This window comes from Bacillus sp. CDB3 (assembly GCF_002081505.1).
Lineage (GTDB): Bacteria > Bacillota > Bacilli > Bacillales > Bacillaceae_G > Bacillus_A > Bacillus_A cereus_AT.
In genome coordinates this window covers 57,672-115,342 of the sequence record NZ_ALBR01000011.1, presented here as the reverse complement: position 1 = coordinate 115,342, position 57,671 = coordinate 57,672, and the positions used below count along the sequence as shown (strand labels likewise).

The window sequence follows — 57,671 nt, the reverse complement described above, 5'->3', positions numbered from 1 at the left end:
CGGATGGTACAAAAATTTTCTATGATGTACACAATTGCCCATTTAAAGAAGTTGCTGCGCATCATCCGACTGAAATTTGTAATATGCATGGAGATATGATGAAGGGAATTTTTGAAATCCTATTCCCGAACGTAGAATTAACTCGAAACGATAGTCTACTAGATGGATGCAAATCTTGTAACTATAAAGTGAAACTTTAATCAGTGGGGGTTTTGTTCTTCCCCTACTGATTATTAGCCCGCACCAATCGGGCGTTTACGGGCTGCCCGACTCCCACCTAACTTCTTTGCTCAAGCCGAATTTTGTGGTGGGAGTTTTACTGCCCGTTAATGCGGGATAAAGTTCAAATTTAGTTTTTCAACTAAGAAGAAGTCAATATTATAATTGGCTTCTTTCTTTTACATGAATGAATATTTACAATAGTTAGAAAAATAAACTATAATGAAGAGAGGTTTTACTTTTTTAGAAAAGGAGGGAGATGGCATGGAGCGCATGTTTCGCGTTCTCGGCTTTTGGACTGGAATTTTCTCGGTTATGTTTTACGTAGGGGATATGCATTCGACCGCACTACTATTTTTAGGACAAACAGGATTTTTCGTACTTTTAAGCTATTTAAAATTAACAGAGCGTATGTATATATACGTATTCGGGGCATATTTAACCGTTTTCTTCGTTGGATTTACATACTACACGACGTTTTTACTTGTCCCTGGAGCTGGACATTAAAGGGTGGCAATTTGCCATCTTTTTTTAATTCCGCAATTCCCTAGTTGACTTATAGGTTTTATTACCTTATATTCTATATAACAGATTGGAATTAGGGGGAATCGTCATGAATACACTGCTTGTCGGAATTAACGTTGCATTCATGCTCATTTTAGTTGGCGTATTATATTATATGCAACGTAAGCATGTATCTTTTAATAAACGTGTATTTACCGCTTTAGGAGTCGGAATTATATTTGGTCTTATATTACAATTTATTTATGAGCCTACTTCTACAGTAATTATTGAATCAAATACTTGGTTTGGCTTAATCGGTAACGGTTATGTGAAATTGCTCCAAATGATCGTTATGCCACTTATTTTAGTATCTATTATTTCAGCATTTACAAAATTACAATTAACGAAAAACCTTGGTAAAATCAGTGGTCTTATTATCGGAATTTTAATTCTTACTACAGGTATTGCTGCAGCTGTCGGTATCGCAGCAAGCGCAGGATTTGATGTATCAGCAACAGGATTACAACAAGGTGATGCAGAATCTGCTCGTCTGAAATTAGTAGAAGAAAGATTTACTTCTATTGAGAAGACAACAATTCCAGACAAATTATTAGAACTGTTACCTACAAATCCGTTTCTTGATTTAACAGGTGCTCGTCCAACATCAACAATTTCTGTTGTAATATTTGCAGCATTTATTGGTATTGCCTTTCTCGGTGTAAAAAGAAAGCATCCAGAACAAGCAGAGCTATTTAAGAAGATGCTTGATGCTGTATATGCAATCGTAATGCGTATGGTCACATTAATTTTACGTCTTACTCCATACGGCGTGTTAGCTCTTATGGCAAAAACAGTCGCTGGTAGCGATATTAACGCTATTTTAAAACTTGGTAACTTCGTGTTAGCATCTTACGTAGCTCTTATCGTAATGTTTATCATTCACTTATTATTAATCGCACTATCTGGTTTAAATCCAATTCAATATTTGAAAAAAGTATTCCCTGTACTAACATTTGCATTCACATCTCGCTCTAGTGCTGGTGCAATGCCATTAAATATTGAAGCACAAAAAGAAAAACTTGGTATTTCTGAAGGTATTGCTAACTTCGCAGCATCATTTGGGGTATCTATCGGTCAAAACGGTTGCGCAGGTATTTATCCAGCAATGCTTGCTATGATGGTCGCTCCAACTGTAGGAATTGATCCATTACAACCACAATTTATTTTAACTTTAATCGCTGTCGTTGCTATTAGCTCATTCGGTGTTGCTGGCGTTGGTGGCGGCGCAACATTCGCAGCGTTAATCGTACTATCTACAATGAACTTACCAATCGGCATTGTCGCTCTTGTTATCTCGGTTGAACCATTAATCGATATGGGTCGTACAGCTCTTAACGTAAGTGGTTCTATGACAGCTGGTCTTATTTCTAGTAAATGGCTTGGTGAATTAGATCAAGATACGTACAATCAAGATGATGTAAAAACTGGTGAAATTGCTTCATAATGAAAAGGACGCTAACAAAAATGTTAGCGTCCTTTTTCATTTCTCTCCATCTTCCTCTTTATCTTTTAAACACAGGGCATAACTTATTGTCTCAAACACTATGAATAACGCTCTACCGATTACTTCAGCCATGTTAAAAACACCACCTTTATATTAGAATAGATAATTATAAATAAATTATATATTCTTTCTGACTTTTATAAAAATTACATTTTTGTAATGTTTTACATTAAAATCCAAACTTTATTCTTCTACCAAAAACTCTTCTAGTTGCTCTTTTAACTCTTCCTCAATCTCATAGTAAGATTCCTCAACTAGTTCCCCTATTTTCTTACTCCCCCAAATCCGTGATTGAATTTGCATTCCCAAAAAGAGTCTTTCGCATTTCCAAATTGGAATATTGTGAAACTCAATCATCTCTTGTTCTTCATCTAATATAGCTACCGCAACTGATGAATAATAACCCCTCTCAAAGGGATTTTCTTTGTCTCTTACAAATCCCATATCTAATTCCATGTTTTTTTCTATGTATAAATGCGAATACTCTTTATAAAGTTTAAATGATATTCATTCTATGTCCTTTTCCATACATTGAATTTTCTCTTTCAATTCCAATGTAAAATCTTGTTCTTTATACTTCATTTCCTCCTCCTTACACATAGAAAAAGAGAATACAATAACATATTCTCTTTTCTCAAATATATTTCATTATCTCACAGCCCGTCCCTTTCACAAATAACCATTTTGCTCGCACCATTTATGAAATTGTCCTACATCTACTCCAACTAACACGATATCCTTTAGCTCTACATCAATACTTTGTTCTCCAATTACAATAGCAAAGTGGGATTCTAATTGTTTTTCGTTTTTCTTTACAGTTCCAATTCGGTTCCGATACGGTCCGTCTTTTATATATGCTTTTTGTCCTACAATATCAAAGTTCAAGATTCTCACCTCTTTTACTGCGCTCAAATTGGAAATACAATCTCCACCTCGAAAAATTTCCTTTCATTGCACTATTTCTCTATATATATGACGAAACAATAAAAGAGTCCTTCCTTCTTTACAATTATTTTTTCTTTGTTTCATTTTTATGATTGAAACGTAAAGTTTATAATAAAATACACTTGGAAGCGCTTTCTGTGTAATTTTTTATGTTATAATATAAAAGTAGAACTTCGTAAAGAGGGTTAAAAAATGAATACAAAAATGATTAACAAAGTAATTGAAGCATTAAAAGTATATGGCTTTCAGGATGTATCATTCTGTGAAGAAACGAAGCAATTCTTATTTCATAACGAAACCGATATTATGAGCGGCTATGCAAAAATAACATATAGTAGTCAATTCGAAAAATTCAACGTACAAATTCATCCAATTGAAACACATCACCAAGCAGAGTTACAAGAGGTTGAAAGACATATACAAGCTTGCATACGAAAAGTAGAGTATTTAAATGCACTTCTTACTGGACAAACAAAGCTAGATGATAAAATTATTATTATGTAAAAAAAGAACGTGATATCCTCACGTTCTTTTTCTTTATATGTTCATTTTTTCTTTCAGTTGTAATCCTGTAACGGATTGTAATACATCCATCACCTCTCCAAAAGTCATATCAAAAATTGTTTTATCTTCTATGTACGGGAATTGTCTAAAACGCTTTTCTAACATTTTCACTGCATCCGATGTGAAATTTGCGCTATCAATGCCAAATTCTGTTTCAAGAAGCACGATCCAATCTAACACGTGAAAACCTAATCCATTTACGAATGAAATAAGTTTTTCTTCTGGCTGTGAAGCTAAGAATACGTTTCGCTCCATCTCACTAAATAGTTCTTCTCCTAAAATTTCTGCTAACTCATCATCATGTTCGCGTTCAATAATCTCTTCATAACCGTAATCATCAACAAGCTCTTCTACTTCTTCACCATCCGCAAAAAGCAATTGACTAAGAATTGCATCTTTCTTAAATTCACTGTTTTGTACAACTTCTAAAAAACTTGTTTCCCATCCATTTTCTAATTTCATATGTATAACTCCTTTATATACTTTACTTATAATCACTGTGCCCAAAAGATCCCTTTTATAACCTTCTAGGTAATTACTAATATTCCATATGCTTCATAACATAAGATGCAAACTCAGCTGCATCTCCTTCAAAAATATTTATCTCTGGTAAATGATAAAACGTTGTTTGGAGCGGGTTTCCTTCATGATACATATATACCTTTTTCTCTAGCGCAATCGCCATTCCAAACTCTGTATGACTTCCATTTCCGCCATCTAATATAAGTAAAAAGACATCTGCTTCTTTTATAGCATTCTTCTCTGCCTGGCCAATTGCTCTTAATTGTTCCTGATTAACTGCTCTTTCATTTTGGGTCCAATCATATGTATGGTACCATCCTGAATTTTTCAGTTCATTCGCTATAAAGCGTACAAGATACTTATTTTGAAATCCCGAAGCAATATAAAATTTCATCTATATCCACTCCTTATATAAATGGGGAAACTCCGTTTTAGCGTTAATAGGATTTTTTTCAAAAAAAATCCCCATCTTTAGAACTTATTTGCGTTTAAATGATGGGGTGCTTCATGGTCTTCTTTTATTTTTTGTTTTTTATAACTTTCATCAGCTAACATTTCTAGTTCAGCTGTTATCTCTGATTTTTCAAGCTCTCGTTCTTGTGAAAATTTCCGTGAAATATAAACAATAACACTACCAACGTACAACACAAAGCATATAATAAGTGCAGTATTTTCATAGAGACTTAGCTCCAACACAGTCACTCCTAATCCATTCGTATTTTCACGCTTAATCAATTGGAATTTCCCTACTAACCATTTGTTATCCCGCTATTTGAGGGCAGTAAGACCCCCACCTCAAAATTCAGCAAAAGCAAAGAAGTTAGATGTGGGATTAACTGCCCGTAAAAGCCCGATTGGTTCAAATAATAATCAGTGGGGATGCCCCCCACTGATTAAAGTTTCACTTTATTGTAACATAAAAATATCAATTCTTGGAATCTTTCATCCTATTAAAAAAGGCATGATTATATAATCATGCCTCTGAAATATGTTGAATGATAGTTTTAATTGCTTCTTTTCCATTATATTTTTTTAATGCTGTTTTATACGTTTCATTATTATGAGATAGCTGCTCTATATGCTTTATAAGCGAGTTCACCGTTACATCCTCTTCATATAATACCGATGCATACCCTTGTCTTTCAAAGGATTCCGCATTTAAAATTTGGTCTCCACGGCTTGCAAATTTCGATAACGGAATTAAAACCATTGGCTTTTGCAATGTTAAAAACTCAAAAATTGCATTGGAGCCCGCACGCGAAATAACAAAATCTGTTGCCGCTAATATGTCTGGCAACTCCCCATGTACATATTCAAATTGTCTATATCCTTCTTTATTTTGTAAACTCTCATCAAGATTACCTTTTCCGCAGAGATGAACAATTTGATACTTTTTAAGAAGTTCTAGCAACGCCTCTCGAACTGTTTCGTTAATTTTCTTCGCGCCTAAACTTCCTCCCATGATCGTAATAACCGGCTTTTTACGTGAAAACCCTAGAAACTCTAAACCTCTTTCACGATTTCCGCTTACTACGTCTTCACGTACAGGCGATCCTGTATATATTACTTTTTCTTTCGGTAAATGTTTCGCTGCTTCTTCAAATGTAACAAATATTTTCGAGGCAAAACGGAGCGCAATTTTATTTGCTAGTCCAGGTGTCATATCAGATTCATGTAGCAAAACTGGCACCCTATTTAGCCATCCTCCAATTACGACTGGTACAGATACGAAACCACCTTTTGAAAAAATAACATCCGGCTTTAATTTACGAATTGTTAAGTACGCATCCATAACACCCTTCATTACGAGAAAAGGATCTTTTATATTCTTCAAATCAAAATAACGACGTAGCTTCCCGCTTGCAATACTATAGTAAGGTATTCCTTCTTTTTCTATAATCGTTTTCTCAATCCCTTGATGAGAACCAATATAAGAAATGTCCCAGTTTTTTTCCTGTAAATGTGGAATAATTGCTAAATTAGGTGTTACATGTCCTGCCGAACCGCCACCTGTAAAGACTATTTTTTTCATACGTCTCCCCCTTCTACACTATAGTACACTAAAATATCTTGCCTCAGGGTGAGAAAATACCATAGCCGTTACAGACGCTTCTGGCTCCATCATAAATCCTTCTGTTAATGAAATACCTATTTCTTCTGGATGAATTAAGCGAAACAATTTTTCTTGGTCAGCTAGTTCTGGACATGCTGGATAACCAAATGACACGCGAATCCCTCTATATTTTGTACGGAAACGTTCTTCCATCGTCAGTTCAGGTGAGTCTGGAATGCCCCAACGATCACGAATGAGCATATGTGTTTTTTCAGCAAGTCCTTCTGCTAATTCAAGCGCTAACGATTGAATGGCGTGACTGCGTAAATAATCACCCTTCGCCTTCCACTCTTCAGCAATGTCCCGAACTCCTTCCCCAACAGTAACAGATAAGAACGCAACATAATCCATCTCATCTCCAATAGGGCGTAAATAATCACCTAAAGTACGATATGGTGCTTTTCCTTGTCTTGGGAATGTGAAACGCTCTATAATACGCGTATGATCTTCTGGGTCATATATTACAATGTTTTGTCCGTCGCTTTGCGCTGGGAAAAATTGATACACGGCTTTCGGTTTTAACCAAGATTGTCCTTCTCGCAATAATTCGTCTATTAAATCATTTAATTCGTGCGCTCTTTTGTCTCCCTCTTTCAAAAGCTTCTTCACATTTCCTTTTAATCCAAGGTGATGTCCAAGGAGCATTTGTCTATTTAGAAACGGAGCAAGATGTGCAACGGGTATATCACGTAATACAATTCGTTTTGTTGAGTCCGGCACTATAACCGCTGATTTTGGCAATGGCTCAATTACTGCTGGAATTTCTACTTTTTTCTCTTCTTTTGTTACGATATGAAGATGACGTTCTTTTTTATCCTGTTTCATCTTCTCACGCTCTTCTTCTTTTTGAAGCTTATTAATAATATCAAGACCTGTCATTGCATCACTCGCATAACATACGAGCCCTTTATATGATGGAGAAATACGATTATCTGTGAACTTTCTCGTTAGTGCTGCGCCACCTACAACAATTGGAATATCAATATTCGCCGCTTTTAGATCTTCAGCAGTTGTTACCATTTGTTGTGCCGACTTTACTAACAGGCCAGAAAGACCAATAATATCAGGTTTCTTTTCTTGCACTTCTTGAACGATTCGATCCGATCGGACATTAATTCCTAAATTAATAATTTCATATCCGTTATTCGATAAAATAATTTCAACAAGATTTTTCCCAATATCATGTACGTCACCTTTTACAGTCGCTAATAATACTTTCCCTTTTTTCGCGCTATCACTAGACTCCATATGTGGCTCTAAATAGCTTACGGCAGCTTTCATACTTTCGGCACTTTGCAATACTTCAGCAACGATAAGCTCATTATTATTAAATAGTCGCCCTACCTCATCCATTCCTGTCATAAGCGGGCCATTAATAATATCTAACGGTTTTCTTCCTTCTGTAAGTGCGAGACTTAAATCTTCGTGTAATCCTTGCTTCGTACCTTCTATAATATAGTTTGCTAATCGTTCATCCAGCGTTAGTGTTTCTTGTACAACGACATCTTTCTTTTTGGCAACACGGTAAAAGTTTGTAAATTCTTCTAACGTCTCTTTCGTCGTTTCAAATAACAATGCATCTGCAAGACGTTTTTCTTCCTCTGGAATTGACGCATAGCGCTCCAATTTTTCCGTATTAACAATCGCATAATCTAATCCTGCTTTCGTTGCATGATATAGAAAGACCGAATTTAATACTTCACGGCCCGCGGGCGGTAAACCAAATGATATATTACTTACACCTAAAATCGTTAAACATTCTGGTAACGCTTCTTTAATAAGACGAATTCCTTCTATAGTCGCTGCCGCTGAACCTATATATTCTTCATCACCTGTCCCTACAGGAAACACAAGCGCATCAAAAATAATATCAGATGGACGTATACCATACTTCTTCGTTAGTAACTCATAGCTTCTTTTCGCAATTTCTATCTTTCGTTCTGCACTAACTGCCATACCGTCTTCATCAATTGTTCCTACAACTATAGCGGCACCGTATTTCCGAAGAAGAGGTGTCACTTTTTCAAAACGTTCTTCTCCGTCTTCTAAATTAATAGAATTGATAACACCTTTTCCTTGAATATAAGTTAGAGCTCTTGCCATAACATTTTCATCTGTTGAATCAATCATAATCGGTACTTTTAATACTTTCGTAACTTCTGCCAAAAATCTTTCCATATCTTCTATTTCATCACGGTCAGGGTCTGCCATACAAATATCAATAATATGAGCATTCTTCTTCACTTGCGCTCTTGCCACTTCAGCTGCCTCTTCAAATTTCCCTTCTGCTACTAATCTTTTAAACTTGCGTGATCCAATTACGTTCGTCCTTTCTCCAACAAATAACGGTCTCATAGAATCATCATATTGCAACGCCTCTAATCCACTAACTCCATGCCCTTCTCGTTCATGTTGTTCACGCGGCTTAAGAGATGCTAACACGGATTTCATTGCACTTATATGTTCTGGTGTTGTACCACAACAACCACCAATAATATTAACCCATCCTTCTTCGGCAAATCGCTTTACTTTTTCCGCGAGAGAAGATGGAGATTCATGATAATGTCCATCTTCATCAGGAAGACCTGCATTTGGATAGCAAGAAATATAACACTCCGATAAATCAGATAATGAACGAATATGTTCCCTCATAAATTCCGGACCAGTCGCACAGTTTAATCCAACCGATAACGGCTTCATATGCTCTATCGATAAATAAAAGGCTTCTATCGTTTGACCCGCTAAAGTCGTTCCCATCGGTTCAATCGTTCCAGAAATCATAATAGGAACCGTTTTATTTAGTTCATCAAAAGCTGCTTGAATTCCAATATAAGCAGCTTTCACATTACGCATATCTTGACTCGTCTCCACAAGTAATACATCAATTTCGCCCCTCAATAACCCTCTCGCCTGCCTTGTATAGGCTTCAATCAGTTCCTCAAATGTAACTCCTCCTGTAACACTAATCGCTTTCGTTGTCGGCCCCATAGCACCTGCAACATATACTTCCTTCCCGCTTTCTTTAACAGCTTGCTTCGCCAATAGTGCTGCCTTTTCATTTAGTTCTTCATCTAAATGAGACAACTCATAATCACTTAATACGATATTCGTCGCACCAAATGTATTTGTTTCAATGATGTCAGCTCCAGCTTCAATATAAGCTTTATGGATCTTTAAAATAACATCTGGTCTTGTTTCTACTAAATATTCATTACACCCTTCGTACTCTTCTCCTCCGAAATCTTCCGCAGTTAAGTCCTCTTGCTGTATCATCGTCCCCATTGCACCATCTAATATTAGAATGCTAGTTTGTAATCTTTCTTCTATACACTTCATCAATTAATACCCTCTTTCACTTCTTGCTTTTCCCTTACATATTTCACGAGATGTTCTGTAATTTCATATTTTAAAAATGGTGTAATAAGATAAACACCGTTAAAGTATTTCATCGCCGTATCGATTAACTCTTGTGAAATACGAATCCCTTCCTCAATAGCGGACTCTTTCGTTTCGTGTCCATCCATTCTCTCTCGTATTTCTTCAGGAAGAGTAATACCTGGCACCTCAAAATGAAGAAAATCTGCATTCCGCTTACTTACTAAAGGCATAATTCCAATAAAGATAGGTTGTTCCAAATGCTTTGTCGCTTCATACACTTCCTCAATTAACGCTATATCGTAAATTGGCTGAGTTAAGAAATATTCCGCTCCAGCATCTATTTTCCGTTCCATTCGCTTAACCGCTGCTTTTAAATGTCTTACATGCGGATTAAACGCACCGCCGACAGAAAATCTTGTTGCTGGACCAATTGATTTCCCTAAAATGGAACGCCCGTCGTTCATTTCTTTAATCATTTTAATTAACTCAATAGAGGACAAATCATATACAGAAGTTGCACCTGGGAAATCGCCAACACGCGCTGGATCACCAGTTAAAGCTAGCACTTCCTCCATCCCTAACGCCGATAAACCTAATAAATGAGATTGTAGCCCAATGACGTTATGGTCTCTACACGTTAAATGAGTCAATACCGGAATATCATGCTTCGTTAATAATGCACCCATTGCCATATTAGAAACGCGAGGCGATGCTAGTGAATTATCTGCTAGAGTAATAGCGTCTGCCCCAGCTCTTTTCAATGCTCTTGCCCCTTCAAAAAAACGCTGCGTGTCTAATGTTTTCGGTGGGTCTAGTTCCACTACAACTGTCGTTTGTTTCTTTGCTTTCTCTGCTAGAGTGACGTGAGATTTCGAACGTTTCTCGTGTGTATGAACTACTTTTGGTCTTTGAATCGTGTCTTTTTCTATTACAGGCGTAACATTTAGAGTAGCACGCTTCATACTTTCAATATGTTCTGGAGTAGTACCACAACAACCACCCAATAACCGAATACCTTGCTCAATAAATTTCGGTGTCATCGCTTCGAAATAAGCCGGACTTCCCTCATATACGTAACGTCCCTCCACATAATTCGGGAGACCTGCATTTGGATATGCTGACAAGTAGCCATTTTGAGGAATCGATATCATTTTAAAAGCTTCCGTCATATGAAGTGGCCCTAGTTGGCAGTTCAATCCAACAACATTCGCACCGTAATCTAAAAGCTGTTTTAATATTTCATTTACATCATTTCCATTTTGAGTCGTACCTGCCTCATGTAACGCTAATTGGGCTACAATTGGAATATTCGTTTGTTTTCGTAACACCTTAACAGCATGAAGTAATTCAAATTCATCATAGAAAGTCTCTAATAGCAATCCATCAACCTGTTCTTCTAGTAAAGCACCTGCCTGCTCAAGTAACATAAACTCCCTTTCCATATCAGTTGTTGTAACAGCTCCGATATGTTTCATACCACCAATTGTTCCTAAAATTGCATTTCTTTCTGTAACAGATGCTTTCGCAATCTTCACTGCTGCTTTATTAATTTGAACAACTTGATTCTCTAAGCCATACATACGTAATTTCGCTTCATTTGCCCCATACGTATTCGTTTGGATAACATCCGCTCCAGCAGCTACATATTGTTTATGAATCGATATAATTAAGTCCGGATCAGACAAATTCAATTCTTCAAAACTACTTTGTAAACCATGCGAATGTAATAATGTTCCAACCGCACCATCACCTATTACAATTCCTTTTGATAATAAATCTAGTAATTTCACGAATCTCCCTCATTTCTATCAATATAAAAACCCCCTCTTCGCTTTGAAGAGGGGGACATAATTATTCCTCCTCTTATTATGCAAAACATTCGTTTTGCAGGTATTAGCACCGTTTCAAACATTTCGTTTGAAGGTTGCCGGGTTTCACAGGGCCTTTCCCTCCACCGCTCTCAATAAGAGTTTGTCTTTATTATTTTATTTATGTAGCTAAAAGGAAATACGTTCCCCTTTTAACAATCTTTGTTAATTTTTTATAAATTTAGCATGCACAATTATAAAAGTCAATGACACTCGCGGAAAAATAAAAATTATTTAAAATAAAGTTGCAATTCAATTAACTTTTGTTGTAAAGTTAAAAACATAATAAAAATTTCATACGAACATTCTTATCTAGAGAGGTAGAGGGACTGGCCCTATGACGCCTCAGCAACCATTAACATTTGTTAATAAGGTGCTAATTCCAGCAAATTGTGAAAGATTTGACAGATGAGAAGAAGACTCTATTCAATCCGAAAGCCTTCTTCTTAGAAGGCTTTTTTTATTTTATCCCGATTGGTGAGAGCTGATAATCAGCGGAGGGTCATTCCCCACTGATTAAAGTTTCACTTTATATTCACTTAATGGTTCAATTTAAAAAGGAGGAATTTTCACATGTCAACTATTGAAACAAAACTAGCACAAATCGGAAACCGTAGCGAAACTACAACAGGAACTGTTAATCCACCCGTTTATTTCTCAACCGCTTATCGTCACGAAGGACTTGGTAAATCTACTGGATTTGACTATTCACGAACTGGAAATCCAACTCGCGGTCTTTTAGAACAGGCAATCGCAGACTTAGAATACGGCGAACAAGGTTATGCCTGTAGCTCAGGAATGGCTGCTGTTCTCCTCGTCCTTTCGCTATTCCGTTCCGGAGACGAACTTATTGTGTCGGAAGATTTATACGGGGGCACTTATCGATTATTTTCTGAGCATGAAAAAAAATGGAATCTTCGATGTAGATACGTAAATACACAATCTATTAAACAAATTGAGAAAGCTATCACAACTGAAACAAAGGCTATTTTCATAGAAACTCCGACTAATCCATTAATGCAAGTTACTGATATTGCCAATGTCGCAACTGTAGCAAAAAGACACGGACTACTCCTTATTGTAGACAACACATTCTATACGCCTTATATACAGCAACCATTAACAGAAGGTGCGGACATCGTACTTCATAGCGCAACGAAATATTTAGGAGGCCATAACGATGTACTAAGCGGCCTTGTCGTTGCAAAAGGGAAAGAGCTTTGTGAGGAAATCGCTCATTATCATAATGCCTCTGGCGCTGTCTTAAGTCCATTTGACTCATGGCTATTAATTCGTGGTATGAAAACTTTAGCGCTTCGCATGAGACAACATGAAGAAAATGCGAAAGCAGTTGTTGCTTATTTAAATGATGAAGACGGTGTGACAGATGTATTTTATCCAGGAAGAGGTGGTATGATTTCATTTCGTCTTAAAGATGAAACGTGGATTAATCCATTCTTACAATCTTTATCCTTAATTACATTTGCTGAAAGTCTTGGTGGTGTAGAGAGTTTAATGACTTATCCAGCTACGCAAACACACGCTGATATTCCTGAAGAAATCAGAACAGCAAACGGTGTATGCAATCGTCTTCTTCGATTCTCCGTCGGTATTGAAAATAGTAACGATTTAATTCAAGACTTAAAGCAAGCCATTAAACTTGTAAAAGAAGGTGTAAGAATATGAGTTATTCTATAGATACACTCTTACTACACAACCAATATAAACATGATACACAAACAGGAGCTGTTAACGTTCCCATCTATAACACATCAACTTTTCACCAGTTTGACGTAGATACTTTCGGAAAATATGACTATAGCAGGTCAGGAAATCCAACTCGTGAAGCTCTTGAAGATATTATCGCTTTATTAGAGGGCGGAACAAAAGGATTCGCCTTTGCATCAGGTATTGCAGCGATTTCTACTGCATTTCTCCTTCTTTCACAAGGCGATCACGTACTCATTTCAGAAGACGTATATGGAGGCACTTACCGAATTATAACTGAAGTGCTCTCCCGTTACGGTGTTTCGCATACATTTGTAGATATGACAAATGTAGAAGAAGTAAAAGAAAACATTAAACCAAATACGAAGCTCTTTTATGTAGAAACACCTTCTAACCCACTTTTAAAAGTGACAGATATTCGTTCTGTTTCTAATCTTGCAAAATCTATTGGCGCTCTTACTTTTGTTGATAATACATTTTTGACACCACTATTCCAGAAACCACTTGATCTTGGCGCCGATGTTGTTCTTCATAGTGCCACAAAATTTATTGCTGGTCATAGTGATGTTACTGCTGGATTAGCAATCGTAAAAGATGCTGAACTCGCTCAAAAACTTGGATTTTTACAAAATGCATTTGGCGCTATTTTAGGACCTCAAGATTGTTCTCTCGTACTTCGCGGTTTAAAAACATTGCATGTACGTCTCGAGCACTCAGCTGCAGGTGCCAATAAAATTGCACATTATTTACAAGAGCACTCTAAAGTCCAAAATGTCTATTATCCTGGATTACAATCACATCTTGGCTATGATATTCAACAATCTCAAGCAACATCAGCTGGGGCTGTCCTATCTTTCACTTTACAATCAGAAGATGCACTCCGCCAATTTTTATCGAAAGTTAAACTACCCGTTTTTGCGGTTAGTCTAGGGGCTGTTGAATCTATTCTTTCCTATCCCGCAAAAATGTCACATGCAGCTTTATCACAGGAGGCACGTGACGAAAGAGGCATTTCTAATTCATTGCTTCGCTTATCTGTCGGTCTTGAAAATGTTAACGATCTAATATCCGATTTTGAAAATGCTCTTTCTTACGTAGAAGAACCTGTAAATGCATAGAGAAAAAAGAAGATATGAAATTAAGTTATCATATCTTCTTTTTATGCTGTCTAGCATATTCATTTTAATGTTTTTTCTTTTTGTATAGTTCATTAAAAAATAAAAGTATATCATCTATTTCCAAGTAATGGATTCATTGATATATTAAGAAATAAAAAGGGGTAAAAATAATGAATACTTGTGCAGATATTTTAATCGTTATCGATTTACAAAATGGGGTATGTTATAGCGGAGAACATTTATTTGATTTACAAAATTTACTTACAAAAGTAAATAAAAGAATTTCTTCATATAGAAAATCAAATAAACCAATCCTTTTTGTCCAACATTGCGATGATGATTTAGTACCCGAAAAAGAACTTTGGGCTATTCATACCGATCTAGATGTTCAAGAACAAGATTTTTTTGTAAGTAAAACACATGCCAATTCATTTTATAAAACAAACTTAAAAGAGATTTTAGATCAATTATCTGTACATCGTATTGAATTTTGTGGTGCCCAAACAGAATACTGTATGGATGCTACAATTAAATTTGCCCACGGACTGAGATACGAAAACTTCATGGTACAGAAAACAACCTCTACGTTAAACAATCCATTTATGTCCGCAAAAGAGACAATTGATTTTTATGAGAATATATGGAATCACAGATTTTTAAAGTTGATAAAAGATGAGCTCTAGAATAAATGACTCATAACTTGATCATTCTAAGATTTGTCAGCTACACTCAAATATTTAATCATCGCCATAAGGAAGCTGATTATAATCAGCTTCTTTTAACCTGTTTTATATTCTATATATATCATTATAATTCCTTTGTCATATTATTTTAAAAATTTCGTATATTCATTTGAAAGAATAAGAAAATCATGATAAAATTGTGTTACAAATATATCTATATCTTTCAATTTTTAAAACGCATCAAAATTTTCACCCAAAAGTGTCATTTTACAAAACCGTACAAATTTATCTATTTTATTTACATCAGGGTCTCTTTTCTTACAATTTCTTTACTTTAGGACTTTTTTTCTGCAACAACTGTTTTCTTTTCTTTAATTTTTTGGTATGTATAGTATGGTATAACAGCTCACACGGAGGTGGAAAAGAACATGTTAGAAACCTTTCAAAAAGAAATAGAACTATATGAAAGCAATGCAGAATTATTGAAAGTGCTTGCTCATCCTGTTCGCTTATGTATTGTAAAAGGATTAATTGAACGTGGCCCAAGCAATGTTTCTACAATGTACACTGGCTTAAACATGCCACAATCTACAATTTCACAGCATTTAGCAAAGTTAAAAAGTGCTAAAATCGTTTCTAGTGAAAGAAAAGGATTAGAAATTTACTACAAAGTAGAAAACGAAACAATTATTCAACTCGTTCGTGTATTATTAGGTTAGGGACTAATAGACAGAGAAAAAGGACGTATTCTATATTTTTCATCTCATATCTTTAATATAAATATATATCATGAGAGGAAATATATAATACTACATAAGTCGTATTAAAAAACAAGACACAGAAATATACTGTGTCTTGTTTTTTCATATTGTTAAATATCGATTCAAATGTAAATTCTTCATATCTTTCGTGTGCATAACAATATCAAAGGCACTTCCTAAGCCTCCGTTCAAAATCATAGAACGAACTGCTCGATTTCGTTTTTGAGTTTCAGAAAAAGGATTTGTATCTTGATGACTCGTAAGATGTTCTAATATCCCTGCCGCTAACAAAAACTCTGATTGCTTCCTATGCCATATCGTATGAATCCCTTGTAACTCGAAAATCACCTTCAACTCATCCCAATGAACATGGGTAGTTAAATCCATTTCTCCTGGATATGCAAGAGGGTTACGAATTAGCTTATGCTTATAATATCCTCTTAAACTTCCTTCATGATGTGCAGGATGCATCCATTCTTCTCTTGTATAACCATAATCAACTGTAATACATATACCTCGCTGGAACCATTCCGCAATTTCTTCTATATACTCTTCCATTGCAATAGGTACCTCAAATCGCTGCCCCTCTGCAATATGAATATTATATTTCAATAAGTATCGACCAATTTTTTTCTCTACTGGCCTAAATACTTCTGCAAGGTCCCCTTCCTCTGTATACGTGATACGTACTTCATACAAAATTCCATTTCTTTTCTCAACTACTTCAACAGGAAACGCATCAAATAGTTCATTCGAAAAAATAATTCCTTCGAAAGACTCTCCCATTTCAATATACGATGTATAATACGATACATTATCAAATGAGCAAAGACTCTCCTGCTGTAATCTTCTATGAAAAGGGCTCACTTCAACAATTGAATAGTTTAAACTACTAAAGGTTTCCGGAGATAATTGTTTCCATTCTTGTAAAACATCATGGGCAAACTTTCCCGTTCCCCCACCAACCTCACAAATATTTGAAGAAACTTCTCCATTTTCAACAAGCCGAATAAAAAACTTAGCAAAAGTCTTCGCAAAGACAGAAGATACATTACTACTCGTAAAAAAATCTCCCTGTCTTCCAATTTTTTCACGTTCTCTCATATAATATCCATGTCCTTCTGTATATAATACGAGGTTCATATACGTACTGTATGAGATTGAATAATCCTTTTCTTTCCCCATCCATTCTCTTAAAATGAGCTCCATCTCCATAATAACTCCTTATTGTAAAAATGGATTATTTTCTTTTTCAAATCCAATGCTTGTCTCTGGACCATGCCCACATAGCACCGCTGTTTCATCTGGTAATACAAATAATTTCTCTTCAATACTTCCAATTAATTCAGCAAAGCTTCCGCCAGGCAAATCTGTTCTTCCAATACTCATTTGGAATAATACATCACCAGAAAATACGGCATTCGCCTCTTTACAATAATAAGAAATACTTCCTGGAGAATGTCCTGGTGTCTCAAAAATTTCAAAGTTAAAAGAACCGATCGTTAATGTACCTTCTGCATCAATAATTTGATCTGCTGGTTTCGCTGTAATACTGCGGTTCATCATAAAAATTTGCGATCCATTCACAGTTGCATCTCCTAACCAATCCGCTTCTTCTTTATGTACGTATACCGGAATACGAAAAGCATCTCTCACGGCATCAACAGCACCAATATGATCAAAGTGAGCATGCGTTAATAAAACCGCAAGGGGCTTTAACTGCGCTTCTTGTAAATATGTAACAAGTTTCTCTCCTTCATGACCAGGATCAAAAATAATACACTCATTTTGATCATTCGTTAAAATATAAGCATTTGTTTGTAATGGGCCTAAAGGCATTTGTGTCCATTTCATATAAAAATCTCCTCCAGTTATTGAACTTACTTTCAATGATACAACATTTCTTTCTCTTAGGAAAAGAAAGGATGCTATCTCGACATTCATTTTTAAAACATGTACAATATAAAAGAGTAAATATTTCAAAAACTCATCGTAAGAAATGAGAAGACAGAGGAGGATATTGTATGGGCCTTGTTATTATTTTTGCGCTAGTCACTCTGTTAGCTGTATTTGCTACGCTTAGAACACTTCGCGAAAAGAACTTTTTCGCGGGCGGTTTTGCAATTGCAACCGTACTCGTTTTCGGATGGTTTACAATCATGACTGTTCTATATAATGGGTACCCTCCAACAGCTTAATTCATTTACATGGAATTCTTCATCAAGATTTTGCATAAAAAGAGGAAGGGGTGCCCCCTTCCTCTTCTCATATTTCACAACTTATATCATCTTCGCTTCGTATTTGTGCTTTTTTACAAGCCAAGCTCCTCCGATAACACCTGCGTCATTACCAAGTGTCGCAATTGCTAACTTTGTGCTCTTTACAGCACGTGAGAAAGCATATTGCTCGAAATAGCGTTGAATTGGTTCTAATAACGCATCTCCAGCTTTAGACACGCCACCACCAATAACAATTTTCTCTGGATTCAATGTGCTAGAAAGGTTTGCTACAGCTAATCCTAAATAAGAAGCCACCTTTTCTACTACTTCGCCTGCTAGCTCATCACCTTGTCCATGCGCTTCGAATACATCTTTTGATGTAATACGCCCTTCTTCTGCTAACATAGAACGTAAAATACTCTCTTTATCAGTCTCTTGTATTTTTTGCATAGCAACACGCACAATACCCGTTGCAGATGTTACTGTCTCTAAACAACCAGACTTTCCGCAATTACATGGGAAAGCATTCTCTGTAACTACTGTAATATGTCCAATCTCACCTGCAGCACCACTTACACCGTGTACAATCTCACCATTGGCGATTACACCGCCACCAACACCCGTGCCAAGTGTCATGCAAATTAAATCTTTTGCTCCTTCACCAGCACCTTTCCACATTTCTCCAAGCGCTGCTAAGTTTGCATCATTATCTATCACAACAGGTAATCCTGTTTCTACTTCTAGTAAATCTTTTAATGGATAATTTTTCCAACCTAAATTAACCGCTTCATAAATCATTCCAGATGCGACATGTACAGGACCAGGAGCTCCCATACCAACACCAATTAACTTGCTTTTTAATTCACCTAACTCTTCTAACTTTTTATCAATAGCTTTCGCTACATCAAGTGTAATATGTTTTCCTTGCTCATTTGTATTCGTAGGGATTTCCCACTTATGTAAAATTTCACCGTACACATTAATAAATGCTAATTTAATCGTTGTACCACCAAGATCAACACCAACTAACCATTTCTCTTCCATGTTGCTTACCTACCTTTATCTAATTCTTATTTATCTCTTTTTGAATTTCTTGCTTCAATAAAAATAAAGCTGTTTGATAGTCTTGTGGATCGATTAGCTGTGATTGATTTAATTCACGCAATTCATCTTGCATTAATTGTAAATCTGCAATTCGATCACCCGTGTAAATAATCGTACCAAATTTCTTTAGCAATTGTTGAATATCATAAATGGATATCATTTCATCACCCTCTATGCTTACTTACTATAAAAAATTATAATAAGAAAACGTTCACATATTTTATTATAATCAAGAAGAAAAAGCCTCGTCAATTTTTATTTGTCTATACAAGCCCATTTATAACCATTGTTCCTTTTTCTGTAATAATTTTTTCTACATTTTTATCAAATGGTTCAACAGGAATATGTTTTACCATTTGATAATCATAAGCTAATGATAGCGTTTTCCCTTTATAATGCACGAGATAACGATCATAGTAGCCACCACCATATCCAATACGTTCCCCTCGCCCTGTATAAGCTACTCCTGGCACGATAAGAAGATCAATTTCACACGCATTCACTTCTTCCGTAAACGCTGGAATCGGTTCACATAAATTCATATATACTGTTTCTAATTGATCAAAATTACTAATTTTCCGGAAAGACATCGTTCTTGTCCCTTTATTACACTTTGGAACAACAATTTTCTTTCCTTCTTCCCAAGCTTTTTCGATAATAGGATATGTATTCACTTCATGTTCCATCGAGAGAGTGATTCCAATTGTTCTAGCTTCAATCCACTCTTTTTGCCCATACAACGAAACTGCAATTTGTTCCGATAAAGTTGTATACTGTTCTTCAGATAAAGAATTCATGCGTTCTATTATTTGTTTACGTAAACGTATTTTCTCTTCTTTCACACACTTTTCCCCCTTACAGTGACACTTTACTCTACGAGGATAGTGTATCACTTTTACATAGGAATCGCATAAAAAAAAGAAACAGTAGGAAAATATTCCTACTGCTTACTTTGTTTCACGGTGTAACGTAGACTTCTTGTCACGCTTGCAATACTTTTTAAGCTCGATACGCTCAGCGTTGTTACGTTTATTTTTCTTTGAGATATAGTTACGATCTCCGCATTCTGTACATGCTAGAGTAATATTTACACGCATTCTTATTTCCCTCCAGTACTAATAACTTAAATCAGACTATACCATAATACCACTTTTAAAATAAAAATTCTACACCTTTTGATATTGTCTAATTTTTTCTATAAGATTTTTCATGTTTTCCCTTGCTATCACTGGGTTTCTAGCATGTGAATACACTAAAAATTTTGGTTGTTTTGCGTCAGAAACGATATAAGACCACTCTTTTTCTGTATATTTGAACTGTACTCCTTCTAATATCCCGTCTTCTTTTCTTTCCATATCAGCCAATAATTTCCGCATTACTTTCCCTTTTTCCTTCCACGAACACACAACTTCATCACAAAGTAAATAGAGCGGAGGTGATTGCTCTATTATGCTGAGAAATGTTTTTCCCTGCAGTGCTATTAACTCAAATAATTTTCCTATTCGATATAAAATATCTCGCTTCCATCTTATTTGAAAAGACTTTTTTTCATCATGCATATAAAATAGAAGATAACAACCGCCCAATTTCAAAGACATTGGGTAAATTTCACCTGCTGATTCAAATAATAAATCAGGAATATCTACTTCTTCAAAATCAGTTCCTTGGTAAATATTACTATGATTATCATATAAATCGAATTGATTTCCTTGTTCAGAAAACATAAGCGCCATATTTGCTTTACTCGATTTCATCAAAGCTTTCACATGATCTTTTTGTTCCCCCGCATAAATCCATGTAACTGTGCACCCAAGCCTTTGCAGAAAGAGAATAAGTAACTGTTGTAACATATCATTTCTCTTATTAATAAGAAGATGAAACTTCTGTTTTTGTATTTTCTCTATATCAATGTGTTCTAATACTGCTTCTATATAATTATTTAAAGAAACATGAACCTGCTTACTTCGCCCCATTTCTTTCTCACACACGTAACGAAACGACTCAGACATATATAGTTGTTCGATCATTTTTTGCTGCTTATACGATAACATTCCATCCCTGCCATACATCTTTATAACAATCCCTCTATCACTTTCTACTTGAATAAAAACCCCACCTGCACAGTTCAAATTATGAATGGCATACTGAAAAAGTGACTCGTTCATTTCTTTACATTCCATCGTATGAATCCCAATACCATGAATAGCATGGAGGAATAAATTTTTATAGGACGTTGTTTCTATATTTTCTTGACTTCCGATCAATATACTCTCTCCTTTTACAAAAAGAGAACCATAAGCCATTGCGGCTTTCACAATAAATTGAGGGGTAATCTCAACATTGCCTCTTCCTACAATCCGGCTTTTTTGTAACCATCCTGCCCCCTTTTCACTCTCTTGAACACCAGCAGAACCTACTATTGAATGACTATCTATCACCTTATATGGCCATAGTTTTCCTTTTTGCTTAATTACTGTACTTTTCCCTATATGGCAACGGTCCGCTACGATACTTTTTTGAAAAAGTGTAACATCATCTTCAACCATTGTATGCTCTCCAATTGTTGTTTCTAGCAACTCACAATATTTTCCGATACGGGCGTTTGCAAAAACGATGCTTTTTTGAAGATGAGAATAACTTGAAACGATACTATTTTTCCCTATAATAGAGTACGGTTCAATTACAGCACCAGCACCAATTATTGCTCCTTCTCCAATAAAAGAAGGACCATGAATTTTCGTTCCTTTTCCTATCGTTACGCCTTCTCCCATCCACACCATTGGTAATACTTCTGTATATGGAATAGGCACCTTCAATTTTTTCGTCAACAAATCGAATTGAGCTTGCCGATATTGATCAAATGTACCAATATCTAGCCAATAGTCTTCTGATAAATATGCAAATAACGTATTTTTATTTGCCAATAATGGAAATACATCATGACTGAAATCAAAAAATCCCATGGATGGTATGTAAGAAAAAATTTCCGGCTCCATTATATAAATACCTGTATTCACAACATTAGAAACTACCTCATTCCAACTCGGTTTTTCTATATATCGTATAATTTCTTGTTCTTTATTCGTTACAACTAACCCAAATGAGAGTGGATTTTCTACTTCTTTCACAAACATCGTTACCATTCTCTTCTTCTGTTCATGAAATGCAATTCCTTCTGATAATTGAAAATCAGTTAATGCATCCCCACTAATAACAACAAATGTTTCATCTAAGAAACTTTCCGCTTGCTTAATACTCCCTGCGGTTCCAAGTGGGGGAGAGTCTTCAAAATAATACAAGTTAACTCCCCATTTACTACCATCACCAAAGTACTGCTTAATAGCTGTACTCATATATTGAACGGTAATTGCAATTTCACGAATGCCATGCTGACGTAATAATTCAATATTATATTCAAGAACTGGCTTTTCTAACAATGGTAACATCGGTTTTGGAGTATTGCATGTTAATGGTCTAAGGCGTCTTCCCTTTCCTCCAGCTAAAATAACCCCCTTCATATACTTCAGCCTCCACTTATATAATGTTCAAGAACTCCTTATACCACATGTATATCATTTATCCCTCATTAACTGCAGTAAACGCCCGACTCCCACCTAACTTCTTTGCTCCAGCTAAATTTTAAGGTGGGAATTTTACTGTCCGCAAATAGCGGGATAAATAAATGTACCTTTTAACCTTAGTAAAAAAGAAAGCGCTTACTATTAACTTAGCAAAATATTTAATAATACGTAATTAACACATATGTACTTATTTTTCCATTAATTATGATACATCTTATCATCATAAACTAAAGGAAACAACGAGCTTTTTTTGTCATGTTTTGACTAAAAAAAGCAGGTGATTTCTCATCACCTACTCTTTTCCTACTCATTCAATAAATAATGCTTTCCTTTTACTAAATAAAATACATTCTCAGCAATATTGGTAACATGGTCTGCTACACGCTCAATATATCTTGCAACAAAGGATAGTTGTGTAATTTGTGTAATCGCTTCTGGTTGTCCAGGGACAGAGGAAATAAATTCACGAATCGCCTTCCCATAAATTTCATCAACTGAATCATCCATTTCAGCAATTTGTCTAGCAAAAGTTAAATTTTCTTGCTCGTATGCTTCTAATGCTAAATTTAACATTTTATGAGCAATCTCAAACATTTCATCAAGATTCTGCAAGCTAACAACCACTTCTTTTTCTCCAAGACGAATTGTTGATTTCGCAATATTAACAGCGTGATCTGCAATTCGTTCTAAATCTGTCGCTGTTTTAATTGAAATGAAAATTCTTCGTAAATCACTTGCTACAGGCTGCTGCTTTGTAATAAGCATAAGTGCAAGGTCATTTATTTCTTCTTCTAAATTATCCATGCGATAATCACCATCAATGACCTCTAATGCTTTCTCTACATCTCTTTTGTGAAGCCCCTCCATAGCAATCAATAAAGCTTCCCTTGCTAATTCACCAAGTTCAACTACCTTTTGTTGTAACGTCTTTAAATCATATTGAAACTGTTCTCTTACCATTGCTTCTTCCCCCTCAATATTATGTGCATTATATATAAATCCCCTCCCCAGCCTCTTGTACGTTTATTAAGCCTTGAGAAAAGAGAAATATTACTCCCCCTATTTAAAATGAGGTGAAAGTGAGAAATGCCCTCTATTAAGAGGGCATTTACTCTTAGCCTTACAACGATATCAACCAAATCGTCCTGTAATGTAGTCTTCTGTTCGCTTATCTGCAGGTGTTGTAAATAATTTATTTGTATCTGTATATTCCACAACTTCTCCACTTAAGAAGAAGGCAGTTTTATCTGAAATACGTGCTGCTTGTTGCATGTTGTGCGTTACAATAACAATACTAAAATCTTTCTTTAACTCCTGAATTAGTTCTTCTACTTTTAATGTTGAAATTGGATCTAACGCTGATGTTGGTTCATCCATTAAAATTACGTCTGGCTCAATCGCTAAGCAGCGTGCAATACATAGACGTTGTTGCTGCCCACCAGATAAACCATATGCATTATCGTGCAAACGATCTTTTAACTCATCCCAAATGGCTGCTCCGCGCAAGCTTTTTTCAACGATTTCATCAAGTGTTTTTTTGTCACGAACACCATGAATTTTCGGTCCATATGCTACATTTTCATAAATAGATTTCGGGAATGGATTTGGCTTTTGGAATACCATACCCACATGCGTACGTAATTCTTCAACGGGATATGCTTTATCGAATATATTTCGTTCTCTATATTCGATAACTCCCGTAGTTCGAACGATAGGTACTAACTCTACCATACGATTTAACGTTTTTAAGTATGTTGATTTCCCGCAACCACTTGGACCGATAATCGCTGTTACTTCATTCTCATGAATACTTAAGTTGATATCTTTTAAAGCATGGTCTTCTCCGTACCATAAATTTAAATTTTTCGTATCAAACACTACTTTTTTTGGTGCTGTCTCAATCTTCTTCTCATTTTTCACCTGTACATTTACTACTGTTGCTACCATTTGAATTCCCCTTTCATCCACTTCCAACTTATTTTCGATTTCGTAACCATAAGACAAATATATTTATAAAGAGCAGTAATCCTAGCAAAACAATCATCCCAGCTGCTGCTACATACTGAAATTCCTCTTGTGGTCTACTCATCCAATTAAAAATTTGAATTGGTAAAACCGTAAATCTATCGAACATACTAAACGGAACATAATTTGCAAATGCAAGTGCCCCAATAACTAACAACGGTGCTGCTTCTCCGATTGCTCTCGATATCGCTAACGTACATCCTGTTAAAATCCCTGGCAAAGCTACTGGCAGTACAATTTGATACATCGTTTGCCATTTCGTAGCACCTAATCCGTAAGAAGCTTCTAATAAGGAACTTGGTACAGATCGAATCGCTTCTTGGCTAGCCACAACAACTGTTGGTAAGACGAGTAAACTCATCGTCAGTGCCGCTGCGAGTATACTCTCTCCCAAATGGAGGGCGTATACGAAAATAGTTAATCCGAGTAAACCAAACACAACGGAAGGTACCCCCGCTAATGTTTGATTATTCAATTCTATTAATTTTTTAAAAACGGACTCTTTCGCATAATGCTCTAAATAAAGAGCTGTTCCGACCCCAAATATAAAAGAGACCGGTATAACAATACTCATAAATAATATTGTTCCTGACAAAGCAGCAGCAATCCCAGCTTCTTTCGGATTACGTGAAGCAAAGTTTGTAAAAAAATCTATTGAAAGATAACTCATACCTTTTTCAAAAATTTGAAACAATAAAATAAACAGAATTACGATTGAAAACAAAATTGCTATATAAAATAATGATTTGTAAATTCTATCTTTTAAAAAACGTGATGCCATATTTTCTTGTATTTTTTTATGATCTAACATTCGCATATTATGTCCCCCTCCTAAAACGGCGCATAATATACTGCGAAATGATGTTCATAATAAAAGTAAACATGAATAATGTCGCACCTACAGCATACATGCTGTAATAAGTAAGCGTTCCATGCGGAGCATCCCCTAAACTCACTTGTACAATATAAGCTGTTAATGTTTGAATGGAATGAGTCGGATCTATCGATACATTAGGTGTTGATCCAGCTGCAATAACAACAATCATTGTTTCACCAATCGCCCGAGAAGCTGCCAATATAATCGCTGCCATAATGCCCGTAAAAGCCGATGGAAATACTATTTGTTTTACCATCTCAAAACGAGTTGCTCCTAGCCCTAGTGAAGCTTCTTTAATTCCTTTCGCTACAGCTCTCATTGCATCTTCAGAAAGCGAGGCAACCGTAGGTACCATCATAAATCCAATCACAATGCCTGGGCTAATAGCATTAAAAAACTGCAAATCTGGTATGATCCGTTGTAAAAGTGGCGTAACAACTGTTAATGCGAAAAAACCATATACAATTGTTGGGATACCTGCTAGTAGCTCTAACAACGGTTTTAATATTTTCCGAGCACCATTTGAAGCATATTCGCTCAAAAATACGGCACACCCTAAACCGATAGGAATTGCTACAACCATAGCAATTGCTGTTACAAGAATTGTTCCACATATAAGTGGTAATATACCGAATTTAGGATCTTCAAAAAAAGGTAACCATTCTTGCTCCGTCAAAAAGGAGTATAATGATATTTTTTGAAAAAACATGATTGTTTCATTAGCCAACGTAATAATAATTCCAAGTGTCGTCACTATAGACACGCTAGCAATTATTCTTAGTAATAACGGAACTATTCGATTGATTCGCTGCGCTTTTTTTCTTCTATTTGTATTTCTCTCAATCAAATGTTGTACAGAAAATGTAATTTGACTTTTGTCATTATGAGCCAAAGATGAAAACCCCTTTCCACCCTGACATTACCTTTTTATTTCTGTTAACATCCGCAGCTGTTCATTGTATTTTTCTTTTGGCAATTTTACATATCCAACCTCTTCAGCGAGGTTGCCAACATGTTTAATCATAAACTCAACATAATTTGCTACATTCATTTTATTTCGGATAGATGCATCATTTACATAAGCAAATAGCGGTCTAGCTAAAGGCTTATACGCACCTGACTGAATGGTCTCTTTCGTTGGAAATACACCATTCACCTTTATTGCTTTCACCTTATCTTGGTTAGCCATATAATAAGCATATCCTACAAAAGCAATGGCATTTTTATCATTCATTACCCCTTGCATAATCACTTGATCGTCTTCAGACAAAGAGACCGTTTTTACAAGGCGACTATTTTGTAAGACAACATTTTGAAAATAATCATAAGTACCAGAGTCTACGCCTGGCGCATAAAATTTAATTTGTTCACGTGGCCATGATGAATGAATTTGCGACCATCGTTTTGAACTTCCATCTTCACCCCATAGTAGACGTAACTCGTCTATCGTTATATTGTTTACCCACGTATTTTGACGATTCACAACAATCGTAAGACCATCATAAGCAACCTCAAATGGCGTAAATTGAATGGAGTTTTTCTTCATTGCATTTTCTTCTACACGCTTCATCACTCTCGAAGCATTGTTTATATCTACTTCTCCTTTACTGAAGCGATTAAATCCTCCTCCTGTCCCAGAAATACTAATAGAAATTTTCACGTTTGGATGAGCCTTTGTATATTCTTCTGCTACTGCCTCTATAATAGGAAAAACCGTTGAGGATCCATCAACTCTCACTTCTCCCATTTCATTTGTAGCGAATGCAGTAGACATGTTATAAAAAAGAATACATGCCGATAATGTCAAAACCTTAATCGATACACTCATCCATTTCACGTGTTCTTCCTCCTAGAAGTAACCGGAAATAACAGGATTACAGATATAAGAATACTGCTAAACTATTAATTCGGTTTTAATTGTTTGTAAAAGTTTTGTAAAGTTCCACAAAAACAACTGTATACACAAACTTGAGTTTCATTTTTGCACTTTAGATGCAGTAAATTTTCTAATCATCCATACAAATGCTATCTCCTAGCACATAAGACGAATTTAAAGCGTATGCACCAATCTTGTTACGTTCATCTTTTTTGAAACTACATGTTTCTTCAACATTTTACGCTTGTCCACATTTACTAAACCATATGCATAAAAGCATAAAAAAAAAGCACACTATCTTTCTAGATAGTGTGCGTTTTTACTTAGTCTTTTTATTTCTATCATCTTGTGTATTACTTTTTTTCTCTTTTTCATCTTTTGGAGCTTCACCAGTTAATGCTTGTTTTTCAAATCATAGTAAGCGTCCATAATTTCACGACCGATATATCCATTAATTCCTGTTTTATCATCATGTACCCATGGCACAACAACAGAAAATGCTACTTCAGGGTCTTCAAGTGGCGCATAACCTACTAATGTTAAGTTATATGTTTCAATACGCTCACCTTTTGCATTTCTACCAATCTCTTTATCTCCGCCATATACAGTTTGAGCTGTACCTGTTTTCCCAGCAGCTTTATATGGTGCGCCTGCAAAGTATTTCGTAGCTGTACCACCTGAATCGTTATACACTTGTCTAAATCCTTCTTGAACACGTTTAATTTGCGATTCAGGCATATCAACGCGATTTAATACTTTCGGTTCCATGGATTGAACAACTTTTCCAACTTCCTCTGGCTTCGCCGATGGCTCACGAATTTCCTTTACAACTTGAGGTTGCATACGATATCCACCATTTGCAATCGTCGAAATATATTGCGCTAATTGAAGCGGTGTATACGTATCATACTGTCCGATTGCTAAATCTAATAAGAAACCTGGTTGATTTCCTCTACCCATTTGACCAGCCGTTTCATTTGGTAAATCAATACCTGTTTTTACACCAAGCCCAAACTGACCAAAATAATAACGCATCGTATCAAATGCTTTTTGCGGGATATCTAAAGTACCGCCTCGTACGTATGGAACCCCAGCGATATTCATCGCTGTTTTAAACATATAAACGTTTGAAGACTGTTTTAACGCTGTAAGGTCATTAATATACCCCATCTGTTTCCAAGATGACTTCGTAGGTGTCCCTTTTAATTTAATCGGTTCATCTAATAGTACGGATCCAGGTTGAATTGCACCAGTTTGATATCCCGTAAGTACTGTCGCACCTTTTACAGTTGAACCCATCGGATAAGAACTTGTCATCGTTCCTAATGCGAAATCTTTTACTTTCGTTTCGCCGCCCTCATTCACTAATTGTTTCCCCGCCATAGATAAAACCTCACCATTTTTCGGGTTCATCATTACAACGAATGCACGGTCTAAAAGAGGTTCTCCCCCTTTAAATCTCATTAAGTTTTTCGCAAGAATTTCTTCTACGCGCTTTTGTAATTCCATATCGATTGTTAAATTCAGGTCGTTACCTCGTTGTCCTTGTGACACATTAATAGTTTCTAAAATATTACCATCTTTATCTGTAACATTTCTAACTTCAGCTTTTGTGCCATGTAAGCTATCTTCATATTGTTGCTCAAGGTAACTTTTTCCTACGCGATCGTTACGATTATAATCGCGAACAAGATAGTAATCTAATCGCTCTCTCGGTAACCCTTCATCAGAAGTCGTTACACCACCAAGTACACTTCGGAACATATCATCATACTTATATTTTCGTTCCCAGTCGACATTTGTATCTACGCCTGGCAATTTCGCCAAATTTTCACTAATAATCGCGTATTCTTCTTCTGTTGCACCTTTTTTAACGATTTGCGGCGTCATTGCATATCCGCTTTCCATCTTACTTTTGATCGCCAATATTTCTAAATCTTTTGCTGACAGTTGATTAATCTCTTCTTCTGTTACATGGCTTCGTTGACGTTCATCTAGTTCTTTATCGTCAATTTTATTCGTTTTAAACTCTTCACGATCTTTTTTTGAGATTTTTGCTTCTGCTTCTTCTTTATGTAAAGCAAGCCAATAATCTTTTTTATCGCGATCCGTTAACTTATCTGTTGGGACCTCAATTAAATCTGCTAACTTTTTCGCCGTTTCTAAGCGATCTGCTGCAGTTGATCCCTTCATTTTTGTAAATGTAATTGTACGAATAGGCTCATTATCTACGACCGCTTCTCCATTACGATCAAATATTTTCCCACGCGGTACAGGATTACTTATCGTTGAATTTTCTTTCTTCTCAACTTCATTTTTATATTCCTCACCACGAACAATTTGTACGTATCCAAGCCTTACAATAACCGCGGAGAACATTAAAAACACGCAAAAAAACAACACGTTTAACCGAAAGGGAACGTGGGTCTTTGTCTTTGTCTGGTTCTTTTTCTGCTTCTTGCTCATACAAACCCCCTCTACCAACAGCTATGTAATGTGAAAGGGACACCTTCATACAGGTGTCCTCACTGCTGTCTTACATCTTTTTCTATTCTAGCATAAAACACACGATAAGTTAACCTTCTGGTTCAGTTTGATTCTGCGCTGTTCCTTGTGCTCCAACGCTGGTTTTGTTCACATTTCCCTCATCATATTTGACATTTTTAACTGCAAAATAAATAAGAAAATGTCCAGCTCCTAAAATACATAGTAAAAAAGGTAAACTTTTTTCAGGTGGAAAGAATATAACAGCACATAAAAAACTTAAAATGGAACAAATTCTTCCAGCATTTAACCATAATTCCCTGACCACTACATATTCTACACGCCATTCTCTCGCCTGTTTTGCTCTACCAATTACATCGTATGTCATGGAGCCGTACGGAACGAGTAAAATGGGATATGCAACCGCAATACATGCTGCATAAATAAGTAATTTCGTATATGTAACATTGAAAATAACTAAAAATACAACCGCGTATAAAATAATACCACCGAGTAAAATGGCTTTTTTTCGCCATTCCTTCTTTAACATGCGGGCAACTAAATAATAGCATACAAATGATACTGCAGAATTCACTAAACTATATTTCCCTAGTGCTAACTCGCTACCAGATGCTAAATAGACGTATACCGAAATAACGAAAATAAACGTTCCTTCTCTTAAACCTTGGAAGAAATGAGCGCGTGTAATTCTTCCCCAGTTTTCATCAACTCGCCGCTCTTTCAATACTTGTACAATTTCATAGCGCCCTTCACATTCTCTCTTTGATAAAAAAAAGCTTAAAACAACTGCAATCGCAAATAGCATTAACGAGAGGAAGAAAACGACAGTATAACCACTCCATTTTTCCATACGTGAAATTGTATATCCGGCTGCTATTGGCCCAATCATTCCAGAGAACGATGTAAGAAGTCCGAGAAAACCATTAAAAAAATCTCTTGTTTCTGGTTCTGTAATCTCAAAAGTCAACAAGTTAAATGCGAGCCAATAAAAACCATAACCAACTCCCAAAAGAGCTCCCATTAGTAAAATATAGTGAGAAGCACTTTTTCCCGCTACTAAAACGACGATAAAAAAAATCGCTAACGTGCCTACACCTATTCGTAATAAAATCGAACGATCAATACGTTTCGCTAATTTTCCGCCTACAAGAAATGTTAGAGGTTGCAATACAACGCTGGCCAAATTATACAAGCCTAGATTCACATAATTTTGTGTTTGCTTCCATAAATAAATGTTTACAAACGTATTCGATAAAGAAATTGCGAGCGTGTATAAACCTCCTATAACGAGCAATAATACTAAATCACGATTCACTTCAACATCACCAATTACATGTTTCCACTTCATACACAACTCTCCTTTACTTCATGTTCTAGTCTTCCAAAGACAAGCTCAATTATGTAAAAGGAGAGCATAGAAAAAAGCTAAGAGAAAACTCCTAGCTTTTTTCTAGCTGTATTAACTTTAATTATTTTGCTTCTTGGTAAAGTTTTTCAGCAACGTTCCAATCTACAACGTTCCAGAATGCACCGATGTAGTCAGGACGACGGTTTTGGTAATTTAAGTAGTAAGCATGCTCCCAAACATCTAAACCGATAACTGGAGTTTTACCTTCAGTTAGAGGAGAATCTTGGTTTGGAGTGCTTGTTACTTCTAACTCACCATTGTTTACTACTAACCAAGCCCAACCTGAACCGAAGCGAGTTGCGCCAGCTTTTGCAAATTCTTCTTTGAATGTATCGAAGCTACCGAATTTCGCTTCAATCGCAGTTGCAAGTTCGCCTACTGGTTGTCCTCCGCCGTTTGGAGATAGGATTGTCCAGAAGAATGTATGGTTAGCATGTCCGCCACCATTGTTACGTACTGCTGTACGGATTGCTTCAGGTACTTCGTTTAAGTTTGTTACTAATTCTTCAACGCTTTTGTCAGCTAATTCTGCATGACCTTCTAAAGCAGCGTTTAAGTTTGTAATATACGTGTTGTGATGTTTTGTATGATGGATGTTCATTGTTTCTTTATCAAAGTGAGGTTCTAAAGCATCATACGCATAAGGTAAATTTGGTAATTCGTGTTTTGCCATTGTTATATTCCTCCCGGTTTATGTATTGTCACTACATATGTGACATACAACTTCATTCTACCCTAATTGCCATAGGGTGCAAACAAATAAATCACATTGTCTTGCTATCATTAAAGTAGCAAAATTCCCACTTCTTTTCAATTAAAATGCTCATATATTCCGTAAAAAAAGCTTCCTTCTACAAGGAAGCTTCCTGCCGACATAATAAACATGCGAAATGGATATGGACCCTGTAGGACTCGAACCTACGACCGGACGGTTATGAGCCGTCTGCTCTAACCAGCTGAGCTAAGGGTCCACAATTATGTATGTAACATTAAAAATAACTAAATTCCCATCGGATATATCGTTTGAGAAATGTAAGATAAATTTACCATATACAAAAGAAAAGTGTCAATTGTATTTTTCTCTCCTAAAAGAAGAAAATTAAGTAAGAAGAAATTTAGTCCTTTCTACTATATGTAAATATAATATATCTTGAGCTTCTCTAGATTCGTACGTTACAATGATTTTATACATACATAAAGGAAGTGAATCTATGTCCATTTTTACACAGCTAGCAAAAAGCGTATATTCGCCTAAAGATATGGCGCTTTTCCGTTTTCAAAAAATCGGTAAAACCATTTTGTATATTATGCTTCTTTGCCTAATCACTACTATTCCAAGAACTTTCTTGTACGGTAGCGTTATTCAAGATGGTGTTAACATGGTAAATAAAGTGATTGAAAAAGATTTACCTGATTTCAAAATTGAAAATGGCGAACTAACAGCTGATATTGACCAACCTATCGAAAAAGAAGATGGAAATGCCCTTTTCGTATTTGATCCAAATTCAACAGACTTAGAAAAATATCAAAATAAAACAGGTTTATTCGTTTTAAAGGATAAAGTAGTCTCCATGGGAAATGGCCAAACACAAACATACTCTTATAATGACTTATTAGGTGCATCTCTTGAAAAGAAAGATTTACAAGATTTCATTTCGTTATTTGACAGTATTTATCCAATCTTACTATTCGTTATTGGGTTCTTACTGTACTTGTTCCAATTATTTATTACCTTTGTAGGAGTTACATTACTTGCCTTCATCGGTTCTGCAATGAGCGGTCAACGCAAATTATCTTATAAACAAGTTTGGACGTTAACTGCTTACAGCTACACAATTCCAACAATCTTCTTTATGGTTATGGATTTATTCAAAATAAACGTACCTGGAGCAACATTCATTTACATTGCAGTTGTTTTAATCGTTCTATACTTAACAATTAAAGAAGTTCCAAAACCAAAAGATAAACAAGAACTATAAAAAAATGCCTAAATAGGCATTTTTTTTTTGGACAAGCATATATTCCTAGCAAAGGAGTGAAGGATATGAAGAGATTAGGTGTACTCTTATTCGTGCTTGTCCTCGGCTATATATTTTATTACGACATTAAAATCGGTACTTTACCGATGTTAAGTTCATACAAAAAAACAACAGCTGCCGAAACGATAAAAAAAGAAAATACAGATACAAAGCAAAATAACGAGAAAGAAACAGAAAAAGAAACGGATACAGCTTATAAAGCAATTGAAGTAAAAACTGGGGATACAGTCCTTTCTATTACAGAAGCGATCAATAAGAAAAAAATTCCTTCTATTGAAAAAGTAATTGATGATTTTAAACAATTAAATAAAAATACATCTGCTACAAAAATCCAAGTTGGAAAGTCTTATAAATTCCCGTTATATCAATAAGCCATCACTTAATCCTTGTCAATTACATAAAGGCGCTGATACAATAGTAAAAGTGAAACCGAGTACTTTGGTTTCTATAGCCCTTTCTCACACATACTATCATTGATGTAAGGGACTAAAATAAGAAACTTCTTTTATAAGGAGAGCGATCTACTCGTGAATGAAATGACTCATCGTACAAAAACACGTCCAGTTAAAGTCGGTAATTTAACAATTGGCGGTAACAATGAATTAATTATACAAAGTATGACGACAACAAAAACACATGATGTTGAGGCTACAGTTGCTGAAATTAAACGTTTAGAAGAAGCAGGCTGTCAAGTCGTTCGTGTTGCTGTTCCAGACGAACGCGCAGCAAATGCTATTGCTGATATTAAAAAACAAATCAACATTCCACTTGTTGCTGATATTCATTTTGATTATCGCCTTGCTTTAAAAGCAATAGAAGGCGGCATTGATAAAGTACGTATCAATCCAGGTAATATTGGACGTCGCCATAAAGTAGAAGCTGTTGTAAACGCAGCGAAAGAGCGCGGCATTCCAATCCGTATCGGCGTAAATGCAGGTTCATTAGAACGTCACATTTTAGAAAAATATGGATACCCAACTGCTGATGGTATGGTCGAGAGTGCACTGCACCATATTAAAATTTTAGAGGACTTAGATTTCCACGATATTATCGTATCAATGAAAGCCTCTGATGTTAACTTAGCAATTGAAGCATACGAAAAAGCCGCTCGTGCTTTTGATTATCCATTACATTTAGGTATTACAGAATCAGGAACTTTGTTTGCTGGAACTGTAAAAAGTGCTGCTGGTCTTGGAGCAATTTTAAATAAAGGTATCGGAAATACACTACGTATTTCTTTAAGTGCTGATCCAGTGGAAGAAGTAAAGGTTGCACGTGAACTATTAAAGTCATTCGGTCTTGCATCTAATGCCGCAACACTTATTTCTTGTCCAACTTGTGGTCGTATTGAAATTGACCTAATTAGCATCGCTAATGAAGTAGAAGAATATATCTCTACACTTCAAGTTCCAATTAAAGTTGCGGTACTTGGCTGCGCTGTAAACGGTCCTGGTGAAGCTCGTGAAGCTGACATCGGTATTGCTGGTGCACGCGGAGAAGGTTTATTATTCCGTAAAGGGCAAGTTGTTCGTAAGGTACCAGAAGAAACTATGGTAGAAGAACTGAAAAAAGAAATTGATGTAATCGCTGCTGAAATGGCTGCCGAACGAGAAAAAGAAAAAGAAAAAGAAAAACAAGAACAATAAAAAAGACGGTTGCCCACAATTTTTGTGAGCAACCTTTTTTACATTTAAATTAAAAACTCGTCAGTTAATAACCGACGAGTTCTCTCATTTTGCACATTTTGGACAACGACCATATATTTCGAACTTATGTCCCGTTACCTCATAACCTTTAAAATCTTTATTCATAAAATCCATTGGGCAAGAAGTGATCTCTTTCGTACCACCACAATCTAAACAAATAAAATGATGATGATGTTCCATAATAGAGCACGTAAAACGAAAATGTTTTTCACCATTTAATTCCGTTTGCTCTAAAACTCCAATTTCAGCGAATACCGTTAAGTTACGATAAATCGTATCGAAACTAAGTCCTGGATAATCATCCTTCATATGCTCTAAAACGTCTTTCGCAGTTAAATAACGATTATGTGCCGCGAATAGTCTTAGCATCTCTTCCCTTTTCCCCGTATGTTTATATCCTTTTTCCTTCATTAGGCGTAAAGCTTCTGTTAGATTCATACCTATCCCTACTTTATGCAGTTTTTTTCTTCTTCCATAAAATCGCACCGATTAAAATAAGAACCGCTATCATAACAATTGTACCACCTGGTGCTAGATCAAGTTGATACGAAGCAAACATTCCACCAATTACTGCAATTTCACCAAATAAAATGGAAAAGAAAATTGTTTGTTTAAATCCTTTTGCAATACGAATACTTGCTGCAACTGGTAACGTCATTAAAGATGATACGAGAAGAACACCTACAACCCGCATTGATACCGCAATTACAAGAGCAACTAATATAATGAAAATAAAGTGAATCCACTTTGCACTCAAACCGGTTGATACAGCGTATTCCTCATCAAATGATAGTAAAAACAACTCTTTGTATAATAAAACAATCGTTATAATTACTACAATTGCTACTATACCAATAATAATTAAATCCGCACTTGTCACAGCACTTACACTACCAAATAAATAACTAAATAAATCCGTATTGAATCCATTAGCAAGTGAAATGAAGATAACTCCAATCCCCATTCCTGCTGAAAGTATAATCGGAATTGCTAACTCTTGATAATGTTTATATACAGTACGTAATTTTTCAATTAGCAATGCTCCACCGATTGAAAAAAACATTCCCATATATAAGGGGTTTAAAAACCCACCGGTAAAGATTGTCTTTTCAAGTAATAAACTTGCTGCAATTCCCGATAACGTCACATGACTTAACGCATCTGCAATAAGCGACATACGACGAATTACAACGAACACGCCGATAAGCGGTGCGACAAGCCCTATTAAAACACCAGCGTATAAAGAATTACGTAAAAAATCATATTGTAAAAAATCCTGTATCATTATATCCTCCCGTGATGCCCATGTTCATGTTCTAAGCGATGAACATGATGTCCATATAAAATCGACATTTCGGCATCTTCTAACTCTCGGAATTTCTCTACATTCCCATGGAAATGTAGATGCTGATTTAAACATGCAACATGCGTCACCTTCTCTGTTACAGCACCCATATCGTGCGTAACAAGAATTAACGTGATCCCTAGCCTTTTGTTTAAATCCTCTAGTATCTCATAGAAGCTTTCCACATTTTTCACATCAATCCCAACAGTAGGTTCATCCAAAATAAGTAATTCCGGATCACTTACAAGTGCACGAGCAATAAATACACGTTGTTGTTGTCCACCAGAAAGCTCTCCAATGTTGCGACCTTGAAACTCGCTCATCCCTACATCAGCAATCGCTTTTTCTACTTTCGCCTTATCGTCTTTCGTAAAGAAGCGAAAAAGACCTTTTTTGGAAACAAGCCCCATTGAAACAACTTCAAAAACAGTCGCCGGGAAACCTGAGTTAAAGCTATTTGCCTTTTGAGATACATAACCAACTTTATTCCACTCTTTAAACTTTTTACTATCAATGCCAAACAATCTAATACTTCCTTGCTTCGGCTTTAAAACACCCAATAAACATTTAAGTAAAGTCGATTTCCCTGAACCATTCGGTCCAACTAAACCTAAAAAAGCTCCCTTCGGAACTTGCAAATTAATATCTTCTAACACATTTCGATCTTCATACCGAAACGTAAGTCCTTCTATTTCTAATATATTATTCATTACACATCACCTATTTTAATTCAGAATGATTCCGATTTATCTCTATTTGAATTATAGTACAGCTTATTATAGTTGTAAACCAATCTGCCCAAAATATATTCCTTATTTCCAGAAACCTTACTATTATAACAAAAAGCAGAGAAAATTTCTCTGCTTTCAAAAAATATTATAATTAATTTTTTAGTGAATCGCTGATTTAAACTTACCGCCATTCGTCTCTTGCGTACTCATAATCGTAACAAAGGCATTTTCATCAATTTCATGCACAATCGACTTTAACTTCGTCACTTCAAGACGCGTTACAACTGCATAAATAACTTCTTTTTCTTTATCTGTATAGCCACCTTTAGCAACAAGTTTTGTTGTTCCACGGCCAAGGCGGTGTAAAATTGCATTTGATACTTCTTCATATTGATCTGACACTATTAAAACCGCTTTCGTTTCGTCTAATCCTTGAATTACTGTATCAATTGTTTTGAATGCGATATAGTACGTCATAACAGAATACATCGCCTGTTCAACACCAAATACAAATGCTGCCCATGCAAAAATGAATAAATTCACAAACATTACAAATTCACCAACAGAGAAAGGTAATTTCTTCGTTAATAAAATCCCCATAATTTCTGTTCCGTCCATTGATCCACCATGGCGAATAACAAGCCCTACACCCAGACCTAAAATAAGCCCTCCAAAAACTGTTGCTAAAATTGGCTCAGTTGTAAATGGCGGGACAGCGTGCAACGTCGATTCAATAAATGCTAAAGCAACGATTCCGAACGCAGAAGATAACATGAATGTTTTTCCAATTTGTTTATAACCCGAGTACATAAACGGAATGTTAAGGATAACAACTAAAGTAGAAAAACTTAACCACCAAATATTAGGAGTAAGATAATCTAATATAAGAGAAACACCAATAATTCCACCATCAATAATTTTATTTGGCATTAAAAATAGTTCAATCGCTACCGCCGCACACGCTGCTCCAAAGAGAATCATAACTAAGCGATATATAAGATGAATAACACTTTCTTTTCGATGTTGCTTTTTTTCCATAAGTCCTCCTTATACTCTTTATCTATAGTTTTGTTCTTATATTATAGCATAAGCTTCTTTTTCACATGGAAAAAACGAAACTCTATAAGAATATATACAAGCTATGCGCACATATATTTCGATAGTAGAACGCGTGAAGGAGGACAACACGATGAACCTCATCAAACAAATTGTTAATAAAAAATTAAACCATATTTCTACAAAAGAGCTATTAAAATATAGCAAAGAATATGACGTTCCAATTACACCCGCACAAGCTGATCAAATTGTTTTGCTTATGAAAGGAAAAAACATTAACATTTACGATAACAACGAGCGACTAGATCTCTTAAAACAAATCGCAAAGGTAACTTCTCCTGCCACTGCCCAACAAGTAAATACTTTATTTCAGCAACTATTAAAATAAGGAGGGGAAAACCCCCTCCTTATTGTGCTTTAATTTTTTCAAGAATCCCTTCATCAAAAGTACCATTCTTCAGCATTTCGATTTCTAATTTATATGGTGGCTTCTTGTCTTTTTTATCTTCACCTACATACGGCGTTTCAAGAATTTTTGGTACATTTGTAAGTTGTGGGTGATGCACAATATGATGTAGCGCCTTATATCCAATATGACCAAAACCAATATTCTCATGACGGTCTTTTCCGGCTCCGCGTACATTTTTGCTATCGTTAATATGAAGTACTTGTAAACGGTCTATTCCAACAATCTTATCAAATTCGTTTAATACACCGTCAAAATCATTTACAATATCATAGCCTGCATCGTGTGTATGACACGTATCAAAACATACAGATAACTTTTCATTATATTTTACGCCATCAATAATTTTCGCAATTTCTTCGAAGCTACGACCGCACTCCGTTCCTTTTCCTGCCATTGTTTCTAGCGCAATATTAACCGTTTGTTCTGGCGTTATTACTTCATTAAGCCCTTTAATAATTTGTTGAATACCAGCATCTGCTCCTGCACCAACGTGAGCTCCTGGGTGAAGAACAATTTGTCTCGCCACACCTAACGCTGCCGTTCTTTCAATTTCCATACGAAGGAAGTCAACACCTAATTGAAACGTCTCAGGTTTCGTCGTATTCCCAACATTAATAATATAGGGAGCATGGACGATAATTTCTTCAATACCGTTCAGTTCCATATGTTTTCTTCCTGCTTCTATATTCAATTCTTCAATTGGTTTTCTTCGTGTATTTTGCGGTGCACCTGTATAAATCATGAACGTTGTTGCACCGTACGAAACAGCCTCTTCACTTGCTGCTAATAACATCTTCTTACCACTCATTGAAACATGAGATCCAATCTTTAACATACAATCACCTCTTCAATATACAATAGATATAATGATAGCATAATTTGTAGAAACATGTAGTGAATTGTTTGTTCGCAAAAAAGGAACTACACAAATTTATATGACTATTTAAACAAGCTATACTCTATATTTAACTTAACTGGATTAGGCGAAACTTTAATCAATATTTTTCTATCCTTACTGAATACATGCTCTCACAAATAGCGTGATAAAAAAAGATAAGGGAAAATCCCTTATCTTTTTTTATTGCTATATTTTCTCTTAACTTTATCACGTTCTGTTGCAAGTTTTCGTTTATAGTTTGGTTTTACTTTCTTAGGCTTTTTAACAACCTTTGTTGCCATAACATCTAGCCCATCATTTGGTTTTTTACGGCTCTTACGACGACGACGGTCACCTAAATCCGCCCACTCATCTCCGCGTAAATCTACATGCTTAAACTCGATATGACGTTGTTTTTCCAAACTATCTAACGCTTCTTCATTTGCTGGATCATAAATTGTCACTGCAATACCTGAATGACCCGCACGTGCAGTTCTTCCAACACGGTGAACGAAGAAATCTAAATCTGATGGAAGTTCATAGTTAATAACATGACTAATTCCTTCAATATCAATACCGCGTGCTGCTAAATCAGTCGCAACAATATATTGGAATTCAAGATCACGAATTTGTTTCATCATTCTTTTACGATCACGTGGTGATAAATCTCCGTGAATTCGTCCAACTTTTAAGCCACGCTCTGTTAATCCATCAGCAACTTGGTCTGCCATTTTCTTCGTGTTAGTGAAGACAATTGCTAAATACGGCTTAAATTGAAGCAACATCTTGTTCACTAAATCAATTTTATTACGATGTCTAGAAGGCACTAAATAATGCTCAATATTTCCAGCCGCAACTTGTTTCGGATTAATATGAATATGCTCTGGATTCTCCATATATTTCTTCAAAAATGGTTTTAATTTTTGAGGAATTGTTGCAGAGAAAACTAGCATTTGTAAGTTTTTAGGCATACGTCCTGCAATTTTATCTACATCTTGAATGAATCCCATATCAAGCATTAAATCTGCTTCATCGACAATAATAGTATTTGCTTTATAAACAAATAGCGCTTTTTCTTCTACTAAGTCTTTAATACGTCCTGGTGTTCCAACTACAATATGAGGTTGTTTTTTCAACTTTTCAATTGATCGTTGTTTATCAGTTCCACCAATTAAACAACGTGCTGTAATCATTTGATCTTCTGCACAGAACTTTGTTAATTTCACGATTTCTTCGTAAATTTGTTGTGCTAACTCACGAGTAGGCGCTGTAATAACAAGTTGTACTTCTTCACGACTTGCATCAATTCTGTTTAATGTAGGAAGTAAGTATGCATGTGTTTTCCCAGAACCTGTTTGGGATTGTCCAATTACACTCACACCTTTTTTCACAACCGGGAAAATTTTCTGTTGAATTCCTGTCGGCTCCGAAAAGCGTAGTTCACGAACTGCATCTATTAAAAATGGTTTAAAATCATACTGTGTAAAAGTTTGTAGTGTCATAAGTTACACCTTCTTTCTAAAATTTCTACTGCGCGCACAAATCAAGTCAAGTCTACATTATATCGAAATCTACAAGTAAAATCCATCTTTAGTTTAGGTTTTTACTTCAAAAACTAACCTTCTTCCCTTTCATTGCATATTGTATGTGTATATACCTAACTGAAGAAAGGAGGATTTCCCACATGTTTCCGAAATCCCCTATAAGACAAATGTATCCGAATCGAGGACAACAATCTTACACACCATATCCGATTCCACAACTACCACCGATGGCTCAAAAAAAGAAAGGTTTCCTTGCTAAACTCTTTAAAAAACACGATCCAACCGAACCTTTCATGCAAATGGTCCCTCCTTATCGACAAATGGAAGGGCCACCGATGATGCACCAACAACCGCCGCACCAATATCAACAGCAACAGCCATACCAACAACAATATACACAACAATATCAACCATACATGCAGCAATATCCTCAACAGATGATACCACCTCAAATGTATGAATCAAATGATACACGTGGTGCTGCGTCAGCTACAACTGCAGCGGCATCTAGCAGCGGCATCGGTAGTTTTTTTTCAAATTTAATTTCGAACCCAACTAATATGATAAATAATATCGAAAAAGTATCCCAAGTTGTTCAATCTGTAGGGCCTGTTGTCGAGCAATACGGTCCAATTATGCGTAGTCTACCAAGCATTGTTAAAATCCTCACCTCTGGAAAAAGCACGGAGGAAAATCAAACTGAAGACGCAACAGAACAGGTTGAGGTAGCAACTCCACCTCCTCCAAAAAGGAAACGAAAACGAAAAAAAATAGTGCTTGAACCTGTAATAGAAAAAGAGGTTCCGAAAGAACCGGTTCAACAATCAGCAACAAAACCAAAACTATATGTGTAACAATCCTTTGTTTTCTATCCACTCCTCCTTTATAATGTAATGGACTATGCACAAAAGTATCCCTTGTTTAGAAGGAGAGGATTACTCACATGAAGATTGTTAAAATTTCCCCTCGTGGTTATTGCTACGGTGTTGTTGACGCAATGGTTATTGCACGTAACGCCGCATTAGATAAATCATTACCGAGACCCATTTATATTTTAGGTATGATTGTTCACAATAAGCATGTCACAGATGCTTTCGAAGAGGATGGCATCATTACATTAGACGGTCCAAGTCGATTAGAAATTTTAGATAAAATCGATTCTGGTACTGTTATTTTTACTGCACACGGTGTTTCTCCAGAAGTTAAACAACGTGCAAAAGAAAAGGTTTAACGACAATTGATGCAACTTGTCCAGATGTTACAAAAACACATGACCTTATCGAAGCAAAGAAAGCTGAAGGATACCATGTCATTTATATCGGCAAAAAAAATCATCCAGAACCAGAAGGCGCAGTTGGTATCGCACCTGATATCGTTCATCTTATCGAAAGAGCTGATGATTTAAAAACACTAGAAATTCCAACGGATAAAATTTTAGTTACGAATCAAACAACAATGAGTCAATGGGATGTTCAACATTTAATGGAAGACATTCAGAAAAAATTCCCAACAGCAGAATTCCACAAGGAAATTTGTTTAGCAACTCAAGTTCGCCAAGAAGCTGTCGCTAAACAAGCTGATGTTGCAGATTTAACAATTGTTGTCGGTGATCCGAAAAGTAACAACTCAAACCGTTTAGCACAAGTATCACAAGAAATCGCTGGTACGAAAGCATACCGCGTTGCAGACGTAGGTGAAATCCAATTAGAATGGCTACAAGGTGTAGAAAACGTAGCTGTTACAGCAGGTGCTTCTACTCCAACGCCAATTACAAAAGAAGTTATTGCTTTCTTAGAGCAATATGACCCAATGAATCCAGCTACATGGGAAAGAATTCGAAAAGTACCACTTCAAAAGATATTACCTCGTGTAAAAGTGAAAAAAGAACAATAATAAAAACCGTTGCCTATATGAGCAACGGTTTTTTATTTTACTTATACAAATGTAAACGGATCTGTATGTAACTGCGAAGCATGAATGTGTACATTGAATTTCTTTGCATCCATTTTTTCTTGCAATTGCTTTTGCACACCCTGCTTCATTACCTTTTCAACGTTATGCCCCGGGTCAACTATATTTAAACCAAGCATCATCGCATCATGAGCAACATGATAATACATGTCACCTGTTACATATACATCTGCTCCTTTAAATTTCGCTTGGTTTATATATTTATTACCGTCACCACCAAGGACAGCTACTTTACGCACTGTATCATCTAACTTCCCAACGACTCTCGCGCCCTTTACATGTAATGATTGTTTCACATGTAAAGCGAACTGTTCAAGCGTCATTTCTTCTTGTAAATACCCTATTTTACCAAGTCCTAATGTTTCCCCTTTATTATCAAGAGGATATACATCATACGCCACTTCTTCGTATGGATGGGCTGCCAACATCGCTTTAATAACTTTTCTTTGTAATGAAGCTGGAATAATCGTTTCGATACGCACCTCGTCCACACGTTCTAACTGTCCAGTTTCACCGATATAAGGGTTTGTACCTTCTTGAGGGATAAACGTACCCATCCCTTCACTACCGAACGTACAGTGGCTATAATTACCGATATGACCTGCATCCGCATCTCCAAGAGCTTTGCGCACTTCTTCTGCATGAGTTACCGGAACAAATACAACAATTTTTTTCATTTCTTCTGCATATGTAGGAACTAATACTTCTGTATTTTGTAGTCCTAACGCATCAGCAAGTAAATCATTTACCCCGCCCTTAGCAATATCTACATTTGTATGTGCTGCATAAATCGCAATATCATTTTTAATACACGCTTCAATAATTCTTCCGTACGCCTTATCTGTATGAATCGCTTTTAATGGACTAAAGATTAAAGGATGGTGCGCTATAATGATATTCGCCCCTAATTGGATCGCCTCGTCCACAACTTCCTCCGTTACATCTAACGCGATTAGTACGTGCTGTACAGGTTTATTAAGTGCCCCAATCTGCAGGCCGATCTTATCCCCTTCCATCGCTAAATGCTTCGGATACATACTTTCAAATAAAGAAATAATTTCATGACCATTCGGAATTTTACTCATGATAAAACCTCCCCTATCATTTTCATTTTCGCGTCTACTTCTGCACGCTTCGCCTGTGTTTCTTCAGATTCTGCCGCACGTTCTAACTGTTTTAAAATATTTTGGAAGTTTTTCAATTCTCCTTCCCACTTTTCCACAAAAGCTTCACTTTTTTCTTTCATTAAAAATGGACCCATAAATAATTCAGCTTGTTTATTATCTGAGTAAGGTGCTGCAATATTTCCTCGTTCCCCAACTAAAATCTCATAAATTTTCCCGTCTTCTTTTATGATTTTTTCATGGATCAGCTCCCACCCATTTTCAATAAACCATTCACGAATATGGTGCGCAGCAATATTCGGCTGTAAGATTAGACGTGTTACACCTTCTAATTTTTCTTTACCACTTTCTAAAATGTCACGAATTAACGCTCCACCCATTCCAGCGATCGTAATAACATCTACCTCTCCCGGTGTAATAACAGCTAATCCATTACCTTTACGAACGTCTACTTTGTCTTGCAAACCACTTTCAGCTACAGTTGCTTGCGCAGATCGAAATGGTCCGTCTACAACTTCTCCTGCAACTGCTTTTGTAGCAATATTATTTATAATTGTATAACACGGTAAATACGCATGATCCGATCCAATATCAGCTACTGTGGATCCTACTGGAATCTCCCGCACAACTTCTTCTAATCGTTTTGAAAGCTTTACTTCATTCATGTATTTCCATTACTCCTTCTCTTGTCAGTCTGTCTCCATGATAATGAATTTATAGTAGTTGTTGCAAGTCCATAACAACACTTCAATTCTCTATTACTAATCGTATTTTAGAAAGTATAGAAAAACAAGCCTTTTGCACAAAAGCAAAAGGCTTGTTTTATGGAACTTTATTTTTCTTCGATAACCAATCAGCTACTTTAGCCGCTTGGTCAGCTGGAACTATATTGGCAGGCATATTCCCTCTTCCTTTTGAAAGAACTTCTTTAATTTCATCTTTCGAAAGTTTCCCACCAATTTTTTGTAAATTAGGTCCCACTGCCCCTTGTAACTGATCACCGTGACAGCTCGTACAGCTTTGCTTTACAATATCCTCTGGCTTTGATGCTGTTTGCGCTGGTTTCCCACCATTTTTTGCATCAGCTAACTCTTTAGATTTATTTAGCCCCTGAAATGAAAATACAAACATAACGATAATACCTAATGCTGCAATAAGAGCGAACGGAATCAACGGATTACGTTTCATATCTCTTCCCCCCCCTCTATACCCCTAAATAGTTAGATGATTCAGTCATTTTCATTGTACTTGAAAACGTTCTATCAGAAAAGAGTAAACTAATATTTGTTAAAAATATTCCATAAATTCAGTTTATTGATTTTCACTATTATATCGCATATTATTTCGATAATTACTAACGTTTCTCATCATATTTTTTACTTTTCTACATATTATTTTGTATATAATAAACAAAATAAATCGAAAAATCGAAAAATGAGCATTTGCAAATCAAAAGACAATTCTGTAAAATAAATTACAAGAAATTGTAATCGTTGCCGATAGCTAAATTTTAACAAAAATTAACAAAATAAAAAAGTTTACTTCACAAAAGTGAAGTAAACTTAAAGGTAGCCTATTCTAAGAAATCCTTAAGACGCTTGCTACGGCTTGGATGTCTTAATTTGCGAAGTGCTTTCGCTTCAATTTGACGAATACGTTCTCTCGTTACGCCGAATACTTTCCCAACTTCTTCAAGCGTACGAGTTCGTCCATCATCTAAACCAAAACGAAGACGCAGAACATTTTCTTCACGATCTGTTAGTGTATCTAACACATCTTCTAATTGTTCTTTTAGCAACTCATACGCTGCATGGTCCGCAGGCGATGTTGCTTCTTGGTCTTCAATAAAGTCACCTAAATGGGAGTCATCTTCTTCACCAATTGGTGTTTCAAGAGAAACTGGCTCCTGTGCAATTTTTAAAATTTCGCGTACTTTTTCTGGAGCAAGATCCATTTCTTCACCAATCTCTTCAGGAGATGGTTCGCGTCCTAAATCTTGTAATAATTGACGTTGTACACGGATTAACTTATTAATTGTTTCAACCATATGAACTGGAATACGAATTGTTCGCGCTTGGTCTGCAATCGCACGTGTAATAGCCTGGCGAATCCACCAAGTTGCATACGTACTAAATTTAAAACCTTTACGGTAGTCGAACTTTTCAACTGCCTTAATTAAACCCATATTCCCTTCTTGGATTAAGTCTAAGAAAAGCATACCACGGCCCACGTAGCGCTTTGCAATACTTACTACAAGACGTAAGTTTGCTTCAGCAAGACGGCGTTTTGCTTCTTCATCGCCTTCTTCAATACGTGTCGCAAGTCGAATTTCTTCTTCTGCAGATAGTAAGTCTACACGACCAATTTCTTTTAAGTACATACGAACAGGATCATTGATTTTCACACCTGGTGGCACACTTAAATCATTAAGGTCAAATTCTTCTTCCGTTTTTGTAATTTGGCGATTATTAGGACCTTCGTCATTGTCATTGTCACCAACTAAGTCAATCCCTTGTTCACCTAAATATTCATAGTATTCATCCATTTGATCGGATTCAATTTCAAATCCATTCATGCGTTCTGCAATTTCTTCATATGTAAGAACGCCACGTTTTTTTCCAAGCTCAGTGAGTTGTTCTTTCACTTGCTCAAGGGTCATTTCAGTTTCAATTTGTTTAGAACGAGCTGGTTTGTCAGCCATCTGTTCCCCTCCTTACGCGAGATACAAACATTCATTATACTAAAATTTTATCAAAAAAGCTATTTTCTTGCTTTTTGATTTTGTAAATATGCCACATAATATTTAGCAGCCTCTACAGGATCTGTTTTTTCCATTTGTTTTACTTTAAAGATGATTTCCATCTTTTCAAGTTTTTCCTGATGACGTTTGAGCGTCTCCAAATGACCTTGCAACACTTCTTCTGTGTATTCTGGATTAATAAATTCATCCGTCGAAATATCAGTGATAATATTTTTCAACTTTTCATCAGAGAGCCAACTTAAAAATGTTCCGACTGAAGGTTCATTTCCCTTTTCATAATATGCGTATAGTTCATATAAAATCCCTTTATGTTCTTCTGTATGAAAATCTTCTATATGGGGTTCCATACGAACAGCCACTTCTGCACTTTGCAACATATGGTAAATAATTTCTCTTTCTGCCCTTTCAAAACCTGTTAACTTCGGTTTCGTTTGAACAATTTGAGATGGCTTAGAAACCTGCTTTATTTGTTTTTGCTGTACCTTTTGTTCTTTGCGATATTGGTGCAATTGATTCAAAAGTGTTTCCATTGAATACGAAAATTCTTGCGATAATGACTTTAAATATGATTCAGCCTGCATCGCATCCTGTAGCAATGATAACTCTTTTAAAACACTTTTTACATATTCTTCTTTGCCAGACTCATCTTGCAAATTTTTCCCTAAACGCAAATAATTTATTTTGAAACCAACAAAACTTATACTTGATTTCACAAGATTTTCAAAAGCAGTTGTCCCATATTGTTGCACATATTCATCAGGATCAAGCTTATCTGGCAAGGGTGTGACTTTCACTTGGCAACCAACTTGCAATAACAACTGCCCTGCTTTCATCGTCGCTTCTCGCCCTGCTTTATCACCATCATAGCAAAGAACAACAGTTTCAACGTTACGTCGCAGAAGTTTCGCTTGTTCTTCAGTTAAAGCTGTTCCCATTGTCGCAACAGCTTCTTCCACACCACTTTTTACCGCGGCTAGTACATCGGCATATCCTTCAAAAAGGACAACCTGCCCACGTTTTCTAATAAACGGCCTTGCTTGGTGGAAATTATACAACAACTTACTTTTATGAAAAATTGGTGTCTCAGGACTATTTAAATATTTCGGAGTATCATCTCCTAGCGCCCTTCCACTAAACGCTATCACCTTACCTTGTAAAGTGTAAATTGGAAACATAACCCTTCCACGGAAGCGGTCATAATGACTACCATCCTTCTCGCTTCTTATAAGAAGGCCGGCTTGTTCCATACTAGATAGCGAAAAACCTCTTTTTTGCAAAATTTTTGTCGTTGCATCCCAAGCTGGTGATGCATAACCAATTTCAAACTTCTCAATCATTTCTTTTGTAATACCACGTTTTAATAAATACGAAAGTGCTTCATTTCCTTCTTCTGTATTTACTAATAAATGGTGATAATACTTCTTCAAAAGTTCATGAGCCTGTTGCATGATGACTGTGTCATCAGATATGTTTTCTTGTTGTCCTTGCCCTGATGTATATTCTGCAACTGCAATTCCATTTCTTTCACCCAGCTTTTGAACAGCCTCGGTGAAAGCAAGTCCTTCCATTTTCATAAGAAAGGAAAATACATTTCCACCTTCTCCACATCCGAAGCAATGAAAAATTTGCTTATCAGATGAAACAGAGAATGACGGGGAATTCTCACCATGAAATGGACAAAGGCCGAAATAGTTACGCCCCTGCTTTCTAAGTTGAACATACTCACCTATCACTTCTACAATATCGGATGACGTCCGAATCTGTTCAACAACTTCTTCGGGAATTCTGTTCCCCATAACTCCATCTCCGTATTTTGTATTCGATATAAATTAAAAGATTCCTTTATAATTCGACAATATTTTTTCTAAATTTATTAGAAAGTGCTGTCGATCACGTTGTGTAAACGATTTTGGACTTTTCGTATTAGTCCTCTGACTGCGTAACTCCGCAGATACATACCTACTATATAAAATTGTATCCATTTGCTCATCTTTTACAAATGTACTTCGTGGAGACAATACATGTACTCCTTTTTTCAAAAGAAGACTAGCAAGCCACATATCCTATGTGATCACGAAATCTGTGGCTTTTGCATGTTGATAAATATAAAAACCGACTTCATCTTGCTTAAAATCTACATAGACCCAATTATCTTGCTGTTTTCTTAAACGATGAGCCTACGATACGACAAACAAAATTTCGACATAAATTTTTGTTCTAACGTGCACAATTTCATCCTTCACGGGACATGCATCTGCATCAACTAATATCTCACTGATGTTTTGCATATTTCTGTATTCTACATCCCTTCTGTGAATCCTTCCATAATGTGCGTTTTCTTGTTTAGATTTTGTCGATTTAACGTAAATACATGTCTTTTTCGCAAATCCTATCCCTAGTTTATTCTGAAAAATTAAAGTCTAAACGTAAAATATAGGTTTTTATCACAATTTTTTATTATAATATATTTTCTTCAACTACGCTACATATCCCTTTAATTTTCATTTTACATTTAAAGATAACTAAATCGTTCCTTCAACATAATAAAAAAACAGAAGAATATAAGTATAACCATTACACTGTATTCTATTACTAAATCGACAGTTATTGTCCTACTTCTCACGAGCGAAAAAAGCACATTCACCTGTGGTAAATGTGCTAAAACATTTTTTGGTTTTGCACTGCATTCACAATAATATTAGCTGTTTCTTCAATCGCCTTATTTGATACATCGATCACTTGACAATTTATTTTACTCACTACATTCTCAAAATGAACGATTTCTTCTTTAATACGATTAATATTCGCATATGTTGCTCCATCACTTAATCCAAGTGATTTTAATCGTTCTTTTCGAATATGATTTAACTTATCCGGTGTAATTTTCAAACCGAAACATTTCTCTTTTGCCACTTTATATAATTCCTCAGGCGGATCCACTTCTGGTACAAGTGGTACATTGGCAACTTTCAAGCGTTTGTTATGCGCTAAATATTGTGAAAGTGGTGTTTTTGATGTACGTGAAATTCCAATCAACACGATATCGGCTTTTAAAATACCACGTGCATCTCTACCATCATCGTACTTAACAGCAAATTCAATCGCTTCAATCTTTTTAAAGTACTCTTCATCTAATCTTCGAACGACACCTGGCTCATACCTTGGTACTTGTCCTGTAATTTCTTCAATTTGATCGATAAGAGGTCCGATAATATCGTATGCCTCTACCCCTTCTTTTGCCGCCTCTGTCAATAAATATTGACGCATATCAGGCTTTACTAACGTAAAACAAATAAGCGCCTGATTGCTCTTGGCAATCGAGATCACTTCTTTTAATGTCCCTGTATCTTCTACATAAGGTACACGTCTAATATCAGGAGCGAATGGGAACTGTCCCATTGCCGCTCTAACAACCAAATCAGCCGTTTCTCCTACAGAGTCAGATACGACATATACGATTTTATTATCCATTACATTACCTCACTTTAAACAAATTACACTTATTCGTTATTTACTAAATTTACAAACGCACGTGTAATATTTGTTTTTGTAATTCGCCCAATCACTTCTAGACCTTGTTTCGTGTCCTTTACAACTGGCATTGCATCAATCTGTCTTTCTATTAATTCCATCGCAATATCATATAAAGAATCCTCCCTGCGACACATCGCAATGTTTGGCATCCTTGTCATGATAATATTAACCGGGAGAGAGGTTAAATCCTGCTTTCCTAAGCTAGCTCGTAATAAATCTTTACGAGATACAACGCCAACCAATAAAGTAGCTTGATCTACAACAAACAATGTACCAACATCCTCTAGAAACATAGTACAGATTGCATCGTATACTGATACATTTTTATCAATTACAGCAGGTCTAGATTGATAATCTTGCACTTTAATTTTTTTAACAGCTTCAGATAATAGCTGCCCCCCAGTTTTACCCGTATAAAAATAACCTACGCGTGGACGCGCTTCTAAATAACCAGCCATCGTTAAAATTGCTAAGTCTGGTCTTAGCGTTGCACGTGTTAAACCCAATTGCGCAGCAATTGACTCCCCTGTAATAGGACCGTGATCTTTTACAATCTGAATGATATGTTCTTGCCGTTTATTCAGCTCTATGATAATCACCACCTTTAATGCACAACGAAAAAAGTTATACTATCTCTTAAATATTATATACTAAATATGCTATTCGAAAAAGAAAGTATGTAAAAAGGACCGTATACGGCCCTAATTATATTTGAAATTTATCAAGTTGTTCTAAGAAACGCCTTGATTTCAAATAAATCCCACAATATTCATCATAATATGTATTCAATACTGTGCGCATTTGTTTTTTTGTACTATCCTTTACCGATACATTACCGAGCCGGTGTAGATCGAAGTGAAAAAAGAGACGTAATAATTTATGAACAGCCTCTCCCACCGGAATACGATACTGATCTTGCTCTGCATGACGCGAGCACAGAAAACCGCCTTCCCGAACAGAGAAGGCGACAAAATCTGTTTCTTGATGACAAATAGCACATGTATCAAAGTACGGGCGCATCCCTAATACCGGAAGCATTTTCGTTTGATAAATTAATGATAATACTTCAGGGTCAACACCCTCACACATATAATGCAACGTTTGATATAACATTTCAAATAAATACGGATTATTCTTCTTATCTTCTGTTGCTTTATCAGTTAATTCAATAATAAATGATGCATAAGCAGTTAAAAATATATCCTCACGAATTTCTTTCATAGATGAAATAATCTCGCCTTGTTGCAAAGTTCCAAGTCCAGATCCTATTTGAATAAGAAAATGACCATGTGTCATAAGTTGCGAAACAGCTGCTAACCGACTCTTCGGTTTTTTCGCCCCTCTTGCCATTGCACTTACCTTACCAAATTCCCGTGAGAATATTGTAACAATCTTGTTCGTTTCTCCGTAATCTGTCGTACGGATAACAATGCCCTCAACTTTTTGAAACATGTTCGTCACCATCCAAGGTTTGAACAAAACGGGTCAAGAAATTGGAGAGTCTAGATGCGCTAACTCCTCTTCATGTTGATCCATCTCATCGTTTACGTCTTTTTCCATTTCTTTCAAAAGCAAATACGTTTCAATGCTTCCTGTTTTGGAGAAAAACTTCCAGGTAAAATCTAGCATAAGAATCCACCTTTCTCAATAAGCGTAGCCTATAAACCAATTTCCTTTGTTGTTATTAAATTGACCCATTTTGTTCATTTTCATGTGAGAAAAATTTTTCCTAATTTATCAAGGTTCATAAAAACCAATAATCAGTGGATGAATGAACCATCCACTGATTACAACTTTACTCCATATTAATACTCGTCTTCACGGAAACCAAGGTCACGGAGCTGCGACATCTTATTACGCCAATCTTTTTGCACTTTTACCCATACTTCTAAAAATACTTTAGAACCAAGTAGTGCTTCAATGTCAAAACGAGCTCGCTTACCGACTTCTTTTAACATCTTCCCTTGCTTACCTATAATAATTCCTTTTTGTGATGCACGTTCAACAACAATCGTTGCGTTTATATAAACCGCTCCGCCCTCACGTTTTTGAATCGCATCAATAACAACCGCTACAGAGTGCGGCACTTCTTCACGTGTTAAATGTAATACTTTTTCACGAATAAGCTCTGAAATAATAAATCGCTCTGGATGATCCGTTACTTGATTATCTGGGTAGTATTGCGGTCCTTCTGGTAAATACTTTTTAATTGTTCCAATTAAAGCGTCCACATTATTACCGTCTAATGCAGAAATTGGTACAATCTCGGCAAACTCATATAGTTTACGGTATTGATCAATTAACTCTAATAATTGCTCTGGATGAAGTTGGTCAATTTTATTAATTACCAAAAATACTGGTTGTTTCGTTTCTTTTAATTTCTCAATAATGAATTCCTCACCACGACCAAATCCTTCAACTGCATTGACCATAAACAGAACAATATCAACTTCTTTTAATGTCGTTTGAGCCATCTTCACCATGAAGTCGCCTAGTTTATGTTTAGGTTTATGTATTCCTGGTGTATCAATGAAAATTACTTGTGAATCATTTTCTGTATATACGCCTTGAATTTTATTACGAGTTGTTTGTGGCTTGTCACTCATAATGGCAATTTTTTGGCCGATAATACGATTTAAAAATGTAGATTTTCCAACATTCGGTCTGCCAATAATAGAGACAAAACCTGATTTATAACCTTTTCTATTCATGTAAATCCTCCGCTAAAAATGCTCCTGGTAACAATTCTCCAACTGTAGTCTCTTGAACGTCACCATGTAAATTTGATAGGTATACTTTCGTATCCTGTTTACATAATTCTATCATAACTTGTCGACATGCTCCACAAGGAGGTACCGGACGCTTTGTATCCGCTACAACTGCAATAGCTACAAACCCTTTATCTCCTTCAGAAATCGCCTTAAATAAAGCTGTTCTTTCTGCACAGTTACATAAACCATATGATGCATTTTCAACATTACATCCACGATATATTTTTCCATCCTGAGTTAGTAAAGCTGCACCTACTTGAAATTTAGAATATGGTACGTACGCTTGTTTACGCGCTTCGATTGCTTCTTGAATTAATTGTTTGCTATTCATATTCCCGCATCCTTTCCGTTCACAGCTGTGAATAGATACATTCTTCTATTAAAGGCCCTCACGGCGCTCCCAAAGCTTAATAAAAACTTTGGAATGCAACTATACCATATACGGTAAGAAGATAATAGCACCAATTACAACAGCTATAATCGTAAATAATAAAACTGATCCCGCTGCAACATCCTTTGCGTTTTTCGCAAACGGATGAATATCAGTGGTTGCTAAATCTACTGTTTTTTCAATAGCCGTATTCACCATCTCCAAACTCATTACAATTCCAATCACAATAAGTAATACAATCCATTCTATTTTTGTAATATGGAAATAAAAGCCGCAGCATATGACAATGACTGCGGCTAAATAATGAATTTTCATATTTCGTTCATGACGAAGACAAAAGTATATACCAGCTATAGCATATCCAAAACTATTTATAAGTTTTCCTTTTTTCATCGCCCTAATCCAAATGCCTCTAAAATTTCTTTTTGTCTTCCAAACATTTCTTTTTCATCTTCTTCTGTCATGTGATCATAACCAAGCAAATGTAAAAAGCCATGTAACGCTAAAAACCCAAGTTCACGATCAAAAGAGTGTCCATATTCCTCAGCTTGCTCTTTCGCTCTTGGAATAGAAATAATAAGATCCCCTAACATACGTGGCATCTCCGCACCGATAATTTCCATTTCGCCTTCTCCCATTTCTTCCATAGCAAAAGAAATAACGTCCGTAGGCTGATCCTTATCTCGGTAATCACGGTTTATTTCACGAATACGTTCATTATCTACAAATGTAACCGATAATTCTGCGCCTTCTTCTATGTTCTCCATTTGGGCCGCTTTCTCTACTAAACCTCGAATCAAACTTATATATTCGTCTTTCACTTCTTCTGTTTCATCAATAAAATCAATTAATAAACTCATTCTTTCTCCTTTTCTTCCGGCGGTTCCGGATATGTAATACGGGAATGGAAAATACCATTTAACGTTTCACATAACGTTTTTCCAACGATTTGTAGTTCCTTAAATGTCAAATCACATTCACTAAATTGACCGTCTTGCAAACGATCTCTAATAATACTTTGCACTAAATTATTAATCTGATCTGGCGTTGGATGGTTCATCGAACGTACCGCCGCTTCTACACTATCAGCAATACCAACGATCGCCGACTCTTTAGAAGTTGCTTTTGATCCTGGATAGCGGAACATTCCCTCCGTATATTTCTCTTTATCTTCTTTAATCGCCTTATAGTAAAAATATTTAAGTAACGTTGTACCATGATGCTGTCCAGCAATATCGATAATTTCTTGAGGTATATGGTGTTCTTCTAACATTCTCACCCCATCGGTTACATGAGCAATTATAATATCTTTGCTCGTTACAGGGTCTAATCTATCATGCGGGTTTTCAATACCCATTTGGTTTTCAATAAAAAACTGTGGTTGTACCGTTTTCCCTACATCATGATAATACGCCCCTACACGCGCTAATACTCCATTTGCTCCAACTGCTTCACAAGCAGCTTCTGAGAGATTAGCTACCATTACACTATGATGATATGTACCTGGTGCTTCTAATAAAATTTTACGCAAAAGCGGGTGATTCGGACTTGAAAGTTCCATCAACTTCATACTCGATACAATCCCAAGACCACTTTCTAAATATGGTAAAATCCCCATAGCTAGAACAGAAGAGATAATACCCGAAACAGCAGCCATTAATAATTGCACCCCAATTTCAAGAGGCGAAAAATTCCCGTTACGTAATAATAGCAAAGCCGCTAATACGACTACATTTAATACAGAAACGAGTATACCAGCTTGTAAAATCATCGTACGACGATTTTTTTCTCTCAAGAAAATACTAACTGATAATGAACTTAATAAAACATAAATCCCCACACTATAATTCAGTGTACTTGTTACACCTTCATTAAACATAATACTTCCGCATACAGAAAAGATCATACTCGTTAAAAATACAAATCGATCACCAATCATTAATTTTACAAGTATTGTTCCCATGGCAACTGGAACAACATACGCGATTCCTGCATATTCAAGCTTTTGAAACAAACTAATGATTTTCATTAAAACAATCGTGATAGACAAAATTGTAATATACGCTAAGACATACGGCCTATCTTCTCTTTTCCGCTGTAAAAACACTTCAAACTGCTTATGCATAAAGTACAATAACACACAAATGAGTACCGCTAGACCAACATAAGGTTGGAAGGTATTGCCCTTCTCTAACAATCCTGCTAACTTCAACTGCTCATATGCTTCTCGTGAAATCGTATCGCCTTCTTTCACAAGAACTTGCCCTTGAAGGATAAAAACTGATGCAACTGAATCTTCCGCTATTTTTTTACTATCTTTCGTCGCAGCTGAATCATAAAAATAGTTCGCTGTAACCGCATACTTCCCTAGTGTATTCACCGCATCTTTTAAATCACTACTTATACTTACGCTACTCATTTCAGTAACGAATTGTTCTCTGGCAGCTTCTTCTTGATCCATCTTGATGTGTTCCCTCATAATTTTATTAACCGCTGTTACAGCCGCATCCTTTGCCAATGACAATTGACTTGAATCAGCATTAATAAATTTCAACAAAATCGGATCGGTTAAACTTTTTGCTAAATCTGTTGGTAATTTCTTCTTTAACTTGTCCAATTTGTCCACATCAGAAATTTTTTTATACTCGTCTGGGCCAGTTGATTTAGCCTCTGCCTCTACTTCACTTACCGCATCAAAGACGGAAGTTACAATATCCACTTTATTTTGCTTATATTCGCTTTTATATGTATATTTATCCTCAACCTTTTGAGCGGCTTCGTTTTTCTTTTTCGCCGTTGCGGCTTTATCTTCAATTTTAATAGGAGAGTGAATTGTTTTTTTAGCAATTTCGAGCTCTTTAACATCTAATTGCTCTGGCTTTACATTATTCATAAGTGCAAAAAACAGTACTGCTCCTAATAATACGTAAGAAACCCAACTTAGTTTTTTCGAATGTTGTATATTACGAAACCACTTAAAAATTTCTTGAGATCTTGACATGATTTCAATACCTTCTCCTCTCCAGAAATAAAGTGAAACTATTTATAGCTTTCATTTCTTCTAGGCAACGATAATTTTTGGACAACATTTTTATCCACTATCACCTATAGTTCATTTCCCTCATCTTTAATGATAGTAAAAAATATGCCATTCGCCAACCTTATCATACAAAAAGAAATGACCCTGACAAATAGGATCATTCCATTTTATCATATGCCTCAATAATACGTTGCACTAATGGGTGTCTCACAACGTCTGTTTGTTCCAGCGTTATGAACGAAAGACCTGATACACCAGATAAAATATTAGCAGCAATAGAAAGACCTGATTTTACCCCTTTTGGCAAATCTACCTGTGAGGGGTCTCCCGTAATAACCATTTTAGAACTAAAACCTAATCGTGTTAAAAACATTTTTATTTGAGCACCAGTTGTATTCTGTGCCTCATCTAATATAACAAATGAATCATCAAGAGTACGTCCTCTCATATAAGCAAGAGGTGCAATTTCAATTACACCACGTTCCATCATACGCTGTGTGTATTCTTGCCCAAGAATATCGTGCAACGCATCATACAACGGACGTAAATACGGATCTACTTTTTCTTTCAAATCACCTGGTAAAAAGCCTAAACTCTCTCCAGCCTCTACAGCAGGTCTTGTTAAAATGATTTTCTTCACATACCCTTGCTTTAAAGCTCTCACAGCCATTACTACAGCTAAGTATGTCTTCCCTGTCCCAGCAGGTCCTATCCCAAATACAACATCATTCTTTTTCATTGCATGAATAT

At 36.0% G+C, this 57,671-nt stretch carries 57 protein-coding genes, 1 tRNA gene, 3 pseudogenes and 2 riboswitches (2 of these 63 cut by a window edge); of the genes and pseudogenes, 15 read left to right on the top strand and 46 right to left on the bottom strand.

Going from position 1 to position 57,671, the window contains the following annotated elements:
- The 3 genes from CDB3_RS02805 to CDB3_RS02790 all read left to right on the top strand — a co-directional run.
- Window positions 1-200, top strand: the 3' end of a protein-coding gene (locus CDB3_RS02805; RefSeq protein WP_000434127.1) for a helix-turn-helix transcriptional regulator. It extends 496 nt beyond the left edge of the window; the window shows 200 of its 696 coding nt (coding positions 497-696); its start codon lies beyond the left edge, outside the window; the stop codon is at window positions 198-200.
- 283 nt (window positions 201-483) lie between these two features.
- Window positions 484-726: a DUF2626 domain-containing protein gene (locus tag CDB3_RS02795; RefSeq protein ID WP_128853405.1), complete on the top strand. Its 243-nt coding sequence runs from the start codon at window positions 484-486 to the stop codon at window positions 724-726.
- A 106-nt stretch (window positions 727-832) separates the two neighbouring features.
- Window positions 833-2,227, top strand: coding sequence for an L-cystine transporter (locus CDB3_RS02790; protein ID WP_128853404.1), 1,395 nt, complete (start codon window positions 833-835; stop codon window positions 2,225-2,227).
- Between the two features lie 243 nt (window positions 2,228-2,470).
- Here CDB3_RS02790 and CDB3_RS02785 read toward each other — a convergent pair.
- Window positions 2,471-2,869, bottom strand: a pseudogene (locus CDB3_RS02785) (hypothetical protein).
- Window positions 2,870-2,956: 87 nt separating this feature from the next.
- Window positions 2,957-3,172: a DUF3912 family protein gene (locus tag CDB3_RS02780; RefSeq protein WP_128853403.1), complete on the bottom strand. Its 216-nt coding sequence runs from the start codon at window positions 3,170-3,172 to the stop codon at window positions 2,957-2,959.
- Window positions 3,173-3,424: 252 nt separating this feature from the next.
- On the opposite strand from CDB3_RS02780, the gene CDB3_RS02775 reads away from it, so the two are divergent.
- Window positions 3,425-3,736: a hypothetical protein gene (locus CDB3_RS02775; RefSeq protein WP_128853402.1), complete on the top strand. Its 312-nt coding sequence runs from the start codon at window positions 3,425-3,427 to the stop codon at window positions 3,734-3,736.
- Window positions 3,737-3,769: 33 nt separating this feature from the next.
- Here the strand turns inward: CDB3_RS02775 and CDB3_RS02770 are convergent, their stop codons facing one another.
- From CDB3_RS02770 to CDB3_RS02740, 6 genes are all read right to left on the bottom strand, one after another.
- Window positions 3,770-4,258, bottom strand: a complete 489-nt coding sequence (locus tag CDB3_RS02770; RefSeq protein WP_128853401.1) for a hypothetical protein — start codon at window positions 4,256-4,258, stop codon at window positions 3,770-3,772.
- A gap of 76 nt (window positions 4,259-4,334) precedes the next feature.
- Window positions 4,335-4,712, bottom strand: a complete 378-nt coding sequence (locus tag CDB3_RS02765) for a nucleoside 2-deoxyribosyltransferase (RefSeq protein WP_128853400.1) — start codon at window positions 4,710-4,712, stop codon at window positions 4,335-4,337.
- A 77-nt stretch (window positions 4,713-4,789) separates the two neighbouring features.
- On the bottom strand, window positions 4,790-5,050 hold the full coding sequence (locus tag CDB3_RS02760) for a DUF3966 domain-containing protein (RefSeq protein ID WP_083596079.1): 261 nt from the start codon (window positions 5,048-5,050) through the stop codon (window positions 4,790-4,792).
- Between the two features lie 241 nt (window positions 5,051-5,291).
- Window positions 5,292-6,350, bottom strand: a complete 1,059-nt coding sequence (locus CDB3_RS02750; RefSeq protein ID WP_128853398.1) for an undecaprenyldiphospho-muramoylpentapeptide beta-N-acetylglucosaminyltransferase — start codon at window positions 6,348-6,350, stop codon at window positions 5,292-5,294.
- An 18-nt stretch (window positions 6,351-6,368) separates the two neighbouring features.
- Window positions 6,369-9,767 (bottom strand): methionine synthase, encoded by a 3,399-nt coding sequence (gene metH / locus CDB3_RS02745; protein ID WP_128853467.1) that lies wholly within the window; start codon window positions 9,765-9,767, stop codon window positions 6,369-6,371.
- On the bottom strand, window positions 9,767-11,599 hold the full coding sequence (locus tag CDB3_RS02740) for a bifunctional homocysteine S-methyltransferase/methylenetetrahydrofolate reductase (protein WP_097830687.1): 1,833 nt from the start codon (window positions 11,597-11,599) through the stop codon (window positions 9,767-9,769). The genes metH and CDB3_RS02740 overlap by 1 nt, the downstream gene beginning before the upstream one ends.
- Before the next feature lie 70 nt (window positions 11,600-11,669).
- Window positions 11,670-11,779, bottom strand: a riboswitch (SAM riboswitch).
- Window positions 11,780-11,982: 203 nt separating this feature from the next.
- Window positions 11,983-12,092, top strand: a riboswitch (SAM riboswitch).
- Between the two features lie 158 nt (window positions 12,093-12,250).
- On the opposite strand from CDB3_RS02740, the gene metI reads away from it, so the two are divergent.
- From metI to CDB3_RS02720, 4 genes are all read left to right on the top strand, one after another.
- The gene (gene metI / locus CDB3_RS02735) at window positions 12,251-13,363 is read left to right on the top strand and encodes a cystathionine gamma-synthase/O-acetylhomoserine thiolyase (RefSeq protein ID WP_128853397.1); all 1,113 of its coding nucleotides are present in this window, start codon (window positions 12,251-12,253) and stop codon (window positions 13,361-13,363) included.
- Window positions 13,360-14,523 (top strand): cystathionine beta-lyase, encoded by a 1,164-nt coding sequence (gene metC, locus CDB3_RS02730; protein WP_128853396.1) that lies wholly within the window; start codon window positions 13,360-13,362, stop codon window positions 14,521-14,523. The genes metI and metC overlap by 4 nt, the downstream gene beginning before the upstream one ends.
- 170 nt (window positions 14,524-14,693) lie before the next feature.
- Window positions 14,694-15,206: a cysteine hydrolase family protein gene (locus CDB3_RS02725; RefSeq protein WP_128853395.1), complete on the top strand. Its 513-nt coding sequence runs from the start codon at window positions 14,694-14,696 to the stop codon at window positions 15,204-15,206.
- Window positions 15,207-15,634: 428 nt separating this feature from the next.
- Window positions 15,635-15,925, top strand: coding sequence for an ArsR/SmtB family transcription factor (locus CDB3_RS02720; protein ID WP_000894375.1), 291 nt, complete (start codon window positions 15,635-15,637; stop codon window positions 15,923-15,925).
- Between the two features lie 144 nt (window positions 15,926-16,069).
- Here the strand turns inward: CDB3_RS02720 and CDB3_RS02715 are convergent, their stop codons facing one another.
- Window positions 16,070-17,182, bottom strand: coding sequence for a class I SAM-dependent methyltransferase (locus CDB3_RS02715; RefSeq protein ID WP_128853394.1), 1,113 nt, complete (start codon window positions 17,180-17,182; stop codon window positions 16,070-16,072).
- Between the two features lie 9 nt (window positions 17,183-17,191).
- Window positions 17,192-17,821 (bottom strand): MBL fold metallo-hydrolase, encoded by a 630-nt coding sequence (locus CDB3_RS02710; protein ID WP_044737737.1) that lies wholly within the window; start codon window positions 17,819-17,821, stop codon window positions 17,192-17,194.
- Window positions 17,822-17,991: 170 nt separating this feature from the next.
- On the opposite strand from CDB3_RS02710, the gene CDB3_RS02705 reads away from it, so the two are divergent.
- The gene (locus CDB3_RS02705; protein ID WP_097830682.1) at window positions 17,992-18,165 is read left to right on the top strand and encodes a DUF2759 domain-containing protein; all 174 of its coding nucleotides are present in this window, start codon (window positions 17,992-17,994) and stop codon (window positions 18,163-18,165) included.
- A gap of 81 nt (window positions 18,166-18,246) precedes the next feature.
- On the opposite strand, the gene glcK is transcribed toward CDB3_RS02705, so the two are convergent.
- The 14 genes and pseudogenes from glcK to CDB3_RS02635 form a co-directional block, all read right to left on the bottom strand.
- Window positions 18,247-19,230 carry a glucokinase gene (gene glcK / locus CDB3_RS02700; protein WP_097830681.1) on the bottom strand — a complete coding sequence of 328 codons (984 nt, stop codon included), beginning with the start codon at window positions 19,228-19,230 and terminating at the stop codon, window positions 18,247-18,249.
- Between the two features lie 19 nt (window positions 19,231-19,249).
- Window positions 19,250-19,450, bottom strand: a complete 201-nt coding sequence (locus tag CDB3_RS02695; protein ID WP_002173470.1) for a YqgQ family protein — start codon at window positions 19,448-19,450, stop codon at window positions 19,250-19,252.
- Window positions 19,451-19,553: 103 nt separating this feature from the next.
- A complete protein-coding gene (locus tag CDB3_RS02690; protein ID WP_128853393.1) occupies window positions 19,554-20,132 on the bottom strand; it encodes a 5-formyltetrahydrofolate cyclo-ligase in 579 nt (192 codons plus the stop codon).
- Between the two features lie 105 nt (window positions 20,133-20,237).
- Window positions 20,238-20,387, bottom strand: coding sequence for a 50S ribosomal protein L33 (rpmG, locus tag CDB3_RS02685; RefSeq protein WP_001265616.1), 150 nt, complete (start codon window positions 20,385-20,387; stop codon window positions 20,238-20,240).
- 69 nt (window positions 20,388-20,456) lie between these two features.
- Complete coding sequence (locus CDB3_RS02680; protein WP_128853392.1) at window positions 20,457-22,808, bottom strand: sugar phosphate nucleotidyltransferase; 2,352 nt, start codon at window positions 22,806-22,808, stop codon at window positions 20,457-20,459.
- Between the two features lie 366 nt (window positions 22,809-23,174).
- Window positions 23,175-23,831, bottom strand: a complete 657-nt coding sequence (phoU, locus tag CDB3_RS02675) for a phosphate signaling complex protein PhoU (RefSeq protein WP_128853391.1) — start codon at window positions 23,829-23,831, stop codon at window positions 23,175-23,177.
- A gap of 171 nt (window positions 23,832-24,002) precedes the next feature.
- On the bottom strand, window positions 24,003-24,818 hold the full coding sequence (gene pstB, locus CDB3_RS02670) for a phosphate ABC transporter ATP-binding protein (RefSeq protein WP_128853390.1): 816 nt from the start codon (window positions 24,816-24,818) through the stop codon (window positions 24,003-24,005).
- Window positions 24,819-24,846: 28 nt separating this feature from the next.
- On the bottom strand, window positions 24,847-25,713 hold the full coding sequence (pstA, locus tag CDB3_RS02665; protein ID WP_128853389.1) for a phosphate ABC transporter permease PstA: 867 nt from the start codon (window positions 25,711-25,713) through the stop codon (window positions 24,847-24,849).
- Window position 25,714: 1 nt separating this feature from the next.
- Window positions 25,715-26,665, bottom strand: coding sequence for a phosphate ABC transporter permease subunit PstC (gene pstC, locus CDB3_RS02660; protein WP_128853388.1), 951 nt, complete (start codon window positions 26,663-26,665; stop codon window positions 25,715-25,717).
- 27 nt (window positions 26,666-26,692) lie between these two features.
- Window positions 26,693-27,610 carry a PstS family phosphate ABC transporter substrate-binding protein gene (locus CDB3_RS02655; protein ID WP_128853387.1) on the bottom strand — a complete coding sequence of 306 codons (918 nt, stop codon included), beginning with the start codon at window positions 27,608-27,610 and terminating at the stop codon, window positions 26,693-26,695.
- A gap of 358 nt (window positions 27,611-27,968) precedes the next feature.
- Window positions 27,969-30,115: pseudogene (locus CDB3_RS02650) on the bottom strand (peptidoglycan D,D-transpeptidase FtsI family protein).
- A gap of 109 nt (window positions 30,116-30,224) precedes the next feature.
- Window positions 30,225-31,502 carry an MFS transporter gene (locus CDB3_RS02645; protein ID WP_128853386.1) on the bottom strand — a complete coding sequence of 426 codons (1,278 nt, stop codon included), beginning with the start codon at window positions 31,500-31,502 and terminating at the stop codon, window positions 30,225-30,227.
- A gap of 121 nt (window positions 31,503-31,623) precedes the next feature.
- The gene (gene sodA / locus CDB3_RS02640; RefSeq protein ID WP_071771673.1) at window positions 31,624-32,235 is read right to left on the bottom strand and encodes a superoxide dismutase [Mn]; all 612 of its coding nucleotides are present in this window, start codon (window positions 32,233-32,235) and stop codon (window positions 31,624-31,626) included.
- A gap of 224 nt (window positions 32,236-32,459) precedes the next feature.
- A tRNA-Ile gene (locus CDB3_RS02635) sits at window positions 32,460-32,533 on the bottom strand.
- Window positions 32,534-32,773: 240 nt separating this feature from the next.
- Here CDB3_RS02635 and CDB3_RS02630 point away from each other — a divergent pair.
- The 3 genes from CDB3_RS02630 (at window position 32,774) to ispG (ending at window position 35,247) form a co-directional block, all read left to right on the top strand.
- Window positions 32,774-33,541 (top strand): DUF1189 domain-containing protein, encoded by a 768-nt coding sequence (locus CDB3_RS02630; RefSeq protein ID WP_128853385.1) that lies wholly within the window; start codon window positions 32,774-32,776, stop codon window positions 33,539-33,541.
- A gap of 65 nt (window positions 33,542-33,606) precedes the next feature.
- Entirely contained in the window at window positions 33,607-33,972 is a 366-nt protein-coding gene (locus tag CDB3_RS02625; protein ID WP_128853384.1) for a hypothetical protein, read from the top strand.
- A gap of 165 nt (window positions 33,973-34,137) precedes the next feature.
- Window positions 34,138-35,247 carry a flavodoxin-dependent (E)-4-hydroxy-3-methylbut-2-enyl-diphosphate synthase gene (ispG, locus tag CDB3_RS02620; protein WP_179139661.1) on the top strand — a complete coding sequence of 370 codons (1,110 nt, stop codon included), beginning with the start codon at window positions 34,138-34,140 and terminating at the stop codon, window positions 35,245-35,247.
- Window positions 35,248-35,331: 84 nt separating this feature from the next.
- Here ispG and CDB3_RS02615 read toward each other — a convergent pair whose 3' ends face one another.
- From CDB3_RS02615 to CDB3_RS02600, 4 genes are all read right to left on the bottom strand, one after another.
- A complete protein-coding gene (locus tag CDB3_RS02615; protein WP_071747162.1) occupies window positions 35,332-35,745 on the bottom strand; it encodes a Fur family transcriptional regulator in 414 nt (137 codons plus the stop codon).
- Window positions 35,746-35,758: 13 nt separating this feature from the next.
- The gene (locus tag CDB3_RS02610) at window positions 35,759-36,592 is read right to left on the bottom strand and encodes a metal ABC transporter permease (protein WP_000613830.1); all 834 of its coding nucleotides are present in this window, start codon (window positions 36,590-36,592) and stop codon (window positions 35,759-35,761) included.
- Window positions 36,592-37,362: a metal ABC transporter ATP-binding protein gene (locus tag CDB3_RS02605; protein WP_001059657.1), complete on the bottom strand. Its 771-nt coding sequence runs from the start codon at window positions 37,360-37,362 to the stop codon at window positions 36,592-36,594. The genes CDB3_RS02610 and CDB3_RS02605 overlap by 1 nt, the downstream gene beginning before the upstream one ends.
- Before the next feature lie 180 nt (window positions 37,363-37,542).
- A complete protein-coding gene (locus tag CDB3_RS02600; RefSeq protein WP_097830668.1) occupies window positions 37,543-38,421 on the bottom strand; it encodes a YitT family protein in 879 nt (292 codons plus the stop codon).
- Window positions 38,422-38,572: 151 nt separating this feature from the next.
- Between CDB3_RS02600 and CDB3_RS02595 the strand changes: the two genes are divergently transcribed.
- Window positions 38,573-38,827 carry a DUF2624 domain-containing protein gene (locus CDB3_RS02595; protein WP_128853383.1) on the top strand — a complete coding sequence of 85 codons (255 nt, stop codon included), beginning with the start codon at window positions 38,573-38,575 and terminating at the stop codon, window positions 38,825-38,827.
- Between the two features lie 19 nt (window positions 38,828-38,846).
- Here CDB3_RS02595 and CDB3_RS02590 read toward each other — a convergent pair whose 3' ends face one another.
- Window positions 38,847-39,743 (bottom strand): deoxyribonuclease IV, encoded by an 897-nt coding sequence (locus CDB3_RS02590; protein WP_097830666.1) that lies wholly within the window; start codon window positions 39,741-39,743, stop codon window positions 38,847-38,849.
- Window positions 39,744-39,976: 233 nt separating this feature from the next.
- Window positions 39,977-41,287 (bottom strand): DEAD/DEAH box helicase, encoded by a 1,311-nt coding sequence (locus CDB3_RS02585; protein WP_097830665.1) that lies wholly within the window; start codon window positions 41,285-41,287, stop codon window positions 39,977-39,979.
- A 182-nt stretch (window positions 41,288-41,469) separates the two neighbouring features.
- On the opposite strand from CDB3_RS02585, the gene vrrA reads away from it, so the two are divergent.
- Together vrrA and CDB3_RS02575 are read left to right on the top strand one after the other, a co-directional pair.
- Complete coding sequence (gene vrrA, locus CDB3_RS02580; RefSeq protein ID WP_128853382.1) at window positions 41,470-42,183, top strand: VrrA/YqfQ family protein; 714 nt, start codon at window positions 41,470-41,472, stop codon at window positions 42,181-42,183.
- An 89-nt stretch (window positions 42,184-42,272) separates the two neighbouring features.
- Window positions 42,273-43,222: pseudogene (locus CDB3_RS02575) on the top strand (4-hydroxy-3-methylbut-2-enyl diphosphate reductase).
- Window positions 43,223-43,263: 41 nt separating this feature from the next.
- Here CDB3_RS02575 and CDB3_RS02570 read toward each other — a convergent pair.
- The 16 genes from CDB3_RS02570 to CDB3_RS02495 all read right to left on the bottom strand — a co-directional run.
- Window positions 43,264-44,385, bottom strand: a complete 1,122-nt coding sequence (locus CDB3_RS02570; protein ID WP_128853381.1) for a Nif3-like dinuclear metal center hexameric protein — start codon at window positions 44,383-44,385, stop codon at window positions 43,264-43,266.
- Complete coding sequence (locus CDB3_RS02565) at window positions 44,382-45,089, bottom strand: tRNA (adenine(22)-N(1))-methyltransferase (RefSeq protein ID WP_128853380.1); 708 nt, start codon at window positions 45,087-45,089, stop codon at window positions 44,382-44,384. The genes CDB3_RS02570 and CDB3_RS02565 overlap by 4 nt, the downstream gene beginning before the upstream one ends.
- A 157-nt stretch (window positions 45,090-45,246) precedes the next feature.
- Complete coding sequence (gene cccA / locus CDB3_RS02560; protein ID WP_128853379.1) at window positions 45,247-45,612, bottom strand: cytochrome c550; 366 nt, start codon at window positions 45,610-45,612, stop codon at window positions 45,247-45,249.
- A 385-nt stretch (window positions 45,613-45,997) separates the two neighbouring features.
- Window positions 45,998-47,125: an RNA polymerase sigma factor RpoD gene (gene rpoD / locus CDB3_RS02555; protein ID WP_000764062.1), complete on the bottom strand. Its 1,128-nt coding sequence runs from the start codon at window positions 47,123-47,125 to the stop codon at window positions 45,998-46,000.
- Between the two features lie 59 nt (window positions 47,126-47,184).
- The gene (gene dnaG / locus CDB3_RS02550; RefSeq protein WP_128853378.1) at window positions 47,185-48,981 is read right to left on the bottom strand and encodes a DNA primase; all 1,797 of its coding nucleotides are present in this window, start codon (window positions 48,979-48,981) and stop codon (window positions 47,185-47,187) included.
- A 33-nt stretch (window positions 48,982-49,014) separates the two neighbouring features.
- On the bottom strand, window positions 49,015-49,203 hold the full coding sequence (locus CDB3_RS32140) for a DUF188 domain-containing protein (RefSeq protein ID WP_256869571.1): 189 nt from the start codon (window positions 49,201-49,203) through the stop codon (window positions 49,015-49,017).
- Between the two features lie 640 nt (window positions 49,204-49,843).
- Complete coding sequence (locus CDB3_RS02540) at window positions 49,844-50,656, bottom strand: pyruvate, water dikinase regulatory protein (RefSeq protein WP_071747361.1); 813 nt, start codon at window positions 50,654-50,656, stop codon at window positions 49,844-49,846.
- A 29-nt stretch (window positions 50,657-50,685) separates the two neighbouring features.
- Window positions 50,686-51,318: a transcriptional regulator CcpN gene (gene ccpN / locus CDB3_RS02535; RefSeq protein ID WP_083596090.1), complete on the bottom strand. Its 633-nt coding sequence runs from the start codon at window positions 51,316-51,318 to the stop codon at window positions 50,686-50,688.
- Window positions 51,319-51,424: 106 nt separating this feature from the next.
- Window positions 51,425-52,171 carry a DNA repair protein RecO gene (recO, locus tag CDB3_RS02530; protein WP_000487006.1) on the bottom strand — a complete coding sequence of 249 codons (747 nt, stop codon included), beginning with the start codon at window positions 52,169-52,171 and terminating at the stop codon, window positions 51,425-51,427.
- A gap of 33 nt (window positions 52,172-52,204) precedes the next feature.
- A complete protein-coding gene (locus CDB3_RS02525; protein WP_000883924.1) occupies window positions 52,205-52,348 on the bottom strand; it encodes a YqzL family protein in 144 nt (47 codons plus the stop codon).
- A gap of 176 nt (window positions 52,349-52,524) precedes the next feature.
- Entirely contained in the window at window positions 52,525-53,430 is a 906-nt protein-coding gene (gene era / locus CDB3_RS02520; RefSeq protein WP_001080239.1) for a GTPase Era, read from the bottom strand.
- On the bottom strand, window positions 53,423-53,821 hold the full coding sequence (locus CDB3_RS02515; protein WP_001086292.1) for a cytidine deaminase: 399 nt from the start codon (window positions 53,819-53,821) through the stop codon (window positions 53,423-53,425). The genes era and CDB3_RS02515 overlap by 8 nt, the downstream gene beginning before the upstream one ends.
- A 99-nt stretch (window positions 53,822-53,920) precedes the next feature.
- A complete protein-coding gene (locus CDB3_RS02510; protein WP_000715486.1) occupies window positions 53,921-54,274 on the bottom strand; it encodes a diacylglycerol kinase family protein in 354 nt (117 codons plus the stop codon).
- Window positions 54,271-54,741: an rRNA maturation RNase YbeY gene (gene ybeY / locus CDB3_RS02505; protein ID WP_000054678.1), complete on the bottom strand. Its 471-nt coding sequence runs from the start codon at window positions 54,739-54,741 to the stop codon at window positions 54,271-54,273. The genes CDB3_RS02510 and ybeY overlap by 4 nt, the downstream gene beginning before the upstream one ends.
- On the bottom strand, window positions 54,738-56,882 hold the full coding sequence (locus CDB3_RS02500; RefSeq protein WP_097830656.1) for an HD family phosphohydrolase: 2,145 nt from the start codon (window positions 56,880-56,882) through the stop codon (window positions 54,738-54,740). The genes ybeY and CDB3_RS02500 overlap by 4 nt, the downstream gene beginning before the upstream one ends.
- A 196-nt stretch (window positions 56,883-57,078) precedes the next feature.
- Window positions 57,079-57,671, bottom strand: partial view of a PhoH family protein gene (locus tag CDB3_RS02495; protein ID WP_000840505.1) — the 3' portion only. 367 nt of this gene lie beyond the right edge of the window; only the last 593 of its 960 coding nucleotides appear in the window; its start codon lies off the right edge, out of view — the gene reads right to left on this strand; its stop codon occupies window positions 57,079-57,081.

Bases quoted from the DNA above. Each gene is read 5' to 3' on its own strand.
- dnaG (WP_128853378.1), bottom strand. From the start codon at position 48,981: ATGGGGAACAGAATTCCCGAAGAAGTTGTTGAACAGATTCGGACGTCA.
- CDB3_RS02585 (WP_097830665.1), bottom strand. From the start codon at position 41,287: ATGACACTACAAACTTTTACACAGTATGATTTTAAACCATTTTTAATA.
- CDB3_RS02510 (WP_000715486.1), bottom strand. From the start codon at position 54,274: ATGAAAAAAGGAAAACTTATAAATAGTTTTGGATATGCTATAGCTGGT.
- pstB (WP_128853390.1), bottom strand. From the start codon at position 24,818: ATGGTAGCAACAGTAGTAAATGTACAGGTGAAAAATGAGAAGAAGATT.
- rpoD (WP_000764062.1), bottom strand. From the start codon at position 47,125: ATGGCTGACAAACCAGCTCGTTCTAAACAAATTGAAACTGAAATGACC.
- metI (WP_128853397.1), top strand. From the start codon at position 12,251: ATGTCAACTATTGAAACAAAACTAGCACAAATCGGAAACCGTAGCGAA.
- ybeY (WP_000054678.1), bottom strand. From the start codon at position 54,741: ATGAGTTTATTAATTGATTTTATTGATGAAACAGAAGAAGTGAAAGAC.
- CDB3_RS02720 (WP_000894375.1), top strand. From the start codon at position 15,635: ATGTTAGAAACCTTTCAAAAAGAAATAGAACTATATGAAAGCAATGCA.
- CDB3_RS02570 (WP_128853381.1), bottom strand. From the start codon at position 44,385: ATGAGTAAAATTCCGAATGGTCATGAAATTATTTCTTTATTTGAAAGT.
- recO (WP_000487006.1), bottom strand. From the start codon at position 52,171: ATGTTTCAAAAAGTTGAGGGCATTGTTATCCGTACGACAGATTACGGA.
- CDB3_RS02600 (WP_097830668.1), bottom strand. From the start codon at position 38,421: ATGGAAAAAAAGCAACATCGAAAAGAAAGTGTTATTCATCTTATATAT.
- pstA (WP_128853389.1), bottom strand. From the start codon at position 25,713: ATGCGAATGTTAGATCATAAAAAAATACAAGAAAATATGGCATCACGT.
- CDB3_RS02605 (WP_001059657.1), bottom strand. From the start codon at position 37,362: ATGAATAATATATTAGAAATAGAAGGACTTACGTTTCGGTATGAAGAT.
- CDB3_RS02765 (WP_128853400.1), bottom strand. From the start codon at position 4,712: ATGAAATTTTATATTGCTTCGGGATTTCAAAATAAGTATCTTGTACGC.
- CDB3_RS02645 (WP_128853386.1), bottom strand. From the start codon at position 31,502: ATGAAGTGGAAACATGTAATTGGTGATGTTGAAGTGAATCGTGATTTA.
- rpmG (WP_001265616.1), bottom strand. From the start codon at position 20,387: ATGCGTGTAAATATTACTCTAGCATGTACAGAATGCGGAGATCGTAAC.
- CDB3_RS02790 (WP_128853404.1), top strand. From the start codon at position 833: ATGAATACACTGCTTGTCGGAATTAACGTTGCATTCATGCTCATTTTA.
- CDB3_RS02725 (WP_128853395.1), top strand. From the start codon at position 14,694: ATGAATACTTGTGCAGATATTTTAATCGTTATCGATTTACAAAATGGG.
- vrrA (WP_128853382.1), top strand. From the start codon at position 41,470: ATGTTTCCGAAATCCCCTATAAGACAAATGTATCCGAATCGAGGACAA.
- CDB3_RS02565 (WP_128853380.1), bottom strand. From the start codon at position 45,089: ATGAATGAAGTAAAGCTTTCAAAACGATTAGAAGAAGTTGTGCGGGAG.
- metH (WP_128853467.1), bottom strand. From the start codon at position 9,767: ATGAAGTGTATAGAAGAAAGATTACAAACTAGCATTCTAATATTAGAT.
- glcK (WP_097830681.1), bottom strand. From the start codon at position 19,230: ATGGAAGAGAAATGGTTAGTTGGTGTTGATCTTGGTGGTACAACGATT.
- cccA (WP_128853379.1), bottom strand. From the start codon at position 45,612: ATGAAACGTAATCCGTTGATTCCGTTCGCTCTTATTGCAGCATTAGGT.
- CDB3_RS02525 (WP_000883924.1), bottom strand. From the start codon at position 52,348: ATGCTAGATTTTACCTGGAAGTTTTTCTCCAAAACAGGAAGCATTGAA.
- CDB3_RS02715 (WP_128853394.1), bottom strand. From the start codon at position 17,182: ATGGAGATGGAGCTCATTTTAAGAGAATGGATGGGGAAAGAAAAGGAT.
- CDB3_RS02515 (WP_001086292.1), bottom strand. From the start codon at position 53,821: ATGAATAGCAAACAATTAATTCAAGAAGCAATCGAAGCGCGTAAACAA.
- CDB3_RS02695 (WP_002173470.1), bottom strand. From the start codon at position 19,450: ATGATATCCATTTATGATATTCAACAATTGCTAAAGAAATTTGGTACG.
- CDB3_RS02625 (WP_128853384.1), top strand. From the start codon at position 33,607: ATGAAGAGATTAGGTGTACTCTTATTCGTGCTTGTCCTCGGCTATATA.
- CDB3_RS02610 (WP_000613830.1), bottom strand. From the start codon at position 36,592: ATGATACAGGATTTTTTACAATATGATTTTTTACGTAATTCTTTATAC.
- CDB3_RS02770 (WP_128853401.1), bottom strand. From the start codon at position 4,258: ATGAAATTAGAAAATGGATGGGAAACAAGTTTTTTAGAAGTTGTACAA.
- CDB3_RS02615 (WP_071747162.1), bottom strand. From the start codon at position 35,745: ATGAATCTAACAGAAGCTTTACGCCTAATGAAGGAAAAAGGATATAAA.
- CDB3_RS02540 (WP_071747361.1), bottom strand. From the start codon at position 50,656: ATGGATAATAAAATCGTATATGTCGTATCTGACTCTGTAGGAGAAACG.
- CDB3_RS02590 (WP_097830666.1), bottom strand. From the start codon at position 39,743: ATGTTAAAGATTGGATCTCATGTTTCAATGAGTGGTAAGAAGATGTTA.
- CDB3_RS02705 (WP_097830682.1), top strand. From the start codon at position 17,992: ATGGGCCTTGTTATTATTTTTGCGCTAGTCACTCTGTTAGCTGTATTT.
- ispG (WP_179139661.1), top strand. From the start codon at position 34,138: ATGACTCATCGTACAAAAACACGTCCAGTTAAAGTCGGTAATTTAACA.
- metC (WP_128853396.1), top strand. From the start codon at position 13,360: ATGAGTTATTCTATAGATACACTCTTACTACACAACCAATATAAACAT.
- era (WP_001080239.1), bottom strand. From the start codon at position 53,430: ATGAATAGAAAAGGTTATAAATCAGGTTTTGTCTCTATTATTGGCAGA.
- CDB3_RS02710 (WP_044737737.1), bottom strand. From the start codon at position 17,821: ATGAAATGGACACAAATGCCTTTAGGCCCATTACAAACAAATGCTTAT.
- CDB3_RS02680 (WP_128853392.1), bottom strand. From the start codon at position 22,808: ATGAAGGGGGTTATTTTAGCTGGAGGAAAGGGAAGACGCCTTAGACCA.
- CDB3_RS02775 (WP_128853402.1), top strand. From the start codon at position 3,425: ATGAATACAAAAATGATTAACAAAGTAATTGAAGCATTAAAAGTATAT.
- CDB3_RS02750 (WP_128853398.1), bottom strand. From the start codon at position 6,350: ATGAAAAAAATAGTCTTTACAGGTGGCGGTTCGGCAGGACATGTAACA.
- CDB3_RS02595 (WP_128853383.1), top strand. From the start codon at position 38,573: ATGAACCTCATCAAACAAATTGTTAATAAAAAATTAAACCATATTTCT.
- phoU (WP_128853391.1), bottom strand. From the start codon at position 23,831: ATGGTAAGAGAACAGTTTCAATATGATTTAAAGACGTTACAACAAAAG.
- sodA (WP_071771673.1), bottom strand. From the start codon at position 32,235: ATGGCAAAACACGAATTACCAAATTTACCTTATGCGTATGATGCTTTA.
- CDB3_RS02500 (WP_097830656.1), bottom strand. From the start codon at position 56,882: ATGTCAAGATCTCAAGAAATTTTTAAGTGGTTTCGTAATATACAACAT.
- CDB3_RS02795 (WP_128853405.1), top strand. From the start codon at position 484: ATGGAGCGCATGTTTCGCGTTCTCGGCTTTTGGACTGGAATTTTCTCG.
- CDB3_RS02630 (WP_128853385.1), top strand. From the start codon at position 32,774: ATGTCCATTTTTACACAGCTAGCAAAAAGCGTATATTCGCCTAAAGAT.